Origin of the sequence: Rhodovulum sp. PH10 (genome assembly GCF_000293785.1) — a bacterium.
Taxonomy (GTDB): domain Bacteria; phylum Pseudomonadota; class Alphaproteobacteria; order Rhizobiales; family Xanthobacteraceae; genus Rhodoplanes.
The window spans coordinates 56,212-112,171 of record NZ_AKZI01000019.1; the positions used below are offsets into that span (position 1 = coordinate 56,212).

Annotated in this window: 51 protein-coding genes and 1 other RNA gene (2 of these 52 running past the window's edge); 24 read left to right on the forward strand and 28 right to left on the reverse strand. The window is 71.4% G+C overall.

Annotated features, from left to right (window positions below; genetic code table 11):
* The 4 genes from ssrS to A33M_RS03980 form a co-directional block, all read left to right on the forward strand.
* Nucleotides 1-85: non-coding RNA, 6S RNA (gene ssrS, locus A33M_RS22720), on the forward strand; it begins 75 nt to the left of the window's first position.
* A 94-nt stretch (nucleotides 86-179) separates the two neighbouring features.
* On the forward strand, nucleotides 180-788 hold the full coding sequence (locus A33M_RS03970; RefSeq protein WP_008383763.1) for a 5-formyltetrahydrofolate cyclo-ligase: 609 nt from the start codon (nucleotides 180-182) through the stop codon (nucleotides 786-788).
* Nucleotides 789-795: 7 nt separating this feature from the next.
* A complete protein-coding gene (locus A33M_RS03975) occupies nucleotides 796-1,626 on the forward strand; it encodes a TIGR00282 family metallophosphoesterase (protein ID WP_008383765.1) in 831 nt (276 codons plus the stop codon).
* Between the two features lie 207 nt (nucleotides 1,627-1,833).
* Nucleotides 1,834-2,580 (forward strand): YebC/PmpR family DNA-binding transcriptional regulator, encoded by a 747-nt coding sequence (locus A33M_RS03980; RefSeq protein ID WP_008383766.1) that lies wholly within the window; start codon nucleotides 1,834-1,836, stop codon nucleotides 2,578-2,580.
* A 463-nt stretch (nucleotides 2,581-3,043) separates the two neighbouring features.
* Here the strand turns inward: A33M_RS03980 and scpB are convergent, their stop codons facing one another.
* The 8 genes from scpB to A33M_RS04020 all read right to left on the reverse strand — a co-directional run bounded on the left by scpB (nucleotide 3,044) and on the right by A33M_RS04020 (nucleotide 9,780).
* Nucleotides 3,044-3,823 (reverse strand): methylmalonyl-CoA decarboxylase, encoded by a 780-nt coding sequence (gene scpB / locus A33M_RS03985; RefSeq protein ID WP_040619183.1) that lies wholly within the window; start codon nucleotides 3,821-3,823, stop codon nucleotides 3,044-3,046.
* Nucleotides 3,824-3,893: 70 nt separating this feature from the next.
* Complete coding sequence (locus tag A33M_RS03990) at nucleotides 3,894-4,583, reverse strand: GntR family transcriptional regulator (protein ID WP_008383768.1); 690 nt, start codon at nucleotides 4,581-4,583, stop codon at nucleotides 3,894-3,896.
* Between the two features lie 124 nt (nucleotides 4,584-4,707).
* Nucleotides 4,708-5,241, reverse strand: a complete 534-nt coding sequence (gene hutX, locus A33M_RS03995; protein WP_008383769.1) for a heme utilization cystosolic carrier protein HutX — start codon at nucleotides 5,239-5,241, stop codon at nucleotides 4,708-4,710.
* The gene (gene hutW / locus A33M_RS04000) at nucleotides 5,238-6,671 is read right to left on the reverse strand and encodes a heme anaerobic degradation radical SAM methyltransferase ChuW/HutW (RefSeq protein WP_008383770.1); all 1,434 of its coding nucleotides are present in this window, start codon (nucleotides 6,669-6,671) and stop codon (nucleotides 5,238-5,240) included. The genes hutX and hutW overlap by 4 nt, the downstream gene beginning before the upstream one ends.
* Nucleotides 6,668-7,486: a heme ABC transporter ATP-binding protein gene (locus A33M_RS04005; RefSeq protein ID WP_008383771.1), complete on the reverse strand. Its 819-nt coding sequence runs from the start codon at nucleotides 7,484-7,486 to the stop codon at nucleotides 6,668-6,670. Before A33M_RS04005 ends, hutW begins: the two co-directional genes overlap by 4 nt.
* Nucleotides 7,483-8,589: a FecCD family ABC transporter permease gene (locus A33M_RS04010; protein ID WP_008383772.1), complete on the reverse strand. Its 1,107-nt coding sequence runs from the start codon at nucleotides 8,587-8,589 to the stop codon at nucleotides 7,483-7,485. The genes A33M_RS04005 and A33M_RS04010 overlap by 4 nt, the downstream gene beginning before the upstream one ends.
* Nucleotides 8,586-9,563 (reverse strand): heme/hemin ABC transporter substrate-binding protein, encoded by a 978-nt coding sequence (locus A33M_RS04015; RefSeq protein ID WP_008383773.1) that lies wholly within the window; start codon nucleotides 9,561-9,563, stop codon nucleotides 8,586-8,588. Before A33M_RS04015 ends, A33M_RS04010 begins: the two co-directional genes overlap by 4 nt.
* A gap of 7 nt (nucleotides 9,564-9,570) precedes the next feature.
* A complete protein-coding gene (locus A33M_RS04020; RefSeq protein WP_040619186.1) occupies nucleotides 9,571-9,780 on the reverse strand; it encodes a hemin uptake protein HemP in 210 nt (69 codons plus the stop codon).
* Between the two features lie 328 nt (nucleotides 9,781-10,108).
* Here A33M_RS04020 and A33M_RS04025 point away from each other — a divergent pair, with 328 nt between their 5' ends.
* From A33M_RS04025 to A33M_RS04055, 7 genes are all read left to right on the forward strand, one after another.
* Nucleotides 10,109-12,307, forward strand: a complete 2,199-nt coding sequence (locus A33M_RS04025) for a TonB-dependent hemoglobin/transferrin/lactoferrin family receptor (protein WP_008383775.1) — start codon at nucleotides 10,109-10,111, stop codon at nucleotides 12,305-12,307.
* A gap of 237 nt (nucleotides 12,308-12,544) precedes the next feature.
* The gene (locus A33M_RS22110) at nucleotides 12,545-13,747 is read left to right on the forward strand and encodes an energy transducer TonB (RefSeq protein WP_157223315.1); all 1,203 of its coding nucleotides are present in this window, start codon (nucleotides 12,545-12,547) and stop codon (nucleotides 13,745-13,747) included.
* Between the two features lie 120 nt (nucleotides 13,748-13,867).
* The gene (locus A33M_RS04035) at nucleotides 13,868-14,206 is read left to right on the forward strand and encodes an antibiotic biosynthesis monooxygenase family protein (RefSeq protein WP_008383779.1); all 339 of its coding nucleotides are present in this window, start codon (nucleotides 13,868-13,870) and stop codon (nucleotides 14,204-14,206) included.
* 146 nt (nucleotides 14,207-14,352) lie between these two features.
* Nucleotides 14,353-14,826: a response regulator gene (locus A33M_RS04040; RefSeq protein ID WP_008383783.1), complete on the forward strand. Its 474-nt coding sequence runs from the start codon at nucleotides 14,353-14,355 to the stop codon at nucleotides 14,824-14,826.
* Between the two features lie 4 nt (nucleotides 14,827-14,830).
* Nucleotides 14,831-17,416: a response regulator gene (locus tag A33M_RS04045; RefSeq protein ID WP_008383785.1), complete on the forward strand. Its 2,586-nt coding sequence runs from the start codon at nucleotides 14,831-14,833 to the stop codon at nucleotides 17,414-17,416.
* A 224-nt stretch (nucleotides 17,417-17,640) separates the two neighbouring features.
* On the forward strand, nucleotides 17,641-19,836 hold the full coding sequence (locus A33M_RS04050; protein WP_008383799.1) for a PAS domain-containing hybrid sensor histidine kinase/response regulator: 2,196 nt from the start codon (nucleotides 17,641-17,643) through the stop codon (nucleotides 19,834-19,836).
* 227 nt (nucleotides 19,837-20,063) lie between these two features.
* A complete protein-coding gene (locus tag A33M_RS04055; RefSeq protein WP_008383807.1) occupies nucleotides 20,064-21,011 on the forward strand; it encodes a GNAT family N-acetyltransferase in 948 nt (315 codons plus the stop codon).
* Between the two features lie 198 nt (nucleotides 21,012-21,209).
* On the opposite strand, the gene A33M_RS04060 is transcribed toward A33M_RS04055, so the two are convergent.
* Entirely contained in the window at nucleotides 21,210-23,381 is a 2,172-nt protein-coding gene (locus A33M_RS04060) for a primosomal protein N' (RefSeq protein WP_008383809.1), read from the reverse strand.
* Nucleotides 23,382-23,461: 80 nt separating this feature from the next.
* Between A33M_RS04060 and A33M_RS04065 the strand changes: the two genes are divergently transcribed.
* Nucleotides 23,462-24,463 (forward strand): tyrosine recombinase XerC, encoded by a 1,002-nt coding sequence (locus A33M_RS04065; RefSeq protein WP_008383810.1) that lies wholly within the window; start codon nucleotides 23,462-23,464, stop codon nucleotides 24,461-24,463.
* Nucleotides 24,464-24,475: 12 nt separating this feature from the next.
* On the opposite strand, the gene A33M_RS04070 is transcribed toward A33M_RS04065, so the two are convergent.
* Nucleotides 24,476-25,285, reverse strand: coding sequence for a HesA/MoeB/ThiF family protein (locus A33M_RS04070; RefSeq protein ID WP_008383811.1), 810 nt, complete (start codon nucleotides 25,283-25,285; stop codon nucleotides 24,476-24,478).
* A gap of 117 nt (nucleotides 25,286-25,402) precedes the next feature.
* Entirely contained in the window at nucleotides 25,403-25,627 is a 225-nt protein-coding gene (rpmE, locus tag A33M_RS04075; RefSeq protein WP_008383812.1) for a 50S ribosomal protein L31, read from the reverse strand.
* A 412-nt stretch (nucleotides 25,628-26,039) separates the two neighbouring features.
* Here rpmE and A33M_RS04080 point away from each other — a divergent pair, with 412 nt between their 5' ends.
* Nucleotides 26,040-27,818, forward strand: coding sequence for an ABC transporter transmembrane domain-containing protein (locus A33M_RS04080; RefSeq protein ID WP_008383814.1), 1,779 nt, complete (start codon nucleotides 26,040-26,042; stop codon nucleotides 27,816-27,818).
* Between the two features lie 88 nt (nucleotides 27,819-27,906).
* On the opposite strand, the gene A33M_RS04085 is transcribed toward A33M_RS04080, so the two are convergent.
* The 3 genes from A33M_RS04085 to A33M_RS04095 are packed head-to-tail and all read right to left on the reverse strand — an operon-like array spanning nucleotide 27,907 to nucleotide 30,468.
* Nucleotides 27,907-28,425 (reverse strand): GNAT family N-acetyltransferase, encoded by a 519-nt coding sequence (locus A33M_RS04085; protein WP_008383816.1) that lies wholly within the window; start codon nucleotides 28,423-28,425, stop codon nucleotides 27,907-27,909.
* Nucleotides 28,422-29,453: a peptidoglycan -binding protein gene (locus A33M_RS04090; RefSeq protein WP_008383818.1), complete on the reverse strand. Its 1,032-nt coding sequence runs from the start codon at nucleotides 29,451-29,453 to the stop codon at nucleotides 28,422-28,424. The genes A33M_RS04085 and A33M_RS04090 overlap by 4 nt, the downstream gene beginning before the upstream one ends.
* 7 nt (nucleotides 29,454-29,460) lie before the next feature.
* A complete protein-coding gene (locus tag A33M_RS04095; protein ID WP_008383820.1) occupies nucleotides 29,461-30,468 on the reverse strand; it encodes a hypothetical protein in 1,008 nt (335 codons plus the stop codon).
* A 258-nt stretch (nucleotides 30,469-30,726) separates the two neighbouring features.
* On the opposite strand from A33M_RS04095, the gene A33M_RS04100 reads away from it, so the two are divergent.
* Nucleotides 30,727-30,924: a BrnT family toxin gene (locus tag A33M_RS04100; protein WP_008383822.1), complete on the forward strand. Its 198-nt coding sequence runs from the start codon at nucleotides 30,727-30,729 to the stop codon at nucleotides 30,922-30,924.
* Nucleotides 30,917-31,255 (forward strand): helix-turn-helix domain-containing protein, encoded by a 339-nt coding sequence (locus A33M_RS04105; protein WP_040619189.1) that lies wholly within the window; start codon nucleotides 30,917-30,919, stop codon nucleotides 31,253-31,255. The genes A33M_RS04100 and A33M_RS04105 overlap by 8 nt, the downstream gene beginning before the upstream one ends.
* A 15-nt stretch (nucleotides 31,256-31,270) precedes the next feature.
* Here A33M_RS04105 and A33M_RS04110 read toward each other — a convergent pair whose 3' ends face one another.
* The 8 genes from A33M_RS04110 to tkt form a co-directional block, all read right to left on the reverse strand.
* The gene (locus A33M_RS04110; RefSeq protein WP_008383826.1) at nucleotides 31,271-32,068 is read right to left on the reverse strand and encodes an inositol monophosphatase family protein; all 798 of its coding nucleotides are present in this window, start codon (nucleotides 32,066-32,068) and stop codon (nucleotides 31,271-31,273) included.
* Nucleotides 32,069-32,269: 201 nt separating this feature from the next.
* Entirely contained in the window at nucleotides 32,270-33,385 is a 1,116-nt protein-coding gene (locus A33M_RS04115) for a tetratricopeptide repeat protein (protein WP_008383827.1), read from the reverse strand.
* Nucleotides 33,382-34,020: a thiamine phosphate synthase gene (locus A33M_RS04120; protein WP_040619191.1), complete on the reverse strand. Its 639-nt coding sequence runs from the start codon at nucleotides 34,018-34,020 to the stop codon at nucleotides 33,382-33,384. The genes A33M_RS04115 and A33M_RS04120 overlap by 4 nt, the downstream gene beginning before the upstream one ends.
* A gap of 249 nt (nucleotides 34,021-34,269) precedes the next feature.
* Entirely contained in the window at nucleotides 34,270-35,358 is a 1,089-nt protein-coding gene (gene fba, locus A33M_RS04125) for a class II fructose-bisphosphate aldolase (RefSeq protein ID WP_008383829.1), read from the reverse strand.
* A gap of 21 nt (nucleotides 35,359-35,379) precedes the next feature.
* A complete protein-coding gene (locus tag A33M_RS04130; protein WP_008383830.1) occupies nucleotides 35,380-36,576 on the reverse strand; it encodes a phosphoglycerate kinase in 1,197 nt (398 codons plus the stop codon).
* Nucleotides 36,573-37,334, reverse strand: coding sequence for a hypothetical protein (locus tag A33M_RS04135; RefSeq protein WP_008383831.1), 762 nt, complete (start codon nucleotides 37,332-37,334; stop codon nucleotides 36,573-36,575). Before A33M_RS04135 ends, A33M_RS04130 begins: the two co-directional genes overlap by 4 nt.
* A 7-nt stretch (nucleotides 37,335-37,341) precedes the next feature.
* Complete coding sequence (gene gap / locus A33M_RS04140) at nucleotides 37,342-38,349, reverse strand: type I glyceraldehyde-3-phosphate dehydrogenase (RefSeq protein WP_008383832.1); 1,008 nt, start codon at nucleotides 38,347-38,349, stop codon at nucleotides 37,342-37,344.
* 115 nt (nucleotides 38,350-38,464) lie between these two features.
* Nucleotides 38,465-40,465, reverse strand: coding sequence for a transketolase (tkt, locus tag A33M_RS04145; RefSeq protein ID WP_040619245.1), 2,001 nt, complete (start codon nucleotides 40,463-40,465; stop codon nucleotides 38,465-38,467).
* A 784-nt stretch (nucleotides 40,466-41,249) separates the two neighbouring features.
* On the opposite strand from tkt, the gene A33M_RS04150 reads away from it, so the two are divergent.
* Both A33M_RS04150 and A33M_RS04155 read left to right on the forward strand, forming a co-directional pair.
* A complete protein-coding gene (locus A33M_RS04150) occupies nucleotides 41,250-41,531 on the forward strand; it encodes a DUF4164 family protein (RefSeq protein WP_040619193.1) in 282 nt (93 codons plus the stop codon).
* A 15-nt stretch (nucleotides 41,532-41,546) separates the two neighbouring features.
* A complete protein-coding gene (locus A33M_RS04155) occupies nucleotides 41,547-41,933 on the forward strand; it encodes a cell division protein ZapA (protein ID WP_008383840.1) in 387 nt (128 codons plus the stop codon).
* Nucleotides 41,934-42,058: 125 nt separating this feature from the next.
* Here the strand turns inward: A33M_RS04155 and rcdA are convergent, their stop codons facing one another.
* Both rcdA and A33M_RS04165 read right to left on the reverse strand, forming a co-directional pair.
* Nucleotides 42,059-42,580 (reverse strand): protease adaptor protein RcdA, encoded by a 522-nt coding sequence (gene rcdA, locus A33M_RS04160; protein WP_008383841.1) that lies wholly within the window; start codon nucleotides 42,578-42,580, stop codon nucleotides 42,059-42,061.
* A gap of 445 nt (nucleotides 42,581-43,025) precedes the next feature.
* Nucleotides 43,026-43,220, reverse strand: coding sequence for a DUF1192 domain-containing protein (locus A33M_RS04165; protein ID WP_008383843.1), 195 nt, complete (start codon nucleotides 43,218-43,220; stop codon nucleotides 43,026-43,028).
* 265 nt (nucleotides 43,221-43,485) lie between these two features.
* Here A33M_RS04165 and A33M_RS04170 point away from each other — a divergent pair, with 265 nt between their 5' ends.
* Together A33M_RS04170 and A33M_RS04175 are read left to right on the forward strand one after the other, a co-directional pair.
* Nucleotides 43,486-44,499 (forward strand): NAD(P)H-quinone oxidoreductase, encoded by a 1,014-nt coding sequence (locus A33M_RS04170; RefSeq protein ID WP_008383844.1) that lies wholly within the window; start codon nucleotides 43,486-43,488, stop codon nucleotides 44,497-44,499.
* Nucleotides 44,496-47,447: an EAL domain-containing protein gene (locus A33M_RS04175; RefSeq protein WP_008383845.1), complete on the forward strand. Its 2,952-nt coding sequence runs from the start codon at nucleotides 44,496-44,498 to the stop codon at nucleotides 47,445-47,447. The genes A33M_RS04170 and A33M_RS04175 overlap by 4 nt, the downstream gene beginning before the upstream one ends.
* 252 nt (nucleotides 47,448-47,699) lie before the next feature.
* Here the strand turns inward: A33M_RS04175 and A33M_RS04180 are convergent, their stop codons facing one another.
* On the reverse strand, nucleotides 47,700-48,338 hold the full coding sequence (locus A33M_RS04180) for a YqgE/AlgH family protein (RefSeq protein WP_008383846.1): 639 nt from the start codon (nucleotides 48,336-48,338) through the stop codon (nucleotides 47,700-47,702).
* A gap of 112 nt (nucleotides 48,339-48,450) precedes the next feature.
* Between A33M_RS04180 and A33M_RS04185 the strand changes: the two genes are divergently transcribed.
* From A33M_RS04185 to A33M_RS04205, 5 genes are all read left to right on the forward strand, one after another.
* Entirely contained in the window at nucleotides 48,451-49,350 is a 900-nt protein-coding gene (locus A33M_RS04185) for a protein-disulfide reductase DsbD domain-containing protein (protein WP_008383849.1), read from the forward strand.
* A 191-nt stretch (nucleotides 49,351-49,541) separates the two neighbouring features.
* Nucleotides 49,542-50,027, forward strand: coding sequence for a peroxiredoxin (locus A33M_RS04190; protein WP_008383851.1), 486 nt, complete (start codon nucleotides 49,542-49,544; stop codon nucleotides 50,025-50,027).
* A 9-nt stretch (nucleotides 50,028-50,036) separates the two neighbouring features.
* Nucleotides 50,037-50,834 (forward strand): metallophosphoesterase family protein, encoded by a 798-nt coding sequence (locus tag A33M_RS04195; protein WP_237718268.1) that lies wholly within the window; start codon nucleotides 50,037-50,039, stop codon nucleotides 50,832-50,834.
* 43 nt (nucleotides 50,835-50,877) lie between these two features.
* On the forward strand, nucleotides 50,878-51,354 hold the full coding sequence (locus A33M_RS04200) for a low molecular weight protein-tyrosine-phosphatase (RefSeq protein WP_008383855.1): 477 nt from the start codon (nucleotides 50,878-50,880) through the stop codon (nucleotides 51,352-51,354).
* Nucleotides 51,351-52,169: a fructosamine kinase family protein gene (locus A33M_RS04205; protein ID WP_008383856.1), complete on the forward strand. Its 819-nt coding sequence runs from the start codon at nucleotides 51,351-51,353 to the stop codon at nucleotides 52,167-52,169. The genes A33M_RS04200 and A33M_RS04205 overlap by 4 nt, the downstream gene beginning before the upstream one ends.
* 3 nt (nucleotides 52,170-52,172) lie before the next feature.
* On the opposite strand, the gene A33M_RS04210 is transcribed toward A33M_RS04205, so the two are convergent.
* From A33M_RS04210 to A33M_RS04220, 3 genes are all read right to left on the reverse strand, one after another.
* Nucleotides 52,173-53,438, reverse strand: coding sequence for a cytochrome P450 (locus A33M_RS04210; RefSeq protein ID WP_008383857.1), 1,266 nt, complete (start codon nucleotides 53,436-53,438; stop codon nucleotides 52,173-52,175).
* The gene (locus A33M_RS04215) at nucleotides 53,419-54,762 is read right to left on the reverse strand and encodes an alpha-hydroxy-acid oxidizing protein (protein WP_008383858.1); all 1,344 of its coding nucleotides are present in this window, start codon (nucleotides 54,760-54,762) and stop codon (nucleotides 53,419-53,421) included. Before A33M_RS04215 ends, A33M_RS04210 begins: the two co-directional genes overlap by 20 nt.
* A gap of 194 nt (nucleotides 54,763-54,956) precedes the next feature.
* Nucleotides 54,957-55,960, reverse strand: partial view of an AI-2E family transporter gene (locus A33M_RS04220; protein WP_008383859.1) — the 3' portion only. 52 nt of this gene lie beyond the right edge of the window; the window shows 1,004 of its 1,056 coding nt (coding positions 53-1,056); the start codon falls outside the window, past its right edge; the stop codon is at nucleotides 54,957-54,959.

The window sequence follows — 55,960 nt, forward strand, 5'->3', positions numbered from 1 at the left end:
GACCCGTGGGTCCGGACACATGGCGCCCACCTACCATGGTAGGGAACCCGGGATCGTGTACCCCGACGGCTCAGGCGGCTCCGCACGTTTTCTTCCCATCCTGCGTCCCACCCCGGCAGGCCCGTGACCCCACCCGATCGCCCGGCAAGACGACCCGGCTCGCCAACTCTCGCCCGCCGATGACGGCCGACGCGAGAAGAACGCCGCTCGACGCCGAGAAGGCGACGGTCCGCGCGGCGGCGCTGGCGCGGCGCGACGCGCTACCGGCCGAGCGGCGGGTGACGGCGGCCGCCGTGCTCGCCCGCCGGCCCTTGCCGGTGGCGGTTCCGCCGGCCGCGGTGGTGTCAGGATACGTGGCGATCCGCAGCGAGCTCGATCCGTTGCCGCTGATGCGCGCTTTCGTCGAAGCCGGCGCCTCGCTGGCCTTGCCGGTCACTCTTTCTCGCGGAAAACCGCTGGTGTTTCGCGCCTGGCGCGAGGGCGAGCCGCTCGACGAGAGCCGGTGGGGACTGTCCGAGCCGACCCCGGCGGCGCCCGAGGTCGCGCCCGACATCCTGCTGGTGCCGCTCGCCGCCTTCGACCGGCGCGGCCACCGCATCGGCTACGGCGCCGGCTTCTACGACCGCACCCTCGACGCGCTCCGGGCGAAAAAGCCGGTGGTGGCGATCGGGCTCGCTTTCGCGTGCCAGGAATGTCCGAGAATTCCGGTCGGACCCTTCGACGCACCCCTCGATCTCGTGCTAACGGAAACGGCGGTTCACGATTTCAGGCAGGTCAGGCGGGGCTGAGCTTTCCGTGCGCATTCTCTTCATCGGCGACGTGGTGGGCCGCAGCGGCCGCACCATCGTGAGCGAGCGGGTGCCGGCGCTGGTGCGCGACTGGGCGCTCGACTTCGTGGTGATCAACGGCGAGAACGCGGCCGGCGGCTTCGGCATCACCGAGCTGATCTATCACGACATGCTGGCCGCCGGGGCCGACGCCGTGACGCTCGGCAATCATTCGTGGGACCAGCGCGAGACGCTGGTGTTCATCGATCGCGCCGACAAGCTGGTGCGCCCGCTCAATTATCCGTCCGGCACGCCGGGCCGCGGCGCGGCGCTGGTCGAGGCGCGGAACGGCGCCCGCGTGCTGGTGATCAATTTGATGGGCCGCATCTTCATGGATCCGCTCGACGACCCGTTCCAGGCGGTCGAGCGCGAGATTTCCGCCTGCCCGCTGCGCGAGGCGGCCGACGCGATCGTCGTCGACATCCATGCCGAGACCACTTCGGAAAAGCAGGCGGTCGGCCATTTCCTCGACGGCAAGGCGAGCCTGGTGGTCGGCACCCACACCCATGCGCCGACCGCCGACCACCGCATCCTGCCGCACGGCACCGCCTTCATGACCGATGTCGGCATGACCGGCGACTACGACTCGGTGATCGGCATGGCCAAGGACGAGCCGCTCGGCCGCTTCCTGCGCCGCATCCCGCACGGCCGGTTCGAGCCGGCGATGGGGCCGGCGACGCTGTGCGGCATCGCGGTGGAGACCGACGACACGACCGGGCTCGCGAAAAAGGTCGCGGCGGTGCGGATCGGCGGGCCGCTCGAGCCGGCGCTGCCGGCCTTCTGGGCGTCACCCTTCTGACGCGTACGCCTCGCGGCGGCGGCCGAAACGCCGGCGCCGTCTTGCGGCGACCGGCCGAATGTGGCTTCTGCCGGCGTTGCGTTCCGCGCCGCCACGGGCGGCCGCGGGCCCGAACCGTTCTCGCGCCGCCGCCGCGGCGCTTCTTCCCCGTCGAGACGTCCTCCCCGTCGGGACGTCGAGGGGGCCCCGCGCTGACAGGACCGATCCATGGCCGGACATTCCCAGTTCAAGAACATCATGCACCGCAAGGGCCGCCAGGACGCCCAGAAGTCGAAGCTGTTCGGCAAGCTCGCGCGCGAGATCACGGTGGCCGCCAAGCTCGGCACGCCGGACCCGGCGATGAACCCGCGCCTGCGCGCCGCGATCATCGCCGCCCGCGCGGAGAACATGCCGAAGGACAATATCGAGCGCGCCATCAAGAAGGCGGCCGGCGCCGACACCGAGAACTACGAGGAGATCCGTTACGAGGGCTACGGCCCGGCCGGCGTCGCGGTGATCGTCGAGGTGTTGACCGACAACCGCAACCGCACCGCCTCCGACGTGCGCTCCTATTTCACCAAATCGGGCGGCAACCTCGCCGAGACCGGCGCGGTGTCGTTCATGTTCGACCGGCTCGGCGTGATCGAGTACCCGCCCGAGATCGCCTCGGCCGACGCGATGCTGGAGGCGGCGATCGAGGCGGGGGCCGACGACGTCGCCTCCGACGAGGAAAGCCACGAGATCTTCGCCTCCCAGGAGACCTATCGCGACGTCGCCAAGGTGTTGGAGGAGAAGTTCGGCGAGCCGCGCAAGGCCGCACTCGTGTGGAAGCCGCAAAATACCATCACGGTCGACGACGAGGCGGCGGAGAAGCTGTTCAAGCTGATCGAGACGCTCGAGGAGCACGACGACGTGCAGAACGTCTATGCGAACTTCGAGGTGTCGGAAGCCGCAATGGCCAAGATGGGGGCGTGAGGACGCGCATGGCGCTTCCCGAGGCTCACCTCCTCGATGAGCTCGCGACCGCCTACGTGCAGGTTCTGGTGGCGGCGGCCGGATGGCCGGATGGCCGGAACAGGTAATACCGACGGCGGGCAGAGTTCGACCTCGTCCCGAGATCGGCACTTGTATGCTCAAGTCGGCTACAGCCGACCTGGGTGCCCGCGTCTCGAAGGACGAGGGCACTGCGCGGGCCTCGTCCTTCGAGACGTCGCCTTCGGCGCCCCTCAGGACGAGGTCATAGTTCCCCGCCGCTGGTATGAGGTCGTCGTCGCGGAGGCGCGCAGCGCCGTGCCCACATTTGCGTGCGAAAGTACGAAGGCGACGACCGCCGTGGGCACGCTCCGCTTTGCCCACCCTACGACGCCGATGCCGTGACTCCCGGCGGCGACCGTACATGGCCCGCCTGATCACCACGATAGCCTCCCGGCCGTAGCGATCACCGCCCCGAAAACTGCGGCTTGCGCTTCTCCTTGAAGGCGCGGAGCCCCTCGGTGTAGTCGGCGCTGTCGTAGACGATCCGGCGAAGGCCCTGCAGGCGCTCGAAGTCCTCCGGGCTGATCGCGTGGGCGCCCTCGAGAATGCGCAGCTGCTCCTTCATCACCGACACCGCCAGCGGCGAGTTTTCCGCGATCGCTTTCGCCAGCCCGTAGGTGAAGCTCTCGAGCTCGCCGGCCGGCACCAGATGGTTGATCATGCCGAGCCGCTCGGCCCGCGTGGCGTCGACCGGCTTTGCCGAGAACGCCATCTCGCGCACGATCCGCGCCGGCGCGGCGTTGAGGAAGGTCAGGAGGCCGGAGACGTTGTAGGGCACGCCGAGCTTGGCGGGCGTGATCGCGAAGGTCGCGCTCGGCGCGATCACGATGACGTCGCAGGCGAGCACCACCTCGCAGGCGCCGCCCCACACGCCGCCTTCCACCATCGCCAGCATCGGCGCGGGAAACTCGGCCACCGCGCGCACCAGGTGGCGCACCGGGTCGTCCCAGCCGAGCGGATCGCGGTGGGTCTCGGGCAGCGCGACGATGTCGTAGCCGGCCGACCACACCTTCACCCCGGGCGCCGCGCGCAGCACCACCGCCCGCAGCCGCGCCTCGCGAAACTCCGCCAGCGCCGCGCACACTTCGCCGATCAGCTCGCGCGACAGGGCGTTGCGTTTCTCCGGATAGTCGAGCGTCACCGTGCCCACGACGCCGTCGTGTGCGGCCTTGATCAGAGCCATCACAGGGATCCTCCGCGCGAGAGGTCGCGCGACGCGTCTCGTTATCAGATTCTCGGTGCCCGCGGCAGTGTCACGGCGCCGGCGCCGGGCGCTCGGCGGCCGGCAGGGCGGCGACGTAGACGCCGTAGTCGTCGCGCACGATCAGCACGTGGTCGCGCATCGCCGCGGCGGCGCCGTCGCGGTCGCCACGCACGATCGCCACCACCACCCGCTCGTGCTCGCCGTGCGAGGCGGCGAGCCGGCCGACCTCGCGCGCCGGGGCATGGCGAAAGGGCTGCAGCCTCGCGCGGGTCGCCCGGGTGAGGTCGGCGAGATAGTCGTTGTGGGCGCCGGCATGGATGGCGTCGTGCAGCCGCTCGTCGGCCTCCAGGAACTGGTGCGGGTCGCCGAGATGGACGAGGGCGCGCAGCTCCTCCTGCACCGCCTCGAGCGCGCGGCGCTCGGAGCCGGTCATCCGCTCGGCGGCGCGGGCGGCGCACAAGGCCTCGAGGTCGGCCATCGCCTCGAACATGCCGGCGATCTCCGCCTCGGTCGGGCGCGCCACCACCGCGCCGCGATGCGGCTTGGTGTCGATCAGCCCGCTCGCCGCCAGCTGGCGGATCGCCTCCCGCACCGGCGTGCGCGACACCTCGAAGCGGTGCGCCAGCTCGGTCTCGTCGAGCGCTGCGCCCGGCACCAGCGTGCCCTGGACGATCTCGTCGGCGATGCGGAGGCGAAGATCCTCGGCGAGCGTGCGGCGGGGGTCGTCCGGGAGGCTCATGGGGGCGGACCGCTCCTGGTCGTGGACCGAGCGGACATTTGACCATGCGGCCGCCTTGCATACAAGCGCCCGGACGGTGGTGAAAGATGCGCCATACCTACCCCTTCGGGTGGTCGTTTCCCGATCACTCGCCCGCCGGCTGCGTGCCGAGCCGGGCCCGCAGCGCCGCGAAGGCGGCCACCTGATCGGGATCGAGCGTCTTGTCCGGCCGGCGGCGGACGAACACCTTGAACATCGCCTCGCCGTCGCCGTCGAAGAACTGCACCGAGCAGCTCTCCCGCCCCATGAAGGGCCGCTGCACGAAGCCGATCGCAACGCACCGCTCGGCCTTGACGTGGCCGCCGATCGGGCCGTCGCCGTGCAGGTTGAACCAGCCGTGCGCCACCTCGCCGGGCGGAATTCTTCCGGAGCATTCCAGCACGATGTTCTGGGTGTGGACGATGAAGAGGACCTCGCCCCAGGAGGAGAGGTCGCGCATCACCTCGGCGAACGCGCTGCCGGGTGCGAAGGCGGCGTTGTCGGGCGGCAGCAGGCGGGTCGCGGCGAGCGTCGAGACGCCGTGCTCGCGGGCGAGCGCCTCCAGGACGCCGTCGGGATTTTTTGCGAGCCGCGCGGCGAGGGCGGCGCGGGGCTCGGAGGCGGTGGCGGCATCGGTCATGGCAAGACATCCTCGGTCGGGGCGGCCGTCGAAGCGGCCAAGATCGCGGCGGCATCGAGGGCGGCAAAAAAGCCGCCGGTGAGATTGGTGAGCCAGAAGGCGCCGGCGCGGGTGGTGGCGAAGGTGTCGCCGACGATCGTGCCGAGCCCGGCCGCCACCCAGTTCTCGACCAGCGGCGCGGCGGCGGCGCGAAAGCCGGGGGCGAGAGTTTCGATCGCCGAGAGATCCAGCGCACCGGCCTCCATGCCGCCGGTGACCGCCGCCTGGGCCGGATAGCGCGGCGGGTTCTTCGAGATGCCCTCGATGAACGGGCGGCCTTCGGCGCGCATCGCGCGGCGGCGGTCGATCTCGATCACGTTGCGCCAGCGATGGCCGTGCGCCTGCCCGCCGGCACCGGGGCCGAGCGGAATGCAGGGCAGCCCGCGCTTGATGCCGGAATTGTAGACGTTGCGCTCGCGCACCGAGCGGGCGAGATGCGACTGCGCGAGCGGCGCAAAGCCGCGCTCGGTCAGCCGCGCGAAGCCGGTCGCATAGGCGCGCGCCTGCTCCCGCAAGGTGGCTGCGGGCGGCAGCCGGCCGCTGTCGATCGCCGCGGCGAGCCGGCCGCCGCGCCACACGTTCAGCGCATAGAGCGTCGCCCCGTCGAGGCCGAGACTTGCCACCGTGTCGAGGTCGTGCGCCCAGGCCTCGTGGGTCTGGCCGGGCAGCCCGTACATCAGGTCGCAGACGATCGAGGCGCGGTCGAGCGCCACGAGCTCGGCCAGGAAGGCCGCCACCTCCGGCCCGCCGAGCTTTCGCCCGAGCCGCTTCCGCACCCCGGTGTCGAACGTCTGCACGCCGAGCGAGACCCGCGTCACGCCGGCGTCGAACGCGGCAAGGGCCTTGTCGCGACCGAAGTCGAAGGCGCGACCCTCGAGCGTCACCTCGCAGTTTTCCGCGAGCGGCAGCATCGCCTTCAGCCCCGCCACCAGCCGGGCGAGCGGCTTTGCCGGCAGCGCGGTCGGGGTGCCGCCGCCGAGATAGACCGCGACGATCGGCGCCGAGGCGACCAAGGGCGTTTCCGCCTTCTCGGCGACCTCCGCGAGCAGATCGTCGACGAAGGCGTCGGCGACGTCGGGCCGCCACACGTTCTGGAAGAAGCCGCAAAAGAGGCAGTGGTTCTGACAGTAGGGGACGTGCAGATAGACGATCGCCGGCTCCTTGCGCGGCGTCGCCAGGATCTCGGCATAGACGGCCTCCGCGCGCTCCGGCGCGACCGGCGTGCTGCCACGCCAGGGCGGCGCGAACTCGCGGCCGGAAAACGCCTCGGTGAGCGGGTCGCGGCCGGGCGGCACCAGGAAGGCGGCGAGCGGCTGCGGTGGCGAGGAGGGATGGTCGCGGCGGCGCGGCGGCGATTCGTCCCGGGTTCTTTCCTCGGCGGTGGCGGTCATCGTCCCCTCCGGTCGGTGGAGCCGCGCGGGCGCGGCGCGATCATGTGCGGCAGCACGCAGGGCAGCCCGGCCGGCACGGCGCAGCCCGCGACGTCGACCTCGAACACCCGCGCCAGCATGTCGGGGGTCACCACGCTGCGCGGCGGGCCGTCGGCGGCGATCCGCCCGCGATGGAGCACGATCACCCGGTCGGCGAAGGCGGCGGCGAGATTGAGGTCGTGCAGCACCGCGACCACCGCCGTCCCGGCGTCCGCCCGCGCGCGGGTGGCGGCGACGAAGTCGATCTGGTGGCGCAGATCGAGCGCGGCGGTCGGCTCGTCGAGCAGCAACAGGCCCGGCCCGTTGTCCCGCTCGCCGCGGAAAAGCTGCACCAGCACGCGGGCGAAATGCGCACGATGCTGCTCGCCGCCCGACAGCGTCGTGACGATACGGTGCCGGAAGCTCTCGAGATCGACCGCGGCGAGGGCGGCGTCGACCAAGGGGTCGGCGGCGCGGCGGTCGTCGCCCGCCCCCATCCGCACCACCTCCTCGACGGTGAACGGGAAGGCGACGCCGACGCTCTGCGACAGCACCGCGCGGTGCCCGGCGAGCTTTCGCGGCGAGTAGTGCGCGACGTCTTGGCCCTTCAACAGCACACGGCCGTAAGCGGGCTTCGCGTCGCCGGACAGGACGCGCAGAAGCGTCGACTTGCCGGCGCCGTTCGGGCCGACGATCGCCACCGTCTCGCCGGCGCCGACCGCCATCGACACGCCGTCGAGAAGGATCGCGCGGCCGGCGCGGACGCCGACGTCTCTCGTCTCGATCACGATGCTCACAGGCCCACCACGGCGCGCTGGCGCAGCAGGAGAAACAGGAAGAACGGCGCGCCGAGCAGCGCCGTGACGATGCCGACCGGAAGCTCCGCCGGGGCGACCAGCGTGCGCGACAAGGTGTCGGCCGCGAGCATCACCAGCCCGCCGAACACGATCGAGGCCGGCAGCAGCGTGCGGTGCGCCGGGCCGATGACGAGGCGCAGCAGATGCGGCACGACGATGCCGACGAAGCCGATCACGCCGGCGACCGCGACCGCCGCGCCGGCGGCAGCGGCCACCAGCACGATCGCGAACCGCTTCAGGCTTTCCACCGGAACGCCCATGTGGAACGCATCCGCCTCGCCGAGCACCAGGAGGTCGAGGCCGCGGGCGATCACCGGCAGCGCCACCAGCACCGCGAGGCAGAACGGGGCGATCGCCAAAACCTTCGGCCAGGTGGCGCCGGCCAGCGACCCGAGCGTCCAGAAGGTGATGTCGCGCAGCTGCTGGTCGTCGGCGACGAACACCAGGAGGCCGATGCCGGCCGACGCCAGCGCCCCGACCGCGAGGCCGGCGAGCAGGAGGGTGGCGATCGAGGTGCGGCCGTCGCGGGTGGCGATGCGGTAGAGGAGCCCGGTGACCGCGAGCGCGCCGAGAAAGGCGGCGATCGGCAACCCCTCGACGCCGAGCGCGCCGTGCAGCACGACGTCGCCGAACACGATGGTGACGGCGGCGGCGAGGCCGGCGCCGGGCGAGATGCCGACCAGCGCCGGGTCGGCCAGCGGGTTGCGGAAGAGGCCCTGCAGGATGGTGCCGGCGACCGCCAGCAGCGCGCCGACCGCGACCGCCATGACGATGCGCGGCAGCCGGATCGACAGGAGAATGAGCTGGTCGCGCGCCGCCTCCCGGGCGGCCTCCGCGGTACCGGCGTCGCCGAGCCCGAGCGCGGCGATCAGCCGCGCGGGCGGGATGCCGGCGGCGCCGACCGCAGCGGAGGCGACCGCTGCCGCGGCCAGCAGGGCCGCGAGCGTGGCGATCACCACCCAGGGTCGGCCGCGAAGGCCGGGCGGACCGGCGGGGCGGCTCGGTGCCGCGACGGCGGCGGAGGGACCGGCCAGCGCGGTCATTTCACGCAGGCCTTCACCGCGGCGTCGTGGCGGGCGGCGAGCGCGTCGCTCGCCGGCGTGCCGTAGAGGCGGGCGGCGAGGTCGCGGGCGGCGAGCGCGGTGCGCGGGCCGAAGCCGAGCAGATACTGGCCGTCCATGCCGATCAGCCGCTTGTTCGCCGCCGCCGGCGTCATGCCGAAGGCGGGGCGCGAGAAGACATCGTCGGCGGTGATCACCGCGCCGGGACGCTCCATCGTGAGGATCACGTCGGGTTTCGCCGCGATGATCGCCTCGTCGCCGACCGGCTTGTAGCCGGTGAGGTCGGCGAGCGCGTTCTCGGCGCCGGCGAGCGCGATGATGCCGTCGGCGGCGGTGTCGCGCCCGGCGACCATCGTCCGGCCGCCGGCGAACGACAGCACGAACAGCACGCGGGCGGGCTTTCCAGTCGCCTTGCGCTCCGCCGCGAGCGCGGAAAAATCGTCGCCGACGACGCCGGCCAGGCAGTCGCCGCGCGCCGGCTCGCCGATCGCCGCGGCGATCAGCCGGATCTTTTTCACGATGCCCTCCGCGGAGGCGTCGTCCGGCACCTGCACGAACGGCACCTCGGCGCTTTCCAGCACCGCCACCGCCTCGGCCGGACCGGAGCCCTTCGACGCCAGCACCACGCTCGGCCGCATCGCCAGAATGCCCTCCGGCGACAGGCGGCGCATGTAGCCGACGTTCGGCTTCTCCTTCAGCGCGCGCGGCGGATAGAGGCTCGAGGTGTCGACCGCGACGACGTCCGCCTCGCGGCCGAGCGCGTAGAGGATTTCCGTCACCGCCCCGCCGATCGAGACGATCCGGCCGGCGTCGGCGACGGTGACGGTGCGGCCGCCGGCGTCGGTGACGGTCGCCGGCCCGGCGGCGAAGCCCGGCGCGGCGGGCAGCGCGAGCAGCAGCACCGCCCCCGCGACGGCCGGGCGCAAACGGGCGAGGCATGAAAAATGCGGGCGCATGGCGGCCTCACTTGGTCAGGATCAGCTTGTTCTGTGCGGTCAGTCGCAATCGGTACGTATCGGTTCCGTGCACGATCATGATTTCGCGGGTCGCGACGAACAGGTCGCGGCTCTCCAGCCGGTCGCGAACGATGTCGATCCGACGCACGGTCTCTGGGTCGTCTCGGGTCGCCCCCGAGGTGATCGGGGAGCTCGAAGGCCGATCGGCATGCTTCATCTCGGATTCCGGACAGTTTATTTGCGGTTTTCTTGGGTTGGCCGGTTGTTTGGAGCGGTTATAGATTAGATTGTTCTTTCATTGGAGCCCTTCCAATCTGTAAACAGCTTCACTTGACGTGCCGTAATACAGTCGAGTACCAAAGGCAAGTACTCGACATGGCGCAGCTTCGAGCCGCACGGATCGCCGCAGGGAGCCGTCCCTCGGCTGCTCCGAACGGTTTCGAGGCAACGCCTCAGCCAGCCAGCGTGCCGCCCCGGCCCTCCCGGACGGCGCGTCCGCCAGCCCGTGACGAAAAACTCAGAACCAACGGGACGCGGGGGCTCACATGGCTGGACGGACGAGCGCGGGGGCGCTTCTTTCGGGCGCATCGACGATCGCACTGATCGTGACGGCGGGACTGGTGACGACGGGATCGGTGGGGCCGGCTGCGGCGCAGACCCAGTCGCTCGACCCGATCACGGTGGTGGCGAGCAAGACCGAGGAGCGGGCGATCGACGCGCTCGCCGCGGTCTCGACGCTGCGCCAGGAGGAGATCGACCGGATCCTGCCGAAGCGCCTGTCGGACCTCCTGATCGCGGTGCCGGGCGTGACCGTGCAGGACCGTGGCGACGATCCCTCGACCGCGATCAACATCCGCGGCCTGCAGGATTTCGGCCGCGTCGCGGTGGTGGTCGACGGCGCCCGTCAGAACTATCAGCGCTCCGGCCACGGCGCGAACGGCTCGTTCTATCTCGACCCCGAGCTGATCGGCGGCGTCGACATCGTGCGCGGCCCGACCGCCAACATCTACGGCTCGGGCGCGATCGGCGGCGTCGCCGCCTTCCGCACGAAGGATTTCGCCGACGTCGTCCGGCCCGGCCAGACCTGGGGGATCGAGACCCACACCCAGGGCGGCCTCAACGGGCCGAGCGGGCTCGCCTCCGCCTTCGGCGGCTACCAGCCATCGCCCAATGTCGACGTCTTCGCCGGCGGCAGCTTCAAGAGCCAGGGCAATTACGACGACGGCAACGGCGACGAGGTGCTGAACTCCTGGAACCGCACCGGCAGCGCGATCGCCAAGGTGACGGTGCGCCCGGCCGACGGCCACGAGGTGAAGCTCTCCGGCATCTTCCAGAATTTTCGCTACGACGCCGGCCAGCCGACGCGGGCGGCGGGCACCGGCACCTCGGTCTATGCGACCGACCTGACCAACATCACCACCGGCCTGCGCTGGCGCTTTCAGCGGCCCGACCAGCGACTGATCGACTGGGACGCCAACGTCTACTGGAACCGCACCGACTCGCAGCAGGTGAAGACGCTGCACACGGCCTCCAGCGCCAACGCCTCGCTGTGCGGCACGGGCGTCGCCGGCAACCCGATCAGCGGCTGCGTCGGCGACGAGCGCTCCTACGTGCTCGACACGGTCGGCTTCGACGCCAACAACACCAGCCGGTTCGACGCGCTCGGCCTCGCCCATGCGATCACGATCGGCGGCGACGCCTTCCGCGACGAGGTCGACACCACCGACCAGACCGGCAACTCCAACATCACCACGCCGGGCGGCGACCGCACCGTCGGCGGCGCCTTCGTGCAGCTCAAGAGCACGTATGACGAGTGGGTCGAGGTGATCGCCGCGGCGCGCTACGACAGCTACGAGCTCAACGGCCTCGGCACCTCCACCTCGGGCGACCGGGTGTCGCCGAAGATCACCCTCGGCATCACGCCGATCACCGGCTTCACGCCGTATGCGACCTATGCCGAAGGCTATCGCGCGCCCGCGCTGACCGAGACGGTGATCGCCGGCGCCCACGCCGCGCCGAGCGCGGGCTTTCCCTCGTTCCTGCTGTTCGACTGCCCGGACGGCACGACCGGCATGTTCTGCTTCATCCCGAACCCGAACCTACGGCCGGAGATCGGCAAGACCAAGGAGATCGGCGTCAACCTGAAATACGACGACGTGTTTCTTCCCGGCGCGACCTTCCGCGGCAAGGTCAACGTGTTCAGGAACGACGTCGACGATTACATCGAGCTGGTCGGCTTCGGCCCGGTGCGCGCCGACAATCAGTTCTATCAATATCAGAACATCGCCCAGGCGCGCATCGAGGGCGTCGAGCTCGAGACCATGTACGACGCCGGCCGCTGGTTCGTCGGCATCGCCGCCCAGCATCAGCGCGGCGAGAACCGCGAGACCGGCGAAGGCTTGATCAACGTCCAGCCCGACAAGGTGGTGACGACGATCGGCGCCCGCTTCCTCGATCGCAAGATCACGACGATGGTGCGGTGGGCGGCGGTCGGCTCCAACGACGACCTGCCGTCGGGCTACCTGCCGGCCGACTCCTACAATCTGGTCAACGTCTATCTCGGCTACCAGCCGACCGAGGACGTGCTGATGAGCTTCGCGATCGACAATCTGCTGAACGAGTACTACCGGCCCTACCCGATCGCCGGCACCTCGCTCGACACCGCCCAGAAGGATCTCCTGTGGTCGGCGCCGGCGCCGGGCATGACCTTCAAGGGCTCGATGAAGATCAAGTTCGGGAGCTGATTCCTCTGCTCCGGTGAAAGTCCCCCGATGACCCGCTCGCGCTCCCGCTCCTCGACGCCGCCAGCGTCGCTCGACGTCGTCCCCGCCCGTATCCTCGACCATCCCGAAGGAACGGGCGGGGCGGCGCCGAGTGTGGAGCTGCCGCGCGACCCGCCGGATGCGGACGCCGGCAACGTGGTCTCGCTCGCGCACGTGAGAGCCGGGCGGAACCATGCCGGCGGGGGGACGCCGCCCCCGATGGCGTCCCCCACCCCCGACGACCGGCCGGCGCCGCCGGGGGCGCGCGGAAACGCGTCGCACCGCACGCTGGCGCTGACGCTGTGCTCGGCGGTGCTGCACGGCGCGGTGCTGGTGGCCTTCGCCCGCCAGCCGCCGCCACAGGCCTCGATCGGCATCGAGGTGGTGTCGGTGGAGATGGTGGTCGGCGCCGACCAGCTCGCCGGCCTCGCCGAGCAGCCGGGGGATTCGGAGGCGTCGAGCGCCGCCTCGGCGGGCGAGCCTTTGCCGGAGCCGCAGGAGACGGCGGCGAGCGAGCCGGACACCACCGACATCGCCAAAGCCGAGACGGCTCCCGACGCGACTCCCGAGCAGGCTCTCGAGCCGACGCCCGAAGAGCCCCGGGAGACCGCCGAGCAGCCGCCGGAGTTTCAGGAGCCGGTGGAGACCGCCGAGGCGCCGGCCGAGCCGGAAACCCGACCCGAGCCGCAGGTCGCCGAGGCGCCCGCGCCCGACACCGAGCCGGAACCCGTACGAGAAGCAACCGCAACGACACCGGAGCCCGACCTGCCGCCGCCGCCGGAGCCGGCCCCCGTCGTGCTCGACGAGGAGGCGCCGGAGCGCACCGCCAGCGTGCCGGAGCAAAAGCCCGCGCCGGCCGAGACCGCGGTCGCCGAGACCGTGCAGGCCGAGACCACCCCGACCGAGCGCGCCGAGGCGGTGCCGCCGCTGCCGCGTGCCGCTCCCGCCGCCCGGCCCGAACCTTCCGTCGCCAAGCCTTCCGTCGCCAAGCCTCCCGTCTCGAAGCCGAAGCCGGTCGTGACGAAACCGCGGCCGAAAACCCGCACCGCCGTGCGGGCCGATCGCGGCCCGCCGCAGCGCACCCGCAGCGCCGCCAGCACGGCCTCGACCGCGGCGAGCGGGATCGGCCGCGGCCGCTCCGACCTCACCACCAACTACCGCGGCCTGGTCGCGGCGCATCTCGCCCGCCACAAGCGGTTCCCGGCCGAGGCGCGCGCCGCCGGCCGCTCCGGCAGCACCAGCGTCACCTTCTCGATCGACGGCGCCGGCCGGGTGGTGTCGGTGCGGCTCGGCCGCTCGTCCGGCATCCCGAGCCTCGATCAGGAGACCGTCGCGATGGTGCGCCGCGCCTCGCCCTTCCCGCCGCCGCCCGGCGGCCAGCAGGTGAGCTTTTCGGTGCCGGTCGGCTTCCACCTGCGTTAGGCTTTTGGTCGCCGTCGCCGCCGGCCGGCCCGGTGTCCGCCGGACCCGGCCGGCGGTTTCGCGCGACCATCCGTTTCGGCGGCCCGATCCCCGGGCGTGCGACACCAGAGGAGACCCCCGATGTACATCGCCATGAACCGCTTTCGCGTGAGGAAGGGCAGCGAGCAGGCGTTCGAGCAGGTGTGGGCGAGCCGCGAGACATATCTCGACCGGATGCCCGGCTTCGTCGAGTTCCACCTGCTGAAAGGTCCCGAGGCCGAGGACCACACGCTCTATTCGTCGCACACCGTGTGGCAGAGCAAGGCGACCTTCGAGGCCTGGACCAAGTCGGAGGAATTTCGCGCCGCGCACGCCCGCGCCGGCAACGAGCGGACCGGTCCGCTCTATCTCGAGCACCCGCAATTCGAGGGCTTCGAGGTGCTGCAGACGGTGCGTCCGCGCGAAGCTTCCGCAGCGTGAGAAATCGCGCGGGCCGGACGTGCCACGGGACGTCCGGCCCGCATTCTCCGGCATTCGGCCGGTATTGGAGCCCTCGCTTTAATCGATTGTTTCCGCATCCCTGCAACCATCGCGGTTGATTTCGCTCGAGGGCAGGGACCGCAACGATGCTCGACCAGGACGTCTCGCCGCCGATCGCCGACGACCGCAGCGAGCCGAGTGCCCGACCGACCGTGCTCGTGGTCGACGACGACACGGTGCACCGGATGATCCTCACCAAGGTGGCGACGCGGGTCGGCTGGTCGGCCACCGGGGCGGCGACCTACGAGGAGGCGGTGGCGCTGATCGGCGCCAACGCCTACGACCTGATCACGCTCGATCTCACGCTCGGCCGGCGCGGCGGCGTCGAGGTCCTGCACGCGCTGGCGGCGATCGGCTCGGCGACGCCGGTGCTGATCGTGTCGGCCTCGCCCGAGGCGATCCGCGAGGAGAGCGCCGGCGTCGGCAACGTCTTGAGCCTCAACGTGTGCGGCTCGCTCGCCAAGCCGGTCGATCTCGTACGGCTGCGGCAGGTGCTGTCGGGCTTGCGCGAGCGCAGCACCATCGGCCTCGCGCCGGTCGCCGCACCGACCTTTCGGTAGTCCCGTGGACCCGTCCGACGACCACGGCGGGCCGGCGACGGCACCGCCGCCCGCGCGCCCGTCGCTCGCCTCGCCGTCGCTCGCCCCGCCGCCGCTCCCGCGTCGCGGCCGGCCGCTCGCGGCACTCGCCGCCGGCACCGCGGTGCTGATCCTGGCGATCGCGCTGATGAACGCGCTGGTGCTCGGCCATCTGCGCGAGAGCGCGCTCGCCGCCGCCGAGGAGCGGCTCGGCCGGCGCAGCGCGGCGCTCGCCGAGCAGGCCGACCAGGCGCTGAAATCGATCGACCTGATCCTCGCCGAGGTCGCCGAGCACGTCGCGGATCGCGACATCACCACCCCCGACGACTTCCGCCGGCGGCTCGGCACCGAGGCGACCCACCGGCTGCTCGGCCGCAAGCTCGCCGGGCTGCCGCAGCTGCGGGCGCTGTCGCTCGCCGGCGTCGACGGCGATCTGGTGGTCTCCTCGCGGATGTGGCCCAATCCGCCGCTCAACCTCGCCGACCGCGGCTATTTCCGCCAGATGAAGGCGCGCGGCGGCGCTGCCGTGTTCGTCGGCGCGCCGGTGCAGAGCCGGTTCGACGCGAGCTGGATCTTCGGCCTGCACCGCCGCATCGAGGCGCCCGACGGATCGCTGATCGGCATCGCCTCGGGCATCGTCTCGCTCGACTATTTCGAGACCTTCTACCGCGCGCTCGCCGCCTCCGCGGCCGACACCTTCGCGCTCCTGCGGCGCGACGGCGTGCTTCTGGTGCGCCATCCGGCGGTCTCGCTGCTCGGCGACACGGACCCGATCCCGATCGACGCGCCGACGGCGGCGCGCGGCCGCGGCCCGCTCGACGGCGCCGACCGCCTCTGGGCGGTGCGCCCGCTGCGCACCCATCCGCTCGCCATGGTCGCCAGCACCACCACCGAGCAGGCGCTCGCCGACTGGCGGTCGATCGCCCGGCTGTCGCTCGTCCTGTCGGCGCTCGCCGCGCTGGTGGTGACCGGCGCGGCGGTCGCGCTCGGCCTGTGGTGGCGCGCCCGCACCGGCGCCGAGGAAGCCCGCCTCGCCCGCGCCGAGGCCGAGCGCGCGCTCGCCGCGGCGACCGGCCGCGAGCAAGCGACGCGGCGTCTCGGTCCGGGCCGCGAGAGCCGTCCCCCGCTTCCCGCGCTGCACGACATCGCCGCCGCGCTGCTCGGCGGCGACCTCCGGCCCGAAGAGACCGCCGCGCTGCCGGTGCAGATGCCGTCCGCGCAAGCGCCGGGCGAGCAGGTGCCGTTCGCGCCCGACGCGCTGGTCGAGGAGGTGCTCGCCGCGGTTCGCCGGCGCGGCGTCGCCGCCTGCGTCGCGCTGCGCGGCGAGCTCGAGGCGGCGGTGCCGCCGGTGCTGATCGGCGAGCCGGCGATTCTCCGCGACGCGCTGAAGGAGCTGCTCGCCACCGCGGTCGCCGTCACCACGCGCGGCGAGGTTCGGCTCGGGGTGCGCTGCCTGTCGCGCATCGGCGAGACGGCGGCGATCGAGTGGTCGATCCGCTCGACCGCCGCGGCCGCGGCGGCCGTCGCGGCCTGGCGCATCGTGCGGCCGCCCGCTGCCGATCGCGGCGCCGGCGATCCGGCCCCGACGTCCCCGAGGGGCGAGCTCCCCGATCTCGCCGGCTGCCGCGCGGCGATCGCGCGGATGGGCGGCGAAATCGACCTGTCGCCGCCCGACGGCGAGGGATTCGCGATCCGCATCCGCCTCGCGCTCGGCTGGGCCGACGCGGCGCCGCTCGCCCAGCGCGCCGAGCGGGCGGCGGCCGCCGCCCTGCAGGCCCGCCTCGCCGCCCGCGACCGGCCGCTGCGCGTGCTGATCGCCGAGGACAATCCGACCGGCCAGCTCGTCCTGGTGCGGATGCTCGCCGAGTTCGCCCTGGTGCCGCGGCTGGTGGCCGACGGCGCCGGGGCGGTCGAGGCGACCGCGCACTTCCCGTTCGACCTCGTGCTGATGGACGTGCGGATGCCCGATCTCGACGGGCTCGCCGCCACCCGGGCGATCCGCGCCCGCGGCGGCGACCACGCGACCATGCCGATCATCGGCGTCACCGCCGCCGCCACCCCCGAGGACGTCGCCGCCTGCCGTGCCGCCGGCATGACCGCGGTGGTCGGCAAGCCGGTGCGCAAGCAGACGCTGGTCGAGGCGGTGCATGCCGCGCTCGCCGACGATCCCGCCGAGGCGTTCGCCGCCACCGCCCTCGCCGCGCCCTCGGCCGAGATCGTCGCCCAGGATCGCGCCACCATCGCCCTGCTGGTCGAGGAGATCGGCGAGGAAGGCACCCGTCTCGCCGTCGACCTGTTCGTCGGCGACACCGAGGCGCGTCTCGCCCGCCTGCGGGCGCTGTCGCCGACCCGCGAGCGGCGCACCGTGATGCGCGAGGCGCACACCCTGAAAGGGGCCGCCGGCACGCTCGGCCTGCGGGGCCTCGCAGCGCTCGCCCGCGAGCTGGAATGGGCCGCCGGCACCATCACCCCGGCGGAGTATCTGGCGCTGCTCGATCGGCTCGACGCCGGCTACGCTCGGGCGCGCCGCAGCCTCGCCGACGCGATCGCGGCGATCCGGACCGCCGCCTGAGCCCCCGAGTCGCGCCTCGGGCGCGAACGATTCACCGGCCGCAAACCATGTCCGCCGCTTTTCCCGCGCCGCCATCGGCGCGACGCACGGCCCGGGCAGGCAAGGGAAAGGCAAGATTTGCGATGCTACACGGGGGCACCGGCCCCCGCCCCGTCACGGCGGGCCGAGCCCGCGGATCGGCGGGTGCGGCCGAGCGGGCGACGGGAGCGAGACGGACGGTTTCGATGGCACGACTGCGCGACAGGCTCGACCGGCTCGCCCGCAACGGGGTGATCGTGGTCGCCACCGCGGCGGCGGTGGTGCTCGCCGTGCTCGCCTATCTGGTCTTCTCGCTGCGTGCCGCCCAGGCCGCCGGCCCCGACGTGCTGCTCGCCGCCACCGTCGCCACCGCCCTCACCGCCGCCGCCTGCGGCGCCCTCGCCCCGCTGGTGCGGGCGAACCGCGCGCTGCGCCACGAGGTCGGCCGGCTGGAGGAGCGCATCGAGGCCTTGTCCGATGCCCAGTGGGAGCTGCGCGAATCCGAGGAGCGGGCGCGCAGCTTCGTCGAGATGCAGGGCGACGTGGTGGTCCGCCGCGACGCCGAGCACTGCGTCACCTATGTCAACGACGCCTGGTGCACGCTGGCGGGCGCCGAGCGCGGCGCGCTGCTCGGCCGGCCGTTCGCGCCGCCGGTGGTGGAGACCGGCCCGGTCACGGCGCGCCCCGACGGCATCCGCACCTTCGAGCAGGCGATCGCCACTCCCGCCGGCCCGCGCTGGATCGCCTGGCGCGAGATTTTGGTGCGCAGCTTCGGCGCGACCGAAACGCAGGCGGTCGGCCGCGACGTCACCGACCGGGTGACGGCCGAGCGGGCGCTCGCCGAGACCCGCGAGCGGGCCGACGCCGCGAGCCGCGCCAAGAGCCGGTTCCTGGCGATGGTCTCGCACGAGATCAGGACGCCGCTCAACGGCATCCTCGGCATGACCGACCTCCTGCTCGACACCCCGCTGTCGCCCGAGCAGGGCGCCTATGCCAAGGCGGTGAAGACCTCCGGCCGCGCGCTGCTGACGCTGATCGAGGACATGCTCGACTTCGCCAAGATCGAGGCGGGAAAGCTCGAGCTGGTCGCCCGGCCGTTCCGCCTCGCCGCGGTGGTCGAGGAGGTGGTCGAGCTGTTGGCGCCGCGCGCCCACGACAAGGGGATCGAGATCGCCGCCTTCGTCGATCCGCGCCTCGCCGACCCGGTGATCGGCGACGACGCGCGGCTGCGGCAGGTGCTGCTCAATCTCGGCGGCAACGCGGTGAAGTTCACCGCCGAAGGCAGCGTGGTGATCCTCGCCGAGCCCGGCGCGCGCGTGGGCGAGATCGCCCTCGAGGTGCGCGACACCGGCATCGGCATCGCCGCGGAGGCGCAGGCGCGCATCTTCGAGGAGTTCGAGCAGGCCGACGGCGGCGCCGCGCGCAAGCACGGCGGCAGCGGGCTCGGCCTCGCGATCTCGCGGCGGATCGTCGAAGGCATGGACGGCGCGATCGCGGTCGACAGCGCGCCCGGCGACGGCGCGCGCTTTCGCGTGACGGTGCCGCTGCCGGCGGCCCCCGGCCTCGCCCGCGCGCCGGAGCCGACGCCCGACCTCGCCGGGACACGGGTCGCGATCGTCACCACGAATCCATCGGCCGCCGAGCCCGTGGTCCGCCATCTGTCCGCCTGGGGCGCGTCCGTGCGGGTGGTCGCGCCCGACGCGGCCGATGCCTCGCTCGTCGATCCGGCGGTCGGCACGGTGGTGGTCGACCGGGCGATCGGCCCCGCGGCCGCCGCAGCGATCGCGTCGACAACGCCGCCCGCCGGCCAGCGCCGCATCGTGATGCTGCGGCCGAACGAGCGCGGCGAGCTGACCGACTTCTTGGCGCACGGGTTCTCCGACTATCTGGTGAAGCCGGTGCGGACCGCCTCGCTCGCCGGCCGGCTCGGCGCCCCGGCGCCGGGGACCGCTGGTCCGGCCACCGCGCCGACCCTGGTGCCGGACCCCGCCGCCGCCGGCTGCCGGGTGCTGGTCGCCGAGGACAACGACATCAACGCCCTGCTGGTGCGCGCGCTGCTCGAGCGGATGGGCCACCGCCCGACCCTGGTCGGCGACGGCGCCGCCGCGGTCCTCGCCTGGGAGGCCGCGGTGTCCGCCGGCATGCCCTATGCGCTGGTGCTGATGGATCTGCACATGCCGGGGATGGACGGCTTTGCCGCCACCGCCCGCATCCGCGCCCGCGAGGCCGAGACCGACCGCGCCCGCACGCCGGTCCTGGCGCTCACCGCCGACGCCGCCCCCGAGGAGCCCGACGCGGTGCGCGCCGCCGGCCTCGACGGCCTCCTGGTCAAGCCGCTCGACCGCGACCGCCTGAGCGTGGTGATCGGCGACGTGCTCGCCCGCGTCGGCCTCGCCGCCTGAACGGCCTTTCCTTCGCTCGTTCCGCCCCGGCCGCAGCGCCGCTCCGCGCCGGCTGCGTCCGGCTGGGTCCGGCGGTGCTCACGAACAATCATTTTGTGACGAGCCCGGATTTGTGTCACAAATCCGTGTCCCGGCCATGCTTAGTGGACTGACCGGCACGTGGACTCGATTTTTTCAGACGTGCCGATCGGAGGCGCCGATTTGCTGTCCGATCTCGGGAGCCACAGATGCAGACCCGCGTCCGCGACCAGTCGCCCGTTCGCCTGTTGGATCGTTTTCGTCCGCACCGCACCCCCGCCGGGGTGCCGAAGCTCGCCGCGCTGAAGGCGTTCGGCGGCCTGCGGGTCTCCGACCCGCGGCTGTCGCGCACCGGCGAGACGCTCGGCCGGATCGGCGCACTCGAGGTGCGCCTCGCCCACCGCGCCTGCGAGATCCGGCAGGCGCAGCGGCTGCGCTTCGACGTGTTTTATCAGGAAATGTCGGCGGTCGCCCATCCGGCGACGCTGCTCGCCCGCCGCGACGTCGACCCGTTCGACGCCGTGTGCGACCATCTCCTGGTGCTCGATCACGCCGCCCCGCCGACCCGCCACGGCCCGGCGGTGGTCGGCACCTATCGGCTGCTCCGCCAGGAGATCGCCGAGCACTGCGGCGGCTTCTACACCGCCGGCGAGTACGACATCGCGCCCTTGATCGCCCGCCACGGCCATCTGCGCTTCCTCGAGCTCGGCCGCTCCTGCGTGCTGCCGGCCTATCGCAACAAGCGCACCGTCGAGCTTCTGTGGCACGGCATCTGGACCTATGTGCTGCGCCACAAGGTCGACGTGATGATCGGCTGCGCCAGCCTCGAAGGCACCGATCCCGACAAGCTGGCGCTGCCGCTGTCGTTCCTCCACCACTACGCCCACGCCCCCGAGGAATGGAACGCCCGGGCGCTGCCGGCGCGCTGGGTGTCGCTCGCCCGGATGGCGAAGGAGGAGGTCGACCCCAAGGCGGCGCTGCACGCTCTGCCGCCGTTGGTGAAAGGCTATCTCCGGCTCGGCGCGGTGATCGGCGACGGCGCGGTGGTCGACCGCCAGTTCGGCACCACCGACATTCTGGTGATCTTGCCGGTGAGCGCGATCAACACCCGCTATATCGGTCATTTCGGTGCCGGAGCGGAGCGCCACGCCGCGTGAGAAAGCGGCCTCGCGACGTGATCGTGAGTAGCGAGTAGCGAGTAGCGTGCGCACCAAACGGGAAAATTTGCGCACCACCGGCCGACGCGAGGGATGCGTGGGCACGGCGCCTTGCGCCTCTGCCCACCCTACGGCGTTCGGTGAGCGAGTAGCGAGTAGCGTGCGCAGAGCGACGCGGGCGCACCACGGCGCCCGTCCTCACAAGAAGCTCATCGGATCGACATCGATCTCGCGTTTCAGATCGCCAGTTGCTTTCGGTGCACGGCCGAGCCAATCGCGCAGATAGCCCGACAGATCGAGAGCGCGCGGCGCCTTCACCAGCAGGCGATAGCGGTGGCGGCCGCGCAAGAGCGACACCGGCGCCTCGGCGGGACCGAGCACCCGCACGCCCTCCGCCCGCGGCGCCATGCCCGCGAGCTTCCGCGCATGCCCCTCCGCCGCCAGCCGATCTTTTGCCGAGACGACGATGGCGGCGAGCCGCCCGAACGGCGGATAGCCGGTCCTCTCCCGCGCCGCGATCTCGGTGCCGTAAAAGGCCTCGCGGTCGCCGGCGACCAAGGCCTTCATCACCGGATGCTCCGGCTGATGCGTCTGCACGAAGCCGACCCCCTGCCCCGCCTCGCGCCCGGCCCGCCCCGCGACCTGATTGAGCAGCTGAAAGGTCCGCTCGGCGGCGCGCGGATCACCATTGGCGAGGCCGAGATCGGCATCGACGATGCCGACCAGGTTGAGCCGCGGAAAATGATGCCCCTTGGCGACCAGCTGGGTGCCGACGATCACGTCGACCCGGCCCTCCTCGATCGCGGAAATCTCCTCGCGCAAAGTCTCGACCGAGGTGAGGAGATCGCTCGACATCACCAGCACGCGGGCGTCGGGAAACAGCTTTCCGACCTCCTCCTCGAGCCGCTCGACGCCGGGGCCGCAGGCGACGAAGCTCTCTTGCGCCTCGCAGTTCGGGCACACGGTCGGCGTCGGCTGCGAGTAGCCGCAGTGATGGCAGACGAGCTTGCGCTGAAAGCGGTGGTCGACCAGCCAGGCGTCGCATTGCGGGCAGGAGAAGCGGAAGCCGCAGGCGCGGCACAGCGTCAGCGGCGCATAGCCCCGGCGGTTGAGAAACAGCAATGCCTGCTGCTTGCGCTCGATCGCGATTTTTACCGCTTCGGCGAGCCGCGGCGCGATCCAGCGCCCGCGCGGCGGACCCTCGCGCGACAGATCGATCGCCTCGATCGCCGGCAGCGCCTGCCCGCCGAACCGGGTCGGCAGCGAGAGCCGCTCGTAGCGGCCCTTTCGGGCGTTCACCTCGGTCTCGACGGACGGCGTCGCCGAGGCCAGCACGATCGGGATCTTCGTGATGTGCGCGCGCACCACCGCCATGTCGCGGGCGTGATAACGAACGCCGTCCTCCTGCTTGTAGGCGGCGTCGTGCTCCTCGTCGACGACGATCAGGCCGAGATCGGCGAACGGCAGAAACAGCGCCGAGCGCGCACCCGCCACCACCCGCACCTCGCCCTCGGCGACCGCCTGCCAGGTGCGCGCCCGCTTGCGCGGGGTGATCTCGGAATGCCACTCGGCCGGGCGCACGCCGAAGCGCGCGGCGAAGCGGTCGAGGAACTGCGCGGTCAGCGCGATCTCGGGGAGCAGGATGAGCGCCTGCCGGCGGTTTCGCACGGCCTCGGCGATCGCCTCGAAATAGACCTCGGTCTTGCCCGAGCCGGTGACGCCGTCGACCAGGGTCGCGGCGAAGCCGCCGTCGGCCACCATGGTGCGCAGAATGTCGGCCGCGGCCTGCTGCTGCGCCGAGAGGTCGGGTACCCGGAAGGCGGGGTCGGGCTCTTCGGCGACCGGCTCCGGCGGCAGGGCGACGGTCGCGAGCGTCCCCTCGTCGATCAGCCCGTCGACCACGCCCGGCGACACGCCCGCCTCGCGCGCCGCGTCACTCTTGGCGCGCAAAAAGCCGTCGGCGAGAAGCGCCAGCACGCGGGCACGGGCCGGCGTCATCCGCGCCGGCGGCGGGCCGGCGAGCCGCACGCCGATCCGCACGCGCTCGGCGCCGAGCCCGTCGCCCATCCGCAGCGCCATGCGCAGCACCATGCCGCGCGGCGCCAGCGTGTAGGCGGCGACCCAGTCGACCAGCCGGCGCAGCTCCGGCTTCAGCGGCGGCACGTCGAGCTTTTGGGCGATCTCCTTGAGGCGGTTGTCGAGCCGCGGATCGGGGCTGTCGTTCTCCGCCCACACTACGCCGGTGCAGTCGCGCGGCCCCAGCGGCACCCGCACCAGGTCGCCCGGCGCGACCGCGCTGTCGCCCGCCGCATAGGAGTAGGTCTGGTCGAGCGCGACCGGAACGAGCACGTCGACGACGCGGCGGGGCATGAGACGGGGGCGTTTCCACGGTTGACGAAACGTGAACGAAGGGCGCCGATCATGCCCGGCGTGTCAAGGCGGAGCGAGCCATGGTTTTGCGCCCGAAGGCGGCCGAGAAGACCCCGCAGCCGATCGGAAGGGTACAGCCGATCGATCTGCCGTTCGCGGCGCCCGACGTGTCGGCGGAGATCGCGCGCTGGCTGCAGAATCTCGGTGCCGAGCGACGAATGTCGCCGAAAACGGTCGAGGCCTATCGGCGCGACGCCTTCCAGTTCCTCGGGTTCCTGTCCGGCCATCTCGGCGGGCGGGTGACGACCAAGGAGCTCGGGGCGCTGACGCCGGCCGATGTCCGCGCCTTCATGGCGGCGCGCCGGGCGGAGGGCATTTCGGGGCGCTCGCTGATGCGCGCACTCGCCGGCGTGCGCTCGTTCGGCCGGCATCTCGCCCGCGAAGGCGTTTGCGAGATCGGAGCGCTCGCCGCAGTACGCAGCCCGAAAGTGCCAAAAACCCTGCCGAAACCGCTGACGGTCGACGCGGCGAAGCTGGTCACCGACGCCGACGTGCGCGCCGGCGAGGCCCGCGAGCCGTGGGTTCTTGCGCGCGACGCCGCGGTGATGGCGCTGCTCTACGGCTCGGGTTTGCGCATCTCCGAGGCGCTGGGGCTGAAGCGCAAGGACGTGCCGGCGCCCGGCGCCGGCGACGTCATCGTCGTCACCGGCAAGGGCAACAAGCGCCGCATGGTGCCAGTGCTGCGAAACGTGCTCCAGGCGGTCGCCGACTATGTCGCGCTGTGCCCCTATGCGGTGCCGGACGCGGGGCCGCTGTTCGTCGGGGCGAAAGGCGGGCCGCTGTCGCCGCGCATCATCCAGCTCGCGATGCAAAGAATGCGCGGCGCGCTGGGGCTGCCCGACAGCGCGACGCCGCACGCGCTGCGCCACTCCTTTGCGACCCACCTTTTGATGCGCGGCGGGGATTTGCGCGCAATTCAGGAGCTGCTCGGCCACGCCTCGCTGTCGACCACGCAGGTCTATACCGGCATCGACAGCGAGCGCTTGCTCGAAGTGTATCGCAGCGCCCACCCGCGCCGGTGAGCGCTCCGGGGCTCACCCGGCCTTGCGGTGGCGCGAGAGGTCGCGGATCGTCGGGTTCTTGCCGGTCAGCGGATTCTCGGGATCCCAGCCATAGCCGAGCGTCTCGAACCGCATCGCGCGGGCGTCGACCATCAGCAGCCGCCCGACCAAGTTTTCGCCGAAGCCGACGATCTCGCGGATCACCTCCAGCGCCATCAGCGAGCCGATCACCCCGGTGAAGGCGCCCAAGATGCCGGCCTCGGCGCAGGTCGGCACGGTGCCGGCCGGCGGCGGCTCGGGAAACAGGCAGCGATAGGTCGGGTTGGGCTCGCCCGCGCCGTTGCGCTCGTGCGCACGGATGGTGGTGAGCGTGCCGTCGAGCACACCGACCGCCGCCGTCACGAGGGGCTTCTTCGCGAGGCAGCAGGCGTCCGACACGAGATAGCGGGTGGCGAAATTGTCGGAGCCGTCGGCGACCAGATCGTAGCGGCCGATCAGGTCGAGCGCGTTGTCGGCCGAGAGCCGCACCGGGTGCGGCTCGACCGCGACGTGCGGGTTGAGGCGAGAAATGGTCTCGGCGGCGCTCGCGACCTTCGGCTTGCCGATGTCCGGCGTGTCGTGGATCACCTGCCGCTGCAAATTCGACAGCGAGACGACGTCGTCGTCCACCACCCCGATCGTGCCGACGCCGGCGGCTGCGAGATACATCAAAAGCGGCGCGCCGAGCCCGCCGGCGCCGACCACCAGAACCCGCGCCGCCTTCAGCGCCTGCTGGCCCGGCCCGCCGACCTCGTGCAGCACGATGTGGCGGGCATAGCGCTCGAGCTCGTCGGGGGTCAGCATGGCGAACCGTCCGTGTTTTTCGCACGCGGACCTCGTGGCGGGTCCGTGCAACGCCGAAAGGCCGGGCGAATGCCCGGCCCGTGCCGTCCGACGACGCTCGGCAGATTCGCGCGGCGCTTACTTCAGGCCGAGGCCCGAGAACTTCTTCTGGAAGCGCGAGACGCGGCCGCCGCGGTCGAGCAGCTGCTGGGTGCCGCCGGTCCAGGCCGGATGCGACTTCGGGTCGATGTCGAGCCGCAGCGTGTCGCCGGGATTGCCCCAGGTGGTGCGGGTGTTGAACTCGGTGCCGTCGGTCATGACGACCTTGACGGTGTGGTAGGCGGGATGAATCTCGGCCTTCATCGTGAAATCCTGACGTCTCGAGCGTGTTCGGAAGTTGCGGGTCTATAACGCACGGGTTTGCGCGACACAAGCCGCGCGCCGGCGGGACGTCGTTGCGACGACGCCGGCCCTCCGGCGTGCCACGGGTGGTCGCGGAACATTAACGTTTTCTAAATTCTGTCCGGCCGGTTGCGGCGAACGATTGTCAGCGCCGCCCTCGCGTTGCATTGTCCGGCCCGGCGGGCCGTGCCGATCCGAGGGTTTTGCCAGAGCCCCCGGGATACCGTTCTTTTCCGTCGCTTTCGACCCGTCGCATTCATTCCGCACAGACCAAGCGTGCAAGCAAGCGGGATCGTTCATGAATCTTGACAGTGGAGGACGGGGATTCGGCCCCGCGGCACCGCGATCGGAGGCGCCGGCCGGCCGGCGGAGCGTGCGGCCGCTGGCCGCCATGGTGCCGTTCGTGCAGCGCTACTGGGTGCGGGCGCTGGCCGCGGTCTCCTCGCTGGTGGTCGCCTCGCTCGCCACCCTGGTGCTGCCGGTGGCGGTGCGCCGGATGATCGATTACGGCTTCACCGAAGACCATTCCGCGCTGATCGACCAGTATTTCTCGGTGCTCCTCGTGGTCGCGGGCGTGCTCGCGGCGGCGAGCGCGATGCGCTACTACTTCGTCACCACGCTGGGCGAGCGGATCGTCGCCGATCTGCGTGCGAAGGTCTTCTCGCATCTGACGAGCCTGTCGGCGCCGTTCTTCGACAGCGCGCGCTCGGGCGAGCTGATCTCGCGGCTCACCGCCGACACCACGCAGCTCAAATCGGCGGTCGGCGCGTCGGTCTCGATCACGCTGCGCAACCTGATGCTGTTTCTCGGCTCGACCGCGATGATGGTGGTGACGAGCCCGCGCCTGTCGCTCTTCGTGCTGTGTGCCATCCCGCTGATCGTGCTGCCGATGGTCGCCTTCGGGCGGACCGTGCGGCGGCGCTCGCGCGAGGCGCAGGACACGCTGGCGGAAGCCTCCGGCTACGCCGCCGAGCTGATCGGCGCGATCCGCACGCTTCAAGCCTTCACCAACGAGAAGACCGCGGTCGGCCGGTTCGCCGCCGCGGTCGAGCGCGCCTACTCCACCGCCGTGTCCTCCACCCGGGCGCGGGCATGGCTCACCGGCGTCGCGATCTTCATGGTGTTCGGCAGCATCGTGGTGATCCTGTGGGTCGGCGCGCAGGACGTGTTCGAGCAGCGCATCACCGCCGGCCGCCTCAGCCAGTTCGTGCTCTATGCGGTGTTCGCCGCCGGCGCGCTCGCCGAGCTGTCGCAGGTGTGGGGCGAGATCGCCCAGGCCGCCGGCGCCGCCGAGCGCCTGACCGAGCTTCTCGAGATCGAGCCCGAGATCCGCGCCCCGGCGACCCCGGTGGCGCTGCCGCTGCCCGCCAAGGGCGAGGTCGCCTTCGAGGACGTGCGCTTCACCTATCCGACCAGGCAGGAGGTGCCGGCGCTCGACGGCGTGTCGTTCCGGGTGCGGCCGGGCGAGAAGGTGGCGATCGTCGGCCCCTCCGGGGCGGGCAAGAGCACCGTCTTTCACCTGCTGCTGCGCTTCTACGATCCCGAGGCGGGCGCGGTGACCTTCGACGGCGTCAAGCTGGTCGATGCCGAGCCGCGCGAGATCCGCAGCCGCATCGCGCTGGTGCCGCAGGACGCCGCGGTGTTCGCCGCGACGATTGCGGAGAACATCCGGTTCGGCAGCCCCGATGCGACCGAGGCCGAGGTCGCCCGCGCGATCGATCTCGCCGCCGCCAGCGACTTCGTCGCCCGGCTGCCGAAGGGGGTCGACACCGCGGTCGGCGAGCGCGGCGTGCTCCTGTCGGGCGGCGAGCGTCAGCGGCTGGCGATCGCCCGCGCGATCCTGCGCGACGCGCCGCTCCTGCTGCTCGACGAGGCGACCTCCTCGCTCGACGCCGAGAACGAGACTCTCGTGAAGGCCGCGCTCGGCCGGCTGATGCAGAACCGCACCACGCTGGTGATCGCCCACCGGCTCGCCACCGTGCTGTCGTGTGACCGCATTCTGGTGATGGACCGGGGCCGCATCGTCGAGGAGGGAACCCACGACACGCTGGTGGCGAAGGGCGGCCTCTATGCCCGGCTCGCCCGCCTGCAGTTCGACACGACGGCCGAGTCGGATCGGGTCTCGGACCCGGTGTCCGATCCGGTGTCCTGAACCTTTTTTTGGCCGATCGGCCCTGTTTCAAGAAGCGGAGCCGCTCGGCCAGACATCGCAACGGCTGGCGTCTCGGCCTGCGCGGCCCTCACGGCCGCCAGCGCATGAGAAACACCGGCGACTGCGAGTGCGCGTTGACGTCCTCGCCGTCGATGGAAAAGCCCTGCCGCTCGTAGAAGCGGATGGCGCGGTGGTTGTCCTTGTTGACGTGGAGCGCGATGCCGGTCGGCGAGACCCGCTTCGCCTCCTCGAGCAGCGCCGTTGCCGCCGTGCTGCCCCACGCCTCCGGTGCCACCACGATCTGGTCGAGATAGCCGGTGTCGTCGATCGTCACGAACCCGACCGGCTCGCCATCGGCCTCCGCCACCACCACCGAGGCGATCGGCAGAAGCTCGCGCCGCCACCGCTCGCGCCACCACGGCAGACGCTCGGCGAAGTCGAAGCGCGGATAGGCGGTCTGCCAGGTCCGTCGCCACAGCTCGATCACCGCCTCCTCGTCGGCCGGCCGATAGGGCCGCACCGTCACCGCGCGGTGCTTGGCCGGCGCCGGGCCGGTGCCGTCCGGCTGCGGCTGCTGGGGTTGCTGCGGATCGGTGGTGTCGCTCATCGCTCGGTCAGCTTCAGCTCCAGCCGCCGGTTGCGGCGGAACGCCTCCTCGGTGCGGGACGGATCGAGCGGCTGATACTCCCCGAACCCGGCGGCGACCAGCCGCTGCGGGGAAATTCCCCTGGATATCAGGTACTGAACCACCGAGATGGCGCGTGCCGCCGACAGCTCCCAATTGCTCGGGAACTGCGGGCTGGCGATCGGGCGGATGTCGGTGTGGCCGTCGACCCGCAGCACCCACGGGAGTTCCGGGGGGATCTGCCGCTCGAGATCGACCAGCACGCCGGCGATCTTGTCGAGCTCGTCCTTGCCCTCGGGGCGCAGCGTCGCCTGGCCCGAGTCGAAGAAGACCTCGGCCTGGAACACGAAGCGGTCGCCGACGATTCGCACGTCCGGCCGGTCACCGAGGATCGCCCGCAAACGGCCGAAGAAGTCGGAGCGGTAGCGCGACAGCTCCTGCACGCGCTTGGCCAGCGCGACATTGAGGCGCTGGCCGAGCTCGGCGATCCGCGCCTGGGCGTCCTTGTCCTTGCTCTCGGCGCTGTCGAGCGCGCTCTCCAACGCCGAGAGCTGGCGGCGCAGCGCGCCGATCTGCTGGTTCAGAAGCTCGATCTGGGCGAGCGCGCGAGCGGTCGCCTGCTTCTCGGTGTCGAGCGCGCCGGACAGCTCCGTGATGCGGCTGCGGGCGGCGCCGAGCTGGTCCGGCGTGCCGCCGGGCACCGCGCTGGCGCGCAGCCGGTCGCGCTCGCTCTCGGCGCTCGACAGGCTCGCCGAGAGGCGGGCGACCTGCTCCTCGAGCTCGCTCTTGCCGGATTTCTCGAGCGACAGGAGGTCGGTGAGCTGGGCGATCTGGGCGTTGAGCTTGGCGAGCGCGGTGTCCTTGCCGGCGACCTCCTGCGACAGGAAGAACTGCACGACGACGAACACCGTGAGCAGGAAGATGACGCCGAGCAGCAGGGTCGACAGGGCGTCGACGAAGCCCGGCCAGTAGTCGATCGTGCGGGTGCGGCGGAAGCGGGCGAGGGCCATGCGAGGCTCAGGTCTTCTCGGCGTGCTGACGGGCGAGCACCTGCAGGAGCTTCTTCACCTCGGCCTGCTCCTCGGCCTGCGCCTCCACCCAGTCGCGGATGATTTGCTGCTCCTGCCGCATGTGCTGGACCAAGGCCTGAATGCCCTCGGCGAGGTTGGCCATCGCGTGGGTCGCCGCCTTGTTGGCGCCGGCCTCGGTGATCGCCTCGTGCAGCCGGTCGAGCGCGGTGCGCATGTCGTTGCCGACCGGACCGCCGGCGGCCGGGACGCCGGCGCGGTCGCCGCCGCCGATCTCGCGCACGGTCGAGGCGAGCCAGTCCTCGACCTCGGTGTAGAAGCGGTTCTGCGCCTGGCTCGCCTGCAGATCGAGAAAGCCGAGCACCAGCGATCCGGCGAGGCCGAACAGCGAGGACGAGAAGGCGATGCCCATGCCGCCGAGCGGCGAGGCGAGGCCTTCTTTCAGCGAATCGAACATCGCCGCGGCATCGCCCCCGACCTTGAGGCTGTCGATCACCCGGCCGACCGAGCCGACCGTGTCGATCAGGCCCCAGAAGGTGCCGAGCAGGCCGAGAAACACCAGAAGCCCGGTCATGTAGCGGGCGACGTCGTGCGCCTCGTCGAGCCGCATGGCGATCGAGTCGAGGATCGAGCGCATGGTCTGCGGCGTGGTGGCGAGCGCGCCGACCCGGTCGCCGCCGAGAATCGCCGCCATCGGCGCGAGCAGGCTCGGCGGCCGCTCGACCGCGAGGCCGGGATCGGCGAGGCGGAAGCCGTTGACCCAGGCGATCTCCGGGAACAGCCGCACCACCTGACGGAACGCCAGCAGAATGCCGATCAGCAGGACCCCGACGATCAGCCCGTTGAGGCCCGGATTGGCGAGAAAGGCCAGCCAGATCTGGCGATGGAGAATCACCACCAGAAGGGCGCCGAGCACCAGAAAAACCAGCATCCGCACGAGAAAGATGCGGGGCGGGGACACCTTGAACGGATCGATGTCGCGATCGGATCTTGCCATCTGAGCCTGCCGGACGAGCGCTTCGGTTCCACTATGGCACAGCCGCGGCGAGAGTTCGACGCGCCGCATTGTTGCGCCACCGGAAAGGGAGGATCCTCCACACGGCACCATGCGATGGCGCCATCTCGCCCGACGACGGCACTTGCACGACTACGGATCGGCCGTACCTAATGCAAGACGACGATTTCGAATGGGACGATGCCAAGGCATCCCGGAACGAATCGCGCCATGCCGTGAGCTTCGAGACGGCCACGGGGGGTGTTCGGCGCCCCCTTCGCGGTCGAGCGGCTGGACGATCGCGAGGACTACGGCGAGGACCGCTACAGCCTGATCGGCATGGTGGACGGGCGCGTTCTCCATGTCGTCTACACGGTGCGGGAGGGCCGATACCGCATCATCTCGGCGCGCGGAGCGACGTCCAATGAGCGACGACGATACCACGAGGACAATGCCTGAGCGTCGCCGTCCCCGGTCGACCGACTGGCGCCGGTTCGACGCGACGACCGAGGCGGAACGGCTGCGGGTCGCGCTCGACGATCCGGACGCACGCCCGCTGTCGGATGCCGATCTCGGCCGGGTGCGGCGGACGCCACAGGTCCGCATCGTGCGCCGCGCGCTCGGCCTCAGCCAGGAAGAGTTCGCGGCACGCTATCACATCCCGATCGGAACGCTGCGGGACTGGGAACAGGGCCGGGTCGAGCCCGACCATGCCGCACGGGCCTATCTGACCGTGATCGCGCGTCTTCCGGATGCCGTGCGCGACGCGCTCGAAGCGTCGGCGACCTGACCCCGCAGGCGGCGGTCAGCCGCGCCCGGCGGCCTGCAAGAGCCCGAGCAGCTCGCGATGCATCGTCTCGTTGCCGCAGACGATGCTTTTCCGCGACAGCATCGCGTCGCCGCCGTCGCAGTCGCCGACATAGCCGCCCGCCTCGCGCACCATCAGGATGCCGGCGGCCATGTCCCACGGCGAGAGGTCGCGCTCCCAGAAAGCGTCGTAGCGGCCGGCCGCGACCCAGGCGAGATCGAGCGAGGCGGCGCCGAGCCGGCGCAGGCCGGCGACCTTGTCCTGCACCATCGCGAACTCCTTGCGGAACACCGCGAGGTCGCCGCGGCCGAGATGCGGCAGGCCGCAGCCGATCACCGCGTCGGCGAGCCGGCGGCGGCCGGCGACCCGGATGCGCTGGTCGTTGAGGAAGGCGCCCTTGCCGCGCTCGGCGACGAACAGCTCCTCGCTCACCGGGTTGTAGATCACCCCGGCGACGATGGTGCCCTCGCGCTCCAGCGCGATCGAGATGGCGAACTGCGGGATGCCGTGCAGGAAGTTGGTGGTGCCGTCGAGCGGGTCGACGATCCAGGTATGGGTCTCGTCGCTGCCCCGCTGCAGGCCGCCCTCCTCGCCGAGGAAGCCGTAGCCGGGCCGCGCCTTCTCCAGCTCGAAGCGCAGCGTCTCCTCGGCCTTGCGGTCGGCGGCGCTGACGAAGTTGGCGGGGCCCTTGAGCGACACCTGCAGGTGCTCCACCTCGCCGAAATCGCGCTTGAGATTGCGGGCCGCCTTGCGGGCGGCGGCCACCATGACGTTGAGGAGTGCGGAGCGGAGCATTGGTTTTCGAGACGATCGGCGAGAGGAACGGGGCGAGCGGAACGGGCGGTCGAGGCCGGCGGACCGGATTCGGTCGGCGGCGCGGGCGGCCGGACGGGTCGTTGCAGAAAAAAGCTGCGTGCAAAAAACCCGCGGCGAGGTCTTACACGCTGCCGGCCCGGCAATCCACCCCGGGGGCTTCGTCCGCCGCGCCGGTCGCCCTCACGAACGCGACTGGCGGATCACGTCGAGCCAGCCCTTGGCGGCTTTTTCCGCGGCGGCACGGACCTCCGGCGTCTGCTTTCCGGCGAACTCGTCCATATAGGGGTCGGCGGCGCCGCCGGCGCTCGCGACCAGGTGCCACTTGATCGCCTGCACCGGGTCGGCCGCCACCCCGCGGCCGACGCTCAGGAGACGGGCGAGCCGGTTCTGGGCGATCGGGCTGCCGCGCATCGCCGCCCGGCGGAACCAGGCGGCGGCCTCCGCCTCGTTCTTGGCCGTGCCGGTGCCGTTGAACAGCGCGATGCCGTACTCGACCTGGGCGTCGACGATGCCGGCGAGCGCCGCCTGCCCGAGCAGCTTTGCCGCCTCGCCGAGATCCTGCTGCACCCCGCGGCCCTCCTTGTAGAGGATCGCCAGCGCGTACTGCGCCTCCGGGCTGCCGCCGGCGGCGGACTGGCGAAACAGCTCGGCCGCCCGCCCGATGTCCTGCGGGAAGATCTGGCCCTCCATGTAGAACAGGCCGAGATCGTAGGCGGCCGAGGCGTGCCCGAGCTTCGCGGCGGCGGCGAGCAGTTTTGCCGCCTCGCTCGGGTCCTTGGCGCCGGCGCGGCCGCCGAGGCGGAACATCGCCAGCGCGAACATCGCGTCGCGGTCGCCGCGGCCGGCGGCGAGGCGGTACCATTCGGCCGCCTTCTCGTCGTCCTGCGGGATGCCGAGCCCGTTGGCGTAGAGCTCGCCGAGCAGCGTCATCGCCCGCGGATCGTTGGCCTCCTCGACCCGCTTGGTCGCCTCGTGGAAGGCGGTGAGGAAATAGCCGCGCTGATAGGCGCCGAAGGCGATGTCGGGCTTCTGCTGCGGCTTGGCGGCGGGCACCGCGTGGGTGACCGGGGCGGGCGGCTTGCCGGTGGTCGGCGGAACCGGCGTGCGGGGCGCGGCGGTCCGTTTGGGCGGCGCGGCCGAGCGCAGCGGCGTCGCCGGCACCGGCTTGGTTTCCGCGCGGGCGGAGGACGGCGGGCCGAAAACCAGCGGCGACACCGCGAGGCCGAGCGCCACGGCGAGGCCGGCCGCGAGCCGGCGGCGCGGCGCGGGCGAGGAGAGGATCGGCAGGGCCGTCACGGCACCGCCTCGCGGGCGAGCCGGCGCGCCGCATCGGCGGCGGCGACGGCGGGTCCGCGCGGATCGGCCAGCACCGCCTCGCCGACCGCGACGAAGTCGGCGCCGGCAGCGGAGAGCTGGGCGATCTCGTCGAGCGATTCGGCACAGCCGACGCACGGCGTCTCGAACACCTCGGCCCACCACTGCACGCGCTCGACCACCGTCTCGAACGGCGGCCGCCGGCCATCGGGCCCCGGCTCGCCGAACATCACGTAGTCGGCGCCGAGCTCGGCCGCGACCATCGCGTCGTGGCGGGTGCGCAAGCCTCCGACGCCGGCGATCAGCCGCGGCTTGAGGCCGGGCAGCGCCGGGCGCAGCGCGTCGGGCCCCACGAGATGCGCGCCGTCGGCGCCGCCGCGGGCGACGATCTCCGGAAAACCCTCGATCAGCAGCGCGGCCCCGGGGGCCTGCACCACCGGCGCGAGCTTTTTGGCGATATTGATCAGGTCGCGCTCGCCGGCCGGCGCGAGGCGCAGCAGCACGGCGGCGACGTCGGCCGCGCCGAGCGCGGCGGACAGTGCATCCGCGGCCGCCGCCGCATCGGCGACGGTGAGCACGGGGGTGACGAGATAAAGGCGCGGGTCGGTGTCCGGCATCGCTCGGGCTTGCGGTGCGATCGGGGCGAAAGCTTGGCCGCACGGTTTTCGCACGGCGCTCCGGGCGGGGGAGGCACGCCGGCACCGCGAACGGCCGCGAACGCCGGATCGGCGGCGCGTGGCGATTCCCGGGCACGAGCCCGGGAATCGGAATCGAGGCTCACGAACCGGGGCTGCCGGCTCCGGGGCCGACCCTGCGGGCCGTCCCGGAGCATCGACGGTGCCCCGGCCGTTCGCCGCGCGTGCGGCTCACTCGGCGGCGGCGGCGGTCTTGCCGATCACCGGGTCGAGCTTGCCGGCGGCGTAGAGCTTGGCCATCTCGGCGAGCGGCACGATCTTCTTGATCTTCGACGCCTGGCCGGCGGTGCCGAACTCCTGGAGGCGCTGCTTGCACAGCTTGGTCATCGCCTCCATCGCCGGCTTCAGATACTTGCGCGGGTCGAACTCGCTCGGATGCTCGGCGAACACCTTGCGGATCTGCCCGGTCATCGCCATCCGGTTGTCGGTGTCGATGTTGATCTTGCGCACGCCGTTCTTGATGCCGCGCTGGATCTCCTCCACCGGCACGCCCCAGGTCGGCTTCATCTGGCCGCCGTACTGGTTGATGATGTCCTGCAGATCCTGCGGCACCGACGAGGAGCCGTGCATCACCAGATGCACGTTCGGCAGGCGGCGGTGGATCTCCTCGATGACGTTCATCGCGAGAACCGAGCCGTCCGGCTTGCGGGTGAACTTGTAGGCGCCGTGCGAGGTGCCCATGGCGATCGCCAGCGCGTCGACCTTGGTCTCGGCGACGAACTTCACCGCCTCGTCCGGATTGGTCAGGAGCTGGTCGTGCGAGAGCTTGCCCTCGGCGCCGTGGCCGTCCTCCTTGTCGCCCATGCCGGTCTCGAGCGAGCCGAGCACGCCGAGCTCGCCTTCCACCGAGACGCCGCCGAGATGGGCCATCTCGACCACCCGCTTGGTGACGCCGACATTGTACGCCCAGTCGCCCGGCGTCTTGCCGTCCTCCTTCAGCGAGCCGTCCATCATCACCGAGGTGAAGCCGGACTGCATCGCGGTGACGCAGGTGGCGGGGCCGTTGCCGTGGTCGAGATGCACGCACACCGGAATGTTCGGGTGGATCTCGGTCACCGCGTCCATCATGTGCTTGAGCATGATGTCGTTGGCGTAGGCGCGGGCGCCGCGCGACGCCTGGATGATCACCGGCGCGTCGAGCTCGCTCGCCGCCGTCATGATCGCCAGCGCCTGCTCCATGTTGTTGATGTTGAACGCGGGGACGCCGTAGTCGTTCTCGGCCGCGTGGTCGAGCAGTTGCCTGAGCGTGATCCTGGCCATCCTGATCTCCCGTTCTCTATCTCATTTCACTTTGAGGATTTCGACGCCCGGCAGCGCCTTGCCCTCGAGCCATTCGAGGAACGCGCCGCCCGCCGTCGAGATGTAGGTGAAGCGGTCGGCCGCACCCGCATGGTTGAGCGCCGCGACGGTGTCGCCGCCGCCCGCCACCGTGACCAGCTTGCCGGCCGCCGACAGCTCGGCCGCGGCCTCGGCGATCTCCACCGTCCCGGTGTCGAACGGCGCGATCTCGAAGGCACCGAACGGGCCGTTCCACAGAAGCGTCTTCAGCCGCTCGAGCTCGGAGACGACGTGCTCGATCGAGCGCGGGCCGACGTCGAGAATCATCTCGGTCGGACCGACCTCGTCGACGCCGACCACCTTGGAGGGCGCGTTCGCCTCGAACTTCTCCGCCACCACCGCGTCGACCGGCAGGAGGATCTGCTTGCCGGCGCGGTTCGCCTTGTCGACGATCTCCTGGGCGGTCGGGATGAGGTCCGTCTCGCACAGCGATTTTCCGACCGGCTTGCCGGCCGCGGCGAGGAAGGTGTTCGCCATGCCGCCGCCGATGATCAGAACGTCGACCTTGTCGAGCAGGTTGCCGAGCAGATCGAGCTTGCCGGAGATCTTGGCGCCACCCACCACCGCGGCGACCGGACGCTTGGGCTGCTCGAGCGCCTTGCCGAGCGCCTCCAGCTCGGCCTGCATGCTGCGCCCGGCATAGGCCGGCAGCTTGTGGCCGAGGCCTTCGGTCGAGGCATGGGCGCGGTGGGCGGCCGAGAAGGCGTCGTTCACCCAGACGTCGCCGAGCGCCGCCAGCTTGTCGACGAAGGCCGGGGTGTTCTTCTCCTCGTCCTTGTAGAAGCGGGTGTTCTCCAGGCAGAGAATGTCGCCCGGCGCGAGCTTGGCGACCGCCGCCTCGGCGACCTCGCCGACGCAGTCGGACGCGAACGCGACCGGCCGGCCGATCACCTCCGACACCGCCTTGGCGACCGGCTCGAGCGAGAATTTCGGCTCCGGGCCCTCCTTCGGGCGGCCGAAATGCGACAGGAGGATCACCTTGGCGCCCTTGTCGGCGAGCTCGGTGATGGTCGGCGCGGCCCGCTCGATGCGGGTCACGTCGGTGACCTTGCCGTTCTCGGTCGGCACGTTGAGGTCGAGCCGGACGAGGACGCGCTTGTCCTTCACGTCGGCCTGGTCGAGTGTTCGGAATGCGGTCATCGGAGCATCTTCAATGCGGCGAGGAGAAGGCCCGAGCCAATGGCCCAGGTGGTGAAGGTGATCGTCAGGATCGTCCAGGTGGTCGGCAGCGCGGCGAGCCGCGCGTCGAAGCCGGACAGCCGGCCCTTGGTTTCGGCGACCGTCTCGGCGAGGGCGCCGATTTTCGTCGCGAGAGCGTCCAGCTTGGCGTCGAGCGCATTCAGCCTTGCATCGAGCGAGTTCAGCTTGGTATCGAGCGCGTTCAGCTTGGCATCGAACTTGGCATTCATCGCGTCGAAGCCGGCGTCGCGCTTTGCGTCCGAGTCCCGGAACCGCGCGTCGAGCTTGGCGTCGAAGTCCGAAAACCTCTGGTCGAGCTTTGCGTCCTGCGCCTGAAGTCTGGTCTCGAGCTTGGCCTCGAGCTTGGCTCCGAAATCCGAGAGCTTCCGGTCGAGCTTGTCGTCTTGCGCCTGGAGTCTCGCGTCGAGCTTGGCATCCTGGGCCGAAAGCCGCGCTTCCAGCTTGGCGTCGAAGGCGCGAAGCGTGCCGTCGAGCTTCGCCTCCCAGGCGCCGAGCCGGGCGTCGAGACGCGCATCGCCGGCGTTCAGCCGGGCGTCGAAGCGCGTGTCGAGCGCGTTGAAGCGGGCCTCGATCCGCCCGTCCATGTCGCGGACGAGCGTCTTGATCTCGGCGACGTCGTCCTCCAGCCGGGCGACACGAAAGTCGAGAGACGGCTTGCCGCCGCCTCCCGCCTCGTTGCCGTCCGGCGTTCGGTCCATCGGCGCCTCAGATCAGCTCGGCGATCGCCACCGCGGTGTCGGCCATGCGGTTCGAGAAGCCCCACTCGTTGTCGTACCACGACATCACCCGCACGAAGGTGCCCTCCATCACCTTGGTCTGGTCCATGTGGAAGACCGAGGAGTGGGAGTCGTGGTTGAAGTCGGACGACACGTTGGGGAACATCGTGTAGCCGAGGATGCCCTTCAGCTGCTGATCGGCAGCCTTCTTGATCGCCTCGTTGATCTCGTCCTTCGAGGTCGCGCGCTTCGGCACGAACTTGAAGTCGACCACCGACACGTTCGGGGTCGGCACGCGGATCGCGACGCCGTCCAGCTTGCCCTTCAGCTCCGGCAGCACCAGGCCGACCGCCTTGGCGGCGCCGGTCGAGGTCGGGATCATCGACAGCGCGGCGGCGCGTGCGCGATAGAGGTCCTTGTGGACCTGATCGAGCGACGGCTGGTCGTTGGTGTAGGAGTGAATCGTCGTCATGAAGCCCTTCTCGATGCCGATGGCATCGTTCAGGACCTTGGCGACCGGGGCGAGGCAGTTGGTGGTGCAGGAGGCGTTCGAGACCACCAGGTGGTCCTTGGTCAGCTTGTCGTTGTTGACGCCGTAGACCACCGTGAGGTCGGCGCCGTCCGACGGGGCCGACACCAGCACGCGCTTGGCACCCGCCTCGAGATGGACCTTGGCCTTCTCCTTGGCGGTGAAGATGCCGGTGCACTCCATCACCACGTCGACGCCGAGCTCCTTCCAGGGGAGCTGGGTCGGGTCGCGCTGCGCCGTCACCTTGATCTTGCCGTGGCCGACGTCGATCGAGTCGCCATCGACCTTGACCTCGCCCGGATAGCGGCCGTGCACGGAGTCGAAGCGCAGCAGGTGCGCGTTCGTCTCGACCGGCGCCAGGTCGTTGATGGCGACGAACTCGATGTCCGTGCGCCCCGCCTCCGCGGCCGCCCGCAGGACGTTGCGCCCGATCCGCCCGAACCCGTTGATAGCCACCCGAACAGCCATGCTTCTCGTCTCCTTGCATGCGCCTTCTCGGAATCGAAGGCGCCTCGATACGTTTCTCTGCGAATTCCGCCGCGCGGTCCGCGTCCCGGTCTGCCCGACCAGTTTGGCGGTTTTATTACCCGGCCTGGATCTTGGTCAGTGCCGCCTGGACGACCGCGTCCGGCGTGATGCCGAAGTGCCGATAGAGGTCCGCGGCCGGCGCGCTGGCGCCGAAGCCGGTCATTCCCACGAACGCGCCGTCCGAGCCGATGATGGCGTCCCAACCCTGACGGATCGCCGCCTCGACTGCAACCCTCACGGGAGCCTCGCCGATCACCGTCCGGCGGACGGCGTCGGGCGCCTCGAACAGCCGCTCGAAGCACGGCACCGACACGACGCGGGCCGGAATGCCGCGCTCGGCCAGAAGCTTGCGCGCCTCGACCGCGATCGTCACCTCCGAGCCGGTGGCGAAGATCGACACCTTTGCCGCACCGCCCTCGGCGGGAAGCAGTTCATAGGCGCCAGTGGCGCAGCGATTCTCGGTCTCCGCGGCGTCACGCAGCTGCGGCAGGTTCTGCCGCGACAGCGCGAGCAGGCTCGGCCGGTCGAACGAGGCGAGCGCCAGCGCCCAGCACTCGGCGGTCTCCACCGCGTCGCACGGCCGAAACACCTGGAGCTTCGGCATCGCCCGCAGCGCCGCCAGATGCTCGACCGGCTGGTGGGTCGGACCGTCCTCGCCGAGGCCGATCGAATCGTGGGTCATCACATGGATCACCCGCCGGCCCATCAGGCAGGCGAGGCGGATCGACGGCCGGCAATAGTCCGAGAACACCAGGAAGGTGCCGGAATAGGGCACGATGCCGCCGTGCAGCGCCATGCCGTTCATCGCCGCGGCCATGCCGTGCTCGCGGATGCCGTAATGAATGAACCGGCCTTCGGGAGTATCCGGGCTCATCGCCGGCATGCCCTTGGGGCGGGTGTTGTTGGAGCCGGTGAGGTCGGCCGAGCCGCCGACCAGCTCCGGCAGCGCCGGCACCAGCACGCCGAGCGCGAACTCCGAGGAGGCACGCGAGGCGCGCGGCTTCGGGTCGGCGGCGAGCTTCTGCTTGATCTCGGCGAGCGCGGCCTCGATCCGGTCGGCCGGCACCTCGCCCCGCATCCGCCGCTCGAATTCCTGGCGGGTGTCGTCCGGCAGCGCGGCGACGCGGGCGTCCCAGGCGGTGCGGCGCTCCTTGGAGCGGACGCCGGCGGCGCGCCACTCGGTGATCACGTCGTCGGGGATCACGAAGGGCGGCGCGGTCCAGCCGAGCGCCTTTCGGGCGCCGGCGATCTCGTCGGCGCCGAGCGGCGAGCCGTGCGACTTCTCCGAGCCCGCCTTGGTCGGCGCACCGAAGGCGATCGTCGTCTTGCAGGCGATCAGGCTCGGCTTGTCGCTCGTCTGCGCCGCCTCGATCGCGGCGAGGATCGCGTCGGGGTCGTGGCCGTCGATCCGGCAAGCGTCCCAGCCGGCCGCCTCGAAGCGTTTCACCTGGTCCACCGAGTCGGCGAGCGAGAGCGGCCCGTCGATCGAGATGCCGTTGTCGTCGTAGAGCACGATCAGCCGGCCGAGCTTCTGGTGCCCGGCGAGCGCGATCGCCTCCTGGCTGATGCCCTCCATCAGGTCGCCGTCGGAGGCCAGCACGTAGGTATAATGATCAACCACGTCGCGCGAAAACACGGCGGCGAGGTGCCGTTCGGCGATCGCCATGCCGACCGCGGTGGCGATGCCCTGGCCGAGCGGGCCAGTGGTGGTCTCGACGCCCTCGGTCGCCTCGACCTCCGGATGGCCGGGGGTGCGCGAGCCGAGCTGGCGGAACCGCTCGATCTCCTCCATCGGCACCGACTTGAAGCCGGTGAGATAGAGCAGCGAATAGAGCAGCATCGAGCCGTGCCCGGCCGACAGCACGAAGCGGTCGCGGTCGGGCCAGTGCGGGTCGGCGGGATCGAACTTCAGCACCCGGCCGAACAGGACGGTGGCGATGTCGGCCGCGCCCATCGGCAGGCCGGGGTGTCCGGATTTCGCCTTCTCGACGGCATCCATGGCGAGTGCCCGAATGGCGTTCGCCATACGGTCGTGCTCGGCGCGGGAGATCGGAATGTCGGCCTCCTGTGGTCGCTGGCCTCGTGTGGTGACGCCCGATCGAAGGGCGTCGGCCGCGGCCGCCTGCGGGGACCTGCCTGCGAGAACCTGGCGGTGTCGGCGGCGGGTGTCGCGCGGCGGAGCCGTCGGGCGGCGAGGCCGCGCAAGCCCTTCATCCGGGGCCGAGTTTTGATAGGCATCCGGCGCGCTCGTGTCAATGTGACGCCGGTATCGGGAGCCCGTGAAGCGGCGTCGCAGGGCCGCCGATCGCGGCCGGGGCGTGGCCGGGTCGTGGCGTCCCACGGCAGGGGCATGGCGGGGGGCACGGTGGGGTGGCAGAGCGCGGGCGGGACGCCGCCGAGTGGCGGCCCCGCCCCTCCCCGAGCACGGCGGGAGGGGGCGACGCGGCGGGCGGAAAAGCCGGGGACGGCGGCCGCCGGGCGCCCCTGGGGTCCGCCCATCGCATTGCGCAACGCTGAAAATCCCCCTAAAGTTCGCTCGGCATCTCTCTGCCAACACAGGGTTTCGGCCCCGTCGTGCATCCCGGTGGTCCGACCCGGTGGTCCGACCCGCTGGTCCGCCCCGGTCCTGGGGGCGCGGCGCCGTCGGGCAAGCGAACGGAGCACTGCGCGCGGACGCCGTGCAGCGGAAAGAAGCGAACGGGGCGCGAACGCAGCGCCGCGGGGGAAGCGAACGGCGCGCCGACGCGGCGCTGCGAGGGACGAAAGAGTCGGATCCGGGTTCGGCGATGCCGTCTTCGCCGCGCGGGGACGACACGGGTGAAGCGACGACAAAGGGTCCGATGAGCGAGACCAGCAGCGTGGAGGCGGCCAGCACCCGGCTTCAGCGCGCCTTGGCGGCGCTGGAGGAGGCGTTGGAGCGCCGGCTCGACCTGGAGCGCGGCCGCAGCACGCTGGCCGACCAGCTCCATGCGGTCGGCGTCGACCGGGCCCGGCTCGCCGCCGCCCTCGACCAGGAGACCGCGCGCGGCCAAAAGCTCGCCGGCGTCAACCGCGAGGTGGCCGGCCGGCTCGACCAGGCGATGTCGACCATCCGGTCGGTGCTCGCCGGCGACCAGCCGTAAGGGCCGGACGGCGCCATGTCCCATGTCAGCGTCACCATCAACGGCCGCCAGTACCGGATGGCGTGCGACGACGGCCAGGAGCACCACCTCGCCCGCCTCGCGCACGACCTCGACCAGCGGATCGCCAAGCTGCGCACCACCTTCGGCGAGATCGGCGACATGCGCCTCACCGTGATGGCGGCGCTGCTGATCGCCGACGAGCTGTCCGAGGCGACCTCGCGCATGCGGCGGTTCGAGGAGGAGATGGCCGGCCTGCAGGACGTCCGCCGGCAGGCGGCCGAGCGCACCAGGACCACCAATGCGGCGGTCGCCGCCGCGCTCGAATCCGCCGCCGAGCGGATCGAGCGGGTGACCCAGGCGCTCAACCAGCAGGCCGAGGGCCACGACGTCCCCGCCGGCTGAGGTTTTGCACGGCACGGCCGACCACCGACACCGCCCGACTCACGGGCGACACGGCGCCGGCGCGCGGGCGTCACGGAATCGGCGGAAAGGCTCGGGACCTTTGGTCGGCGATCGGGAGCCGGCGGTCAGTGGTCGCCGCGCTCGAAGGCGGCACGCAACAAACCGATCTGCTGGGCGAGCGGGTTTTCGCCCGGCGCCGCCTCGGGAACCGGGGCGTGGATGGTGGCGTCGAGCCGGCGCACCTGGTCCTGCAGTTTCACCGAGCGGTCGATCAGCGCGACCAGCGGCTCCGGCAGCAGCACCAGCACGTCCTCGCCGGCCGGCTCGCTGCCGCCGAGCTTGACCTTTGTCTTCTCGCGGCTCGCCTGATCGAGCGACATCTCGCCTTCGTTGACCGCGCGGTGCAGCAACAGCCAGGAGGCGAGCTGCATCAGCCGGGTGGTCAGCCGCATGCTCTCGGTGGCGTAGGACAGCGCGGCGCCGCGCTCGAGCCGCTTGGAATCGACCCGGCCGGGCCCGTCGAGATAGGCGGCGGTCTCCTCGACCAGCTTCATGCCGTCGCTGAACAGCGCAACGAAGGCCTGGGACGACGCGAGCTTCGCGCCGAACGGCACAGGATCAGCGGCGGACGGTGCATTGTCGGACATGGCGACCCCTGTTGGCCGGGACTATCGCGCCGCCGGCCCCCCGGAGTCCAGCCGCCGCCTGCCGACGATCCAGCAAGTTTTAGCGACATAGTTTCCGTGTTCGTGACGAAACCCGGGAGGCGCCACACGGGAGCACCACACCACCGTCGCGTGCGGCAGCGCAACCCGACGCCGGAAAGGCGACGAGGACGACAGAAAAAAGGGGCCGCCGGGAAGGGCGGCCCAAAGTGTCAACAGGGAGGCGTCAAACAGAGTGGACAGGAGCCACTCGGTGTCCACGAAGTGGACGATCATGGTAATAAACGAGAAAGCTTAACGCCGGCTTACTCCGGCCTGTCCGGTGGGTGACGGAAGGCGCCTGGAACGCACCTCGGGACGCGCCGCCGCTGCGCGCGGCCCGCAGAGCCGCCCGGCGTCCTCCGCAGATATTCCGCGGGGAAAAAGATCAGCTTTTGAAGAACTGGTCGGCTGCCGAGCGCGAGGCGCGCTTGCGGTCGCGCATCGCCTCGAGCCGGGCGACCTCGCCGTTCAGAAGCGCGATGCGCTCCTCCAGCTCCTCGATCGACAGCACCGACAGATCCTGCCCGATCTCGTGCGCGAGCCGCGTCTTCGGCCGGTCGTCGTCCTCGGATATCGCCATGGCGTCCTCCTCGTCGTCCTGCCGTTCTTTACGCGCACCCCGGTGGCCGGCACCGTGATCTCGGGTCCGCCCAATCCTCGCCGTGATCGCAGGCGAGGACCGACCGCAGGGAACCCGGCTTCCCTTCCCGGCGCGCCGCGCGTAGAAAATGCGCCGAGGATCGCCTGCCTTGCAAGCGCCCGACCTGCTCGCCCGACCCTCGAGCCGTGCCGCATGCGGCTCCTTCGCCGCCGCCGGCCCGGCCGGCCCCGCGACCGAGAGTGCCATGACGTCGATCCCCGCCCCGTCGATTCCCCCCACCATGACCGCCATCGCCATCCGGGCGCCGGGGGGCCCCGAGGTGCTGGTGCCCGAGGAGCGGCCGGTGCCGACGCCCGGCCGCGGCGAGATTCTCGTGAAGGTGGAGGCCGCCGGGGTGAACCGCCCGGACGTGATGCAGCGCAAGGGTCTCTATCCGCCGCCGCCCGGCGCCTCCGACATTCCCGGCCTCGAGATCGCCGGCACGGTGGTCGCGACCGGCCCCGATTCGACCCGCTGGACGCGCGGCGACCGGGTGATGGCGCTGGTGTCGGGCGGCGGCTATGCCGACTACTGCATCGCCGACGAGACCCACGCGCTGCCGATCCCGCCCGATCTCGCGCCGACCGAGGCGGCCGCGGTGCCGGAGACCGCCTTCACCGTCTGGCACAACGTGTTCGAGCGCGGCGGCCTGCAGCGCGGCGAGACCCTGCTGGTGCACGGCGGCTCGTCCGGCATCGGCACCATGGCGATCCAGCTCGCCAAGGCGTTCGGCGCCACCGTGATCGTCACCGCCGGCTCGGAGGAGAAATGCGAAGCCTGCCGCCGTCTGGGCGCCGACGTCGCCGTGAACTACAGGACCGAGGACTTCGTCGCCGCCGTCAAGCAGGCGACCGGCGGAGCGGGGGCGAACGTGATTCTCGACATGGTGGGCGGCGACTACATCGCCCGCAACTGGAGCGCCGCGGCGGTCGAGGGGCGGATCGTCCAGATCGCCTTCCAGGCCTCGCCGAAAGCGACCGTCGATTTCAGCCGGGTGATGCTGAAGCGGCTGCATCACACCGGATCGACGCTGCGCTCGCGCGCGGCGGCCGACAAGGCGGCGATCGCCCGTGCGGTCGAGCGGCAGGTGTGGCCGCTGATCGCCGCCGGCCGGGTGCGCCCGGTGATGGACCGAACCTATCCGCTCGCCGAGGCCGCCGCCGCCCACGCCCGGATGGAATCGAGCCTGCACATCGGCAAGATCGTGCTGACCGCGTGACCGCTTCCGAGACAACGAGGCTCCGCACGGCAGGCGCGCGCCGCCGCGCCGCCTTCGACGCGTGCCGCATCGTCGCCGTGCAGGCGCTGCTGGTGCTCGCCGCGCTGGTGGCGACGCTGGTCGGCGTCCCCTCGCCCGCGAACGCCGTGCAGGCGATCAATGTCCGCGCCGACGTGCCGGCGATCGACCTCACCGACGCCGTCGAGATGCAGCAGACCGAGGGCGACCGCGTGCAGGTCTCCACCGCCCCCGGCCCCGACGGGATCGTCCGCCGCATCGAGGTGCGCTCGCGCGACGGCGGCGACGACTGGGCGGTGATCGCGCTCGCCAACACCGGCGACGAGCAGCTCGACCGGCTGATCGTCGTGCCGCATTATCAGATGGTCGGCTCCGGCCTGCTGTGGCCCGATCTCGGCCTGTCGCGGGTGGCCGGCATCACGCCGAGCTTCGGCGACCGGCCGGAGCGCCAGGACAGCGCGACCGCCGACATCTTCCGCCTCACCCTCGATCCCGGCGCGGTGGTCACCTACGTGCTCGAGCTGCGCACCGACCGCGTGCCGCAGATCTATCTGTGGGAGCCGGAGGCCTACAAGGACAAGGTCAACTCCTTCACGCTCTACCACGGCATGGTGATCGGCATCGCCGGCCTCCTGGCGCTGTTTCTCACCATCCTGTTCGTTGTGAAGGGCAGCGTGATGTTCCCCGCCGCCGCCGCGCTCGCCTGGGCGGTGCTGGTCTATATCGGCATCGACTTCGGCTTCTGGGGCAAGGTGTTCGACATGTCGGCCGGGGCCGAGCGGGTGTGGCGCGCCTCCGGCGAGGCGATCCTCGCGGCGACGCTGGTGGTCTTCCTGTTCGCCTATCTCAACCTCGCGCGCTGGCACGTGCGCTACGGCTATCTCACCGTCGGCTGGCTCGTCGGCCTGGTCGCGCTGGTGGCGGTGGCGCTGGTCGATCCGGCGATCGCCTCCGGCATCGCGCGCCTCTCGCTCGCCCTCGTCGCGGTGACGGGCTTCGCGCTGGTCGTCTATCTCGCCGCGCGCGGCTTCGACCGCGCGGTGCTGTTGATCCCGACCTGGTTCCTGCTGGTCGTGTGGGTGGTCGCCGCCGGCATGACGGTGACCGGGATGGTGACCAACGACATCGTCGGCCCGGCGCTGCTCGGCGGCCTCGTGCTGATCGTCATGCTGATCGGCTTCACGGTGATGCAGCACGCCTTTGCCGGCGGCGTGACGCAGACCATCGTGTCCGACGTCGAGCGCCGCGCGCTGGCGCTGACCGGCGCCGGCGACCTGATCTGGGACTGGGACGTCGGCTCCGACAAGATCTACACCAGCCCCGAGACCGACCAGATTCTCGGGCTGCCGCGCGGCAGCCTCGAGGGACCGGCGGCCGGCTGGCTCGAGGTCCTGCACCCGATCGACCGCGACCGCTTCCGCACCGCGCTCGACAGCGTGCTGGAGCAGCGCCGTGGCCGCCTCGTCCACGAGTTCCGCCTGCGCACCAGCGACGGCCACTATCTGTGGTTCGCGCTGAAGGCGCGGCCGGTGGTCGGCTCGGACGGCGAGGTGGTGCGCCTGGTCGGCACGCTCGCCGACGTCACCGAGTTCAAGACCGCCGAGGAGCGCCTGCTGCACGACGCCGTGCACGACAACCTCACCGGCCTGCCGAACCGCCAGCTGTTCATCGACCGCCTGCAGGCGGTGCTGACCTTCGCGAGAGCCAATACCGGCATCAAGGCGACGGTGATGGTGATCGACGTCGACCGCTTCAAGCAGGTCAACGATTCGGTCGGCATGGCGGTCGGCGACTCGATCCTGCTCACCATCGCCCGCCGGCTCGGCCGCCTCCTCAAGCCGCAGGACACGCTGGCCCGGCTCGCCGGTGATCAGTTCGGCCTGCTCCTGCTGTCGGAGAAGGAATCGGGGCGCATCATCGCGTTCGCCGAGACGATGCGGAAGACCATCAACGCGCCGATCGTCTTCAACGACCGCGAGATCATCCTCACCGCCTCGCTCGGCATCGCGCTGTCGGACGCGCAGCAGCAGCGCCCCGACGAGGTGCTGAAGGACGCCGAGCTCGCGATGTATCACGGCAAACGGATCGGCGGCGACCGCATCGAGATCTTCAAGCCGGCGATGCGCGCCCGCAAGACCGATCGGCTGACGCTCGAATCCGAGCTGCGTCGCGCGCTCGAGCGCGAGGAGATCACGATGTTCTACCAGCCGATCGTCCGGCTGGAGGACCGCTCGGTCGCCGGCTTCGAGGCGCTCGCGCGCTGGGACCATCCGAAGCTCGGCCGGCTGTCGCCGTCGGAGTTCATCTCGATCGCCGAGGAGATCGGCCTGATCGTCGATCTCGGCCTGTTCGCGATGGAGCGCACCGCCCGCCAGCTCGCCGCCTGGCAGCGCGCGGTGCCGAGCCGCACGCCGCTGTTCGCCAGCGTCAACGTCTCCTCGCGTCAGCTCTTGCGCCAGGATCTGATTCAGGATCTGCGCACCGTGCTCGCTCGCTCCGGCCTGATGCGCGGCAGCCTCAAGCTCGAGATGACCGAGAGCTTGGTGATGGAAAATCCCGAGCTGACCTCGCAGATCCTCCACCGCATCAAGGAGCTCGGCGCCGGCCTGTCGCTCGACGACTTCGGCACCGGCCACTCCTCGCTCGCCTATCTGCAGCGCTTCCCGTTCGACACCATCAAGATCGACAAGTCGTTCGTGCGCACCACCGCCAAGGGCACCCGGCCGGTGATCCTGCGCTCGATCGTCGGACTCGCGCACGACCTCGGCATGGAGGTGGTGGCGGAAGGCGCCGAGACGGATTCGGATGCCGTCGAGCTCTATCAGCTCGGTTGCGAGTACGTGCAGGGCTTCGTGTTCGGCGAGGCGATGCCGGCCGAGGCCGCCCGCGCGCTCCTGGTCGGCGACCGCACCGCGGCGGCGTCCCGGTAGAGCGGGGCGGCGCGATCGTCACGAGGATAGGCGGGTCGGGTGCGCGGAGGTAGGGTGCGCGGAGCGAAGCGTGCGCACCGCCGAGATGCGTGCGACGGCACTGCGCACCTACGGCCGTTGCCGTCATGCGCGGGCAAAGACCCGCGCATCCATCAAAATCGAAAAGACGTCTTTGCGTCGCGTGATGGATCGCCGGGTCACGGCCTTCGGCCGGCCCGGCGATGACGGCGGAGGAGCCGAGACCGTCCGCCCTCAGGCGTGGCCGGCCTCGCTCGACAGCATGCCGAGATGGATGCCGATCTTCTGCAGCGCGCGCTCGTACTTCACCTCGGTGTCGCCGCCGAAGATCAGCTCGGGATCGGCGGTGCAGTGCAGCCAGCCGTTCGCCTGGATCTCGGTCTCGAGCTGGCCCGGCGCCCAGCCGGCATAGCCGAGCGCGAGCACCGCCGAGAGCGGCCCGTCGCCGCGGGCGATCGCCTTCAAAATGTCGAGAGTGGCGGTCAGGCAGATGCCGTCGTCGATCGGCAGCGTCGAGTTCTCGATGAAGAAGTCGCTCGAATGCAGCACGAACCCGCGCCCGGTCTCCACCGGTCCACCGCGCAAAACCTTCACGGAGCCGGCGCGCGGCGGCAGGATGATCAGGTCGGAGGCGGGGATCACCTCGAGCTGGACCAAGAGGTCGGCGAAATTGACGTTGGGCGCCGGCTGATTGACGATGATACCCATCGCCCCTTCGGACGAGTGCGCGCACACATAGATCAGGCTGCGGGCGAAACGCTCGTCGCGCATGCTCGGCATGGCGATCAGCATCTGTCCGTCGAGATAGCCGCGCTTCGGCTCGCCCTCGTCGGGCGCCGTCTCCTGCGGCGATGTTTTTCTTGCGGCTTTCATCTCGGCAAGATTACTCCGACGGGATCGAGTTGCAACGCGCGGATCGCGGCGGCCGGGGCCGCCCGTCGTCATGTCGGGACGGCCGCGGGCGCACGCAAGGAGAGGATCGCGAATGAATGTGACGATGCGGCGATGCGCGCTGCCGGTGCTGACGATGCTCGCGCTGACGGGCGGCGCCGCGGTGGCGGGGCCCACCGTCTCGGCGTGGGACGGCGATGCCCGCGGTGCGGTGCGGCTGATCGGCGGCGGCGCGACGGCGGATGCGCCTTCCACCGTCGCGGGCGTCGAGATCCGGCTCGGCGACGGCTGGAAGACCTATTGGCGGTACCCCGGTGATTCCGGTGTGCCGCCGCGGTTCGATTTCTCCCGCTCGGTGAACGTGAAATCGGCGACGGTGCGCTATCCCGCACCGCACCGCTTCGCCGACGGCGGCGGCACCTCGATCGGCTACAAGGGCGGGGTGATCTTCCCCGTCGCGGTCGCGCGCGACGACGCGACGCAGGCGGCGACCCTCGCGGTCGAGGTCGACTATGCCGTGTGCGAGCGGCTGTGCGTGCCGAAGACCGGCACCGCGACCCTGGTGCTGCCGGCCGAGAGCGCGGCGGCGCCTACGGCACCCGCCACCGGCGCGATGTCGCCTGCGACGAACGGCAGCAGCCTCGGCGGGCTCGCCGGCGCGGTCGCCCGGCTGCCGCGACCGGCGAGGGTCGGCGACGCCGGCGATTTTTCCGTGCGGGCGGTGCATCGCGAGGGCGAATGGCCGACGCCGCGGCTGGTGGTCGACGTCGCCGCCCCCGCCGGCACCGAGGTCGACCTGTTCGCGGAAGGCCCGACCGCCGCCTGGGCGCTGCCGGTGCCAAATCCCGCCGGCAGCGGGCCGGACGGCACGCACCGCTTCACCTTCGAGGTCGACGGCGCCCCCGCCGGGGTCGACCCGCGCGGCGCCACCCTGACGCTCACCGCGGTCGCCGGCGATCGCGCCATCGCGGTGCCGGTGACCCTCGACCCGTGACGCCCGTCCGGTGACGGCCGTCCGGTGACGGCCGAATGGCCGACCGCCGACCGTGACGGCGCGGTGGCGGACGATCGGCCCGCCCGCCGTCTCGACGGGCGGCCTCTCGGCACCTATCTCGGGTGCGTTGGCCGGTCGCGCCCCCCGCGCGCCCGCCGCCCGCTCTTCGACGTCACAGCAAGGACAGCACCATGCCCATCCAGGTCGGCGACCGTATTCCCGAGGCGAAATTCCGCGTGATGACCGAGAACGGCCCGGCCTGGGCGACCACCGACGACGTCTTCAAGGGCAAGACCGTGGTGCTGTTCGCGGTGCCCGGCGCCTTCACCCCGACCTGCCACAACAACCATCTGCCGGGCTTCCTCGCCCGCGCCGACGAGATCAAGGCGAAGGGCGTCGACACCATCGCGGTGACCGCGGTCAACGACGTGTTCGTGATGCACGCCTGGCGCAAGGCGGCCGGCGCCGACGGGCGGATCGAGTTCCTGGCGGACGGCAACGGCGATTTCGCGAAAGCGATCGGCATGACGATGGACGTCTCGGCGGGCGGCCTCGGGCTGCGCTCCAAGCGCTACGCGATGCTGGTGAAGGACGGCGAGGTCGCGCGCATCAGCGTCGAGCCGGAGCCCGGCCAGGCGGTCGCGACCAGCGCGGAGAGCGTGCTCGCCACGCTGTGAGGACGATTCGTGCGCGCTCCTCGAGGCGAGACGGCGGCTTCCACGTCCGCCGACCGGGCGGCGCTGCCGCCGGTCCTGCACCTGCACGGGTCGACGCCGCGCCGGTCCGCGGTGCCGGAGGGCTGCCGCGTCTATGCGGTCGGCGACGTGCACGGCCGCGCCGATCTCCTGGAGGCGCTGTTCGCCCGGATCGACGCCGACACCGCCGCCCGCAAGGCGGTGCGGCCGGTCGAGATCTATCTCGGCGACTATATCGACCGGGGCCCGCGCTCGCGCGACGTCGTCGATTTGATGATCGCGCGGCGCGCCGCCCGCGAAACGGTGCAGCTGCGCGGTAATCACGAGACCTACATCGTCCGCTTTCTCGACGATCCCGGCCTGCTGCGGACCTGGCGCCGGTTCGGCGGGCTGGAGACGCTGCTCTCCTACGGCCTGCGGCCGTCGCTCAATCCGGACGACGACGAGCTCGCCGCTCTCTCGGCCGCGCTGAAAGAGGTGCTGCCGGCGGAGCACCTCGCCTTTTTCCGCGCGCTGCCGACCAAATTCTCGCTCGGCGATTTCTTCTTCGTGCATGCCGGCGTGAAGCCCGGCGTGCCCCTCGCCGCGCAGGACGACCAGGATCTGATCTGGATCCGCGATCCCTTCCTGATGCACGATGGGCTTTACGAGAAGACGGTCGTGCACGGCCACACGCCGGTGCCGGAGCCCGAGGTGAAGCGCAACCGGATCGACATCGACACCGGCGCGTTCGCCACCGGCCGGCTGACCTGCCTGGTGATCGAGGGCCAAACCCTCGCCTGGCTGTGACGGCCGACGCCGCGTCTCGAAGGTGGTGAGGAGGGAGAAGCGCGTGCCGAACCAAAAACCCGCGGTGCTGTTCGTCTGCCTCGGCAACATCTGCCGCTCGCCGCTCGCCGAGGCGGTGTTTCGCGCCGAGGCGGCGCGGCAAAAGCTCGACGCCGAGGCGGATTCCGCCGGCATCGGCAACTGGCACGTCGGCGAGGCGCCCGATCCGCGCGCCCAGGCGGTGGCGAAGAAGCACGGCGTCGATATCGGCGGCTGCCGCGGCCGGCAGGTGACGCACGAGGATTTTTCCCGCTTCACCCACGTGATCGCGCTCGACCGCGACGTGCTCGCGGCGCTGCGCCGGCTGCGCCCGGCCAACGCGACGGCACAGCTCGGCCTGCTGCTCGACGCAGTGCCGGGCCGCGAGGGCGAAGGCGTGACCGATCCTTATTACGGCGAGGACGACGGCTTCGAGACCACCTTTTCCGACGTCGCCTCCGGTACCTCGGCGCTGGTCCGCAAGCTTTCGGAGACGCGGTGAGCGGGCGGGCGAGCCCGCTGGCGGCGCACGCGGCGGCGCTGCTCGGGGCGGAGCTGACGCAGGCCGATCCGCTCGCCGGCGGCGATCTGTCGGAAATCTCGCACATCGTGCTCGCCGACGGGCGCGAGGCGATCGTCAAGGGCGGCCCGGCGCCGCGCACCGAGGCGGCGATGCTGCAGGCGATCGCAAAGGCCGGCGCGCCGGCACCCCGCGTGCTCGCGGTCGACGACGGCTGTTTGGTGATCGAGCAGCTTTCGACCGGCGGCTCGCTCGGCGGCGCCTGGGGCGATCTCGGAACCGTGCTCGCCCGCCTGCACGCGACCTGCGGCGAACGCTACGGCTGGACCGAAGACTACGCCTTCGGGCCGGTCGCGATCGAGAACGGCTTTTCCGACGACTGGCCGGCATTCTGGGGCGAGCGTCGCCTGCTGGTGAACGGTCCGCATGTTTCGGGCGCGCTCGCGCGCCGGCTGGAAAAGCTCGCCGCCGACCTGCCGAACCGCCTGCCGAAGACGCCAAGAGCCTCGCTGCTGCACGGCGACCTGTGGAGCGGCAACGTGCTGGCCGACCACGGCCGCGTCTCCGGGCTGATCGACCCCGCCTGCTACTTTGGCCACGCCGAGGTCGACCTCGCGATGCTGTGCCTGTTCGGCCGGCCGTCGGCCTCCTTCTACCAGGCATACACACCGCTCGCGCCGGGCCATGCCGAGCGGCTGCCGATCTACAGCCTGTGGCCGGCGCTGGTGCATCTGCGGCTGTTCGGCGCCGGCTATCGCGGCATGGTGGAGGGTTTTCTCCAGCAGGCCGGCGTGTGAGGCTCAGCGCACCGCCTGGATCGCGACCAAGAAGCCGCTCGCCGGCAGGGTCGGCAGCTTTGCGAGATCGACCGAGAGGTCCTGGTCCGGCACCTCCCACACGATGTCGCGCGCGAGCGCGCGGACCATCGTCTTCATCACCGCGATGGTGAGCCATTCGCCCGCGCAGCGGTGGTTCTCGTGGTGCGCGCCGCCGCCCTGCGGGACCATGGTGTAGGCGTTGCCGGTCCAGCCGAGGAAGCGCTCGGGACGGAACGCCTCGGGGTCCTCCCAGATGCGGCCGTCGTGATCGGTGCCGTAGAGATCGAGGATGAAACGGTCGCCCTCGTGAAAGGCGTGCTCGCGCCAGGTGAAGGCGGTGCGGGCGACCCCGGCGACGACGGGGAAGAACGGGATGATCCGCCGCACCTCCTGGACGAAGGCTTCCATATAGGCGTCGTCGCCCGCCACCCGCTCGCGCGTCTCCGGATGCTGGTGCAGCGCCAGCGCGGCGAACACCACGAAGCGGGCGATCGCGACCGTCGGGCGCAGGATGTTGAGAAGCTCGACCGCGGCGATGTCGGCCGGCAGCAGCGCGCCGCCGCCGTCGCCACCGTTGCCGTCGACACCGTCGCGATGGGCGGCGATCACCGCGAGCGCGCTCTGCGCGGGCGGCATCGGCCGGCCGGCGCGGACGTCCTCGACCAGGTTGCGCAGATAGCGCTCGGCGCCGCGCCGGAGCACGCGGGCGGTCCAGTTGGGCGGGCCGATCGTGCCGGCATTGTCGATCATCGCGCCGATCTCGCCGGTGAGGCGGGCGAGGCGCTTCTCGTCGGCCGGCACGCCCGCCCAGTCGCACACCACCCGGCACAGGAGCGCGCGCACCTCCTCGTGCAGCGTCACCGTGCGGCCGACCCAGCCGCGCGCCGCCGTGCGCAGGCCGTCGCCCGCCGCGGCCGCGATCGCCTCGAGCCGCGGCGGCGTCATCAGCGACATCATCATGCCCTTGCGGCGACGGTGCGCCTCGGCGTCGAGAGTGGCGACGCTGCCCTCGTCCTGCAGCAGCACCAGCGTCGAGCGCGGCAGCGCGCCGACCCGGGTGAAGCGGTCGGGCGTGTAGAACATCTTCGCCGCGTCCTCGCCGCGCACGCAGTAGAAGCGCCTGCCGAGCAGCCGGGTCTCGAAGATGTCGCTGGCGAACCGCTCGCAGCGGTTGGCGACGAAGCGGTAGCCCTCCGCCTTGAAGGCGAGCGAGCTGTCGAGGGCGGGATCACGCGGGATCGTCTGCATCGTGTGTCTCCGAGGGAGTGCGAGGCGCCGGCCCGGCCGGCGCGGCGAGGGCGAGCATCGACGGGTCGAGCTCGGCGAGCGTTCGGCGGCCCGCGAGCGCGAGCGTCAGGTCGAGGTCGGCCGCGAGATTGTCGATCACCTCGGCGACGCCGCGCTCGCCCGCCAGCGCCAGCCCGTAGACGTACGGCCGGCCGATCAGCACGGCGGCGGCGCCGAGCGCGATCGCCTTGACGACGTCGGCGCCGGTGCGCACGCCGCTGTCGAACAGCACCGGTATTCTGCCGTCGACCGCGCGCACCACCTCCGGCAGCGCCGCAAGCGCGCCGAGCGCGCCGTCCACCTGCCGCCCGCCGTGGTTCGAGACGACGAGGCCGTCGGCGCCTGCGTCGATCGCCCGCCGCGCGTCGTCCGGATGGACGATGCCCTTGAGGAGGATCGGCAGGCGGGTGCGCGCGCGCAGGAACGGCAGGTCGTCCCACCGCAGGCTCGGCCGCGAATAGACCGCGAGGAAGCGGCGGATCGCCCGCTGCGCCCGGTCGCTCGCCAGCACCTCCCACGCGCCGCCCGGCCAGTGCCGCAGCAGCTCGAGCACCGCCGCCAGCGACGGGCGCGGATTTTTTGCGCCGGCGCCGGCGCTCTCCCCGTCTTCGTCCGGGCCTTCTGCCGGGTCTTCGGCGAGGGCGCGAAACACCGGGTCTGAGAGATAGTTCGCGAGCCCGCGTCCGCGCACGAACGGCAGATAGCCGCCGTCGAGATCGCGCGGTCGCCAGCCGAGCATGGTGGTGTCGAGCGTCACCACGATCGCCTCGTAGCCGGCCTGCTCGGCGCGCGCGACCAAGCTCTCGGTGAGCGCGTCGCAGGCCGACCAGTAGAGCTGGAACCAGCGCGGCGCCGACCCGGTCGCCGCGGCGATCTCCTCGAGCGGCCGGCACGCCTGGTTCGACACCACGAACGGAATGCCGGCCGCCGCCGCGGCGCGTGCCGCCGGCAGGTCGCCGTCGCGATGGGCGAGGTCGAGCACGCCGATCGGCGCCAACAGCAGCGGCAGCGGAAGCCGGCGTCCGAACAGCTCCACCGTGAGGTCGCGCTGCGCGGCGCCGGCGAGCATCCGCGGGACGATGCGCCAGCGATCGAAGGCGGCGCGGTTCGCCGCCATGGTGCGCTCGAGCCCGGCGCCGCCGGCGACATAGGCGGCCGCCTCGCGGCCGAGCGCGGCGATTCCCTTCTGCTCCAGCGCCTGCGCCGACACCGGCACCGCCGGCCGCCGGCCCGCCATCCCGGACACGAAAAGCCCGGCCTGGCGCGCTCGCCCGCGCGCGGTCATCGGCCGCACCTTCCGGCCGGCAGCATCGGGCAGGCGCCGCCCGGCATGGTGCGCGGGACGGGGCTCGGTGCGCCCACCGACACGCGCATGCAGTCGCTCACGGTCCGGGCACGAGGGAGAGCCCTCGGCGTAAGGTCGTCGAATTCGGGTCGCATGCAGGGACGAACCCGGACGGCGCGCCCGCGGTTCCCCGCTCACCGCTCGCCGGAGGCGGCGCCGTGCAGCGCCGCCCGGTCGCCCAGCACGTGGCCGATATAGACGCGGCGGATCAGCACGATCCACATGGCCGCGAACGGCGTCGCCAGCGCCAGCCCGGTGAGGCCGAACAGCGTGCCCATCGCCACCTGCACCGACAAGGTGAGCGCCGGCGGCATCGCGATCGCCCGCTGCTGCACCATCGGCGTGATCAGATAGCTCTCGATCGTCTGCACCACGACGTGCAGCCCGATGGTCCACAGCGCGAGCTGGAGCCCGCCGGCCTCGAGCGCCACCACCGCATTCGGTGCCGTCGAGAGAAACGGCCCGATATTGGGCAAGAAGGTGATCAGCGCCGACCACAGGCCGAGCGTCAGCGCGAACGGAACGCCCAGCACGTAGAGCCCGATCGTGATCAGGACGCCGATGATCGCCATCGAGATCAGCCGCCCGATCAGCCACCAGAACAGCGTGTTGCCGATGTCCATCAGCACGCGGCGCGCCTCCGCCCGCCCCTCTTGCGGGAACAGCGACACGATCCCGCCGACATACAGCGACGGCTCGATCGCCAGATAGATGCCGACGAACAGGACGATGACGATGTCGGTCGCGGCACCGAGCGCGGTCGTGCCGACGCTCGACAGGGCACCCGACAGGCTGCCGCTCTGCAGCGCCTCGACGCCGTTGTCCCAGAAGTAGCGGCCGATCGGCGACTGCGAGAACAGGGCGTGCAGGCGGTCGGTGTAATCGGGGATCTTGGCGGCCGCCTCGCTCATCTGGCCGACCACCTGCGGCATCAGGAACCACGACCAGCCGGCGACCGCGAGCACCGCGACGAGGAGGATCAGCGCCAGCGTCCAGTCGGGTCCGACGCCGACGCGGCGCGAGATCGCCACCGCCACCTTGCGCAGCATCACCGCCAAGAGCACGGCGCCGAACACCAGCAGGAGAACGTGACCGAGCAGCCAGAACAGCACGACGAGCACCACCAGCCCGACCGTCG

Bases quoted from the DNA above. Each gene is read 5' to 3' on its own strand.
- A33M_RS03970 (WP_008383763.1), top strand. From the start codon at position 180: ATGACGGCCGACGCGAGAAGAACGCCGCTCGACGCCGAGAAGGCGACG.
- fba (WP_008383829.1), bottom strand. From the start codon at position 35,358: ATGGCCAGGATCACGCTCAGGCAACTGCTCGACCACGCGGCCGAGAAC.
- rcdA (WP_008383841.1), bottom strand. From the start codon at position 42,580: ATGTCCGACAATGCACCGTCCGCCGCTGATCCTGTGCCGTTCGGCGCG.
- A33M_RS03990 (WP_008383768.1), bottom strand. From the start codon at position 4,583: ATGAGCCTCCCGGACGACCCCCGCCGCACGCTCGCCGAGGATCTTCGC.
- A33M_RS04170 (WP_008383844.1), top strand. From the start codon at position 43,486: ATGACGTCGATCCCCGCCCCGTCGATTCCCCCCACCATGACCGCCATC.
- A33M_RS04050 (WP_008383799.1), top strand. From the start codon at position 17,641: ATGGCACGACTGCGCGACAGGCTCGACCGGCTCGCCCGCAACGGGGTG.
- A33M_RS04055 (WP_008383807.1), top strand. From the start codon at position 20,064: ATGCAGACCCGCGTCCGCGACCAGTCGCCCGTTCGCCTGTTGGATCGT.
- A33M_RS04185 (WP_008383849.1), top strand. From the start codon at position 48,451: ATGAATGTGACGATGCGGCGATGCGCGCTGCCGGTGCTGACGATGCTC.
- scpB (WP_040619183.1), bottom strand. From the start codon at position 3,823: ATGGCTCTGATCAAGGCCGCACACGACGGCGTCGTGGGCACGGTGACG.
- A33M_RS04110 (WP_008383826.1), bottom strand. From the start codon at position 32,068: ATGCTCCGCTCCGCACTCCTCAACGTCATGGTGGCCGCCGCCCGCAAG.
- A33M_RS04165 (WP_008383843.1), bottom strand. From the start codon at position 43,220: ATGGCGATATCCGAGGACGACGACCGGCCGAAGACGCGGCTCGCGCAC.
- A33M_RS04060 (WP_008383809.1), bottom strand. From the start codon at position 23,381: ATGCCCCGCCGCGTCGTCGACGTGCTCGTTCCGGTCGCGCTCGACCAG.
- A33M_RS22110 (WP_157223315.1), top strand. From the start codon at position 12,545: ATGGCGTCCCCCACCCCCGACGACCGGCCGGCGCCGCCGGGGGCGCGC.
- A33M_RS04015 (WP_008383773.1), bottom strand. From the start codon at position 9,563: ATGCGCCCGCATTTTTCATGCCTCGCCCGTTTGCGCCCGGCCGTCGCG.
- A33M_RS04090 (WP_008383818.1), bottom strand. From the start codon at position 29,453: ATGGCCCTCGCCCGCTTCCGCCGCACCCGCACGATCGACTACTGGCCG.
- A33M_RS04210 (WP_008383857.1), bottom strand. From the start codon at position 53,438: ATGCAGACGATCCCGCGTGATCCCGCCCTCGACAGCTCGCTCGCCTTC.
- A33M_RS04105 (WP_040619189.1), top strand. From the start codon at position 30,917: ATGCCTGAGCGTCGCCGTCCCCGGTCGACCGACTGGCGCCGGTTCGAC.
- A33M_RS04190 (WP_008383851.1), top strand. From the start codon at position 49,542: ATGCCCATCCAGGTCGGCGACCGTATTCCCGAGGCGAAATTCCGCGTG.
- A33M_RS04135 (WP_008383831.1), bottom strand. From the start codon at position 37,334: ATGGACCGAACGCCGGACGGCAACGAGGCGGGAGGCGGCGGCAAGCCG.
- A33M_RS04010 (WP_008383772.1), bottom strand. From the start codon at position 8,589: ATGACCGCGCTGGCCGGTCCCTCCGCCGCCGTCGCGGCACCGAGCCGC.
- A33M_RS04070 (WP_008383811.1), bottom strand. From the start codon at position 25,285: ATGCTGACCCCCGACGAGCTCGAGCGCTATGCCCGCCACATCGTGCTG.
- A33M_RS04035 (WP_008383779.1), top strand. From the start codon at position 13,868: ATGTACATCGCCATGAACCGCTTTCGCGTGAGGAAGGGCAGCGAGCAG.
- A33M_RS04095 (WP_008383820.1), bottom strand. From the start codon at position 30,468: ATGGCAAGATCCGATCGCGACATCGATCCGTTCAAGGTGTCCCCGCCC.
- A33M_RS04215 (WP_008383858.1), bottom strand. From the start codon at position 54,762: ATGACCGCGCGCGGGCGAGCGCGCCAGGCCGGGCTTTTCGTGTCCGGG.
- A33M_RS04065 (WP_008383810.1), top strand. From the start codon at position 23,462: ATGGTTTTGCGCCCGAAGGCGGCCGAGAAGACCCCGCAGCCGATCGGA.
- A33M_RS04130 (WP_008383830.1), bottom strand. From the start codon at position 36,576: ATGACCGCATTCCGAACACTCGACCAGGCCGACGTGAAGGACAAGCGC.
- A33M_RS04150 (WP_040619193.1), top strand. From the start codon at position 41,250: ATGAGCGAGACCAGCAGCGTGGAGGCGGCCAGCACCCGGCTTCAGCGC.
- gap (WP_008383832.1), bottom strand. From the start codon at position 38,349: ATGGCTGTTCGGGTGGCTATCAACGGGTTCGGGCGGATCGGGCGCAAC.
- A33M_RS04180 (WP_008383846.1), bottom strand. From the start codon at position 48,338: ATGAAAGCCGCAAGAAAAACATCGCCGCAGGAGACGGCGCCCGACGAG.
- rpmE (WP_008383812.1), bottom strand. From the start codon at position 25,627: ATGAAGGCCGAGATTCATCCCGCCTACCACACCGTCAAGGTCGTCATG.
- A33M_RS04040 (WP_008383783.1), top strand. From the start codon at position 14,353: ATGCTCGACCAGGACGTCTCGCCGCCGATCGCCGACGACCGCAGCGAG.
- A33M_RS03980 (WP_008383766.1), top strand. From the start codon at position 1,834: ATGGCCGGACATTCCCAGTTCAAGAACATCATGCACCGCAAGGGCCGC.
- hutX (WP_008383769.1), bottom strand. From the start codon at position 5,241: ATGACCGATGCCGCCACCGCCTCCGAGCCCCGCGCCGCCCTCGCCGCG.
- A33M_RS04085 (WP_008383816.1), bottom strand. From the start codon at position 28,425: ATGAGCGACACCACCGATCCGCAGCAACCCCAGCAGCCGCAGCCGGAC.
- A33M_RS04120 (WP_040619191.1), bottom strand. From the start codon at position 34,020: ATGCCGGACACCGACCCGCGCCTTTATCTCGTCACCCCCGTGCTCACC.
- hutW (WP_008383770.1), bottom strand. From the start codon at position 6,671: ATGACCGCCACCGCCGAGGAAAGAACCCGGGACGAATCGCCGCCGCGC.
- A33M_RS04025 (WP_008383775.1), top strand. From the start codon at position 10,109: ATGGCTGGACGGACGAGCGCGGGGGCGCTTCTTTCGGGCGCATCGACG.
- A33M_RS04020 (WP_040619186.1), bottom strand. From the start codon at position 9,780: ATGAAGCATGCCGATCGGCCTTCGAGCTCCCCGATCACCTCGGGGGCG.
- A33M_RS04155 (WP_008383840.1), top strand. From the start codon at position 41,547: ATGTCCCATGTCAGCGTCACCATCAACGGCCGCCAGTACCGGATGGCG.